Genomic DNA, 52,103 nt, shown 5'->3' with positions numbered 1-52,103 from the left:
AACAGCCTGACGACCAAAAGCGTCGACGAACTGGCGGAGTTACGCCGGCGCAAAATGCGGATTCTCTACTTTGGTCTTGAAAGTGGCGATCCCGACACCCTGCTGCTGGCGAACAAGGGGTTTTCACCGGAGCAGATGCTGGTCCTGTGTCAGAAGACTCAGGCTGCTGAGCTTAAGCTGTCGATCACAGCGATCCTTGGCCTTGCCGGACGCAAGCGCAGCAGCGAACATGCGCAGGCAACGGCGGCCTGGATCAACGCGTTATCACCGGAATATTTTTCCTTGCTGACCATGTTCCGCCGTCATAACGATGGCTATTTCACGAAAATCGAACCCTTAAGCCATGGTGAAGTTCTTGAGGAAGCGCTGGCCGTTGTCCGCAAGCTGAACCCGCAAGGGACAATTCTGCGCTCCAATCACGTCTCCAACAGTCTGAATCTGGCCGGACGCTACCCCCGTGATCGTGAGGCAATCATCGCTCAGGCCGAAACAGCACTACAGCAGGCACGTCAGCATCCACGCTGGTTCAACGAAGTGCCTGATTATGAAGAGACCCTTTTTTGAACTGATCAAATTCTGCCTTTTTTCTTGGCATTTTTTTCAAGCACCAAATTCGAGTTGCCTCCCTGACTGTCTCGATTTATATTCATATTTAACAAATATGGTAACTATTCAGCTCTATCCTTGCGCAGGGCCTTTGGCTCCTGTGGCAAGGGTTTTTGTCGCCATGGACGGCGACAAAAAGCGGTCATGGATGACGAAAAGCGTCCCTTGACATAGGATTTCCGACCCGGTGCTGAACAGATACCAAATATGAATATTTGGAGGATGCTATGGCAATGACAAGCCTAAGTATTTGAGATCATTGGGAAGATTATATCAAGAATGAGGTCGCTAGCGGACGCTACGGCTCCGCAAGCGAAGTTGTTCGAGATGCCCTGCGCACTATGGAGGAGCGTAAAATCAGGCTAAATGCCCAGACTGATTTGAAACATAACGGTCGATATACCGAGGGTCAATGGGGCAAGAACCAGCGCAATATTTACCTGAAAGCCCTCGAGAAGCGCTTCGAATGGTTGGCAGAGCACCCGCGTCCGGGCAAACATCGTCCGGATGTGATGGATGATTATTACAGCTTCCCCCAAGGAGAACACGTTATCTTTTATCAGATAAAAGGAGGCTCCATTGATATTATCGGTATCCTGCACAGGCAGATGGATATGCTCACCTATTTTTGGTCAGACAGCACCGACGGGTAACCTAATCAAACAAAGGAACTGACAATTCCAATAACCTTAGAAATCTGTGTGAAACTTTTGTGTATCTTTGAAAGCTTTATTTTTCAATAGTTTAGCTTAGATTTTCACTCCCACTCGATTGTTGCCGGCGGCTTGCTGGAGATATCATAGACCACCCGGTTTACCCCTTTCACCTCGTTGATGATTCGGTTGCTGATACGGGCGAGGTCGGCGTAGGGCATGGGGTACCAGCCGGCGGTCATGAAATCTTTGGTCTCGACCGCACGCAGGGCGATGACGTATTCGTAAGTACGGCCATCCCCCATCACCCCCACCGATTTGACCGGCAGGAAGACAGCAAACGCCTGACTGATCTTGTGGTAGTGACCGCTCTCGTAGAGTTCGTCGATATAGATGGCATCGGCGCGGCGCAGAATATCGCAGTATTCTTCTTTAACCTCGCCCAGCACCCGCACTCCCAAACCCGGGCCGGGGAAAGGATGACGCCAGACCATCTGTTTTGGCAGACCGAGTTCTTCGCCGACGGCGCGAACCTCATCCTTGAACAGTTCACGCAAGGGCTCGAGTAATTTGAGCTTCATATAGTCGGGCAGACCACCGACATTATGATGACTTTTGATGTTATGGGCCTTACCGGTCTTGGCCCCGGCCGATTCAATGACATCAGGATAGATGGTCCCCTGGGCCAGCCACTGGGCATCCTCAACCTCGGCGGCCTGCTCTTCAAAGATATCGACGAACAGGTTACCGATAATTTTGCGCTTTTTCTCCGGGTCGGCCTCCCCTTTCAAACCATCATAAAAACGCCGTTGGGCGTTAACCCGTGTCACCTTGACACCGAGGTTGCCGGCGAAGGTGGCCATCACCTGATCACCTTCGTCAAGGCGCAACAGGCCGTTGTCGACAAAAACACAGTGGAGCTGATCACCGATGGCGCGATGGATCAGCGCCGCCGCCACCGAGGAATCGACGCCACCTGACAGACCGAGGATCACCTGCTCGGTGCCGACCTGTTCACGAATACGGGCGACGGCATCATCAACAATCTTCCCTGGCGTCCACTGCCCGCTGCAGCGACAAATTTTACGGACAAAGGTGCTCAACATCAGCTCTCCCTGAGGGGTATGATTCACCTCGGGGTGAAACTGCACACCATAGAGGTTGCGCTGGGGGTTCTGGATGGCGCACACCGGCGCGTTAGTCGTTCGGGCAACGACCTCAAAGCCGGTAGGCACATCCTCAACGTGATCACCGTGGCTCATCCACACCGAACTGGTGCCTTCGGTAAAAAATCCGTCAAAAAGGTCGCCCGGCCGGCCAACCGCCTCAAGCACGGCATGACCGTATTCCCTTTTTCCTGCCGCCACTACCTTGCCACCGAAATGCTGGCTCAGCAACTGCATGCCGTAGCAGATACCCAGAACCGGCACGCCAAGCTCAAACAGAGATTCCTCAACCGGCGGGGCATCAGCGTCGTACACTGATTTGGGGCCACCAGACAGGATAATGCCGCTGGGTTTGAAAGCACGAATCTCAGCCATGGTCATATCATAGGGATGAAGCTCGCAATAAACCCGCGACTCGCGCACCCGGCGGGCAATCAATTGGGTGTACTGGGAACCAAAATCAAGGATCAGAATCCGTTCGCTGTGGATAGTTGACATCTTAGCTGCCATTCCCCTCAATCCGGTAGTTGGGTGATTCCTGGGTGATGGTAACATCATGGACATGGGATTCCTTGAGCCCGGCATTGGTAATACGCACAAACTGGCCGTTACGCTGCAATTCACCAATGGTGCGACAGCCGGTATAGCCCATGCCGGAACGCAGACCGCCGATCAGCTGGTGGATATTGTTGGAAAGTGGGCCGCGAAACGGCACCCGTCCCTCGATCCCCTCCGGCACCAGTTTGACGTCCTGTTCTTCCGCCTGAAAATAACGATCCTTGCTTCCTTGTTTCATCGCTCCCAAACTGCCCATACCACGGTAGGACTTGTAGGTCCGGCCCTGATAAAGGATGGTTTCACCCGGGGATTCCTCGGTACCGGCGAACAGGGAGCCGATCATGACAATATCGGCACCGGCGGCAAACGCCTTGGGTAAATCGCCGGAAAATTTAATACCGCCATCGGCAATCAGCGGAATTCCGGCATCCAGGGTAACGCCGGCAACATTCTGAATAGCGGTAATCTGCGGCACACCAATGCCGGCAACAACGCGCGTGGTGCAGATAGAGCCGGGACCAATACCAACCTTGACGGCGTCGACACCGGCATCGATCAGCGCCCTGGCGGCAGCGGCGGTGGCAATATTACCGGCCATCAACTGCACAGACGGATATTTGGCGCGCAGCCATTTGACCGAATCGATAACTTTCTGACTGTGACCGTGGGCGGTATCTACGACCAGCACATCAACCCCGGCCTGAATCAGGGCTGCGGCGCGAGCCTCGAGATCATCACCGACACCGACGGCTGCACCCACCCGCAAACGGCCGAAGTCGTCCTTGCAGGCGTTGGGATACTTGCGCACCTTTTCAATGTCCTTGATGGTGATCAACCCTTTGAGCACAAAATCATCGTCCACAACCAGCAGTTTTTCTATGCGGTGCTTGTGCAGGTGAAACTTGGCTTCTTCCAGGGTCGTGCCGGGGGGAACCGTAACCAGTTTGTCCTTGGTCATGACATTGGCAATGGGCTGTTCCAGATTGGTTTCAAAGCGCAGATCACGATTGGTCATGATACCGACGAGCTTACCGTTCTGGGTGATGGGGACACCGGAAATGCGATATTTATTCATCACCACCAGGGCATCGGAGATCTTCTGATCAGGGGCCATGGTGATCGGATCGACAATCATCCCGCTTTCTGATTTTTTGACCTGATCGACCTCAATCGCCTGGGCTTCAGGGGTCATGTTTTTATGGACAATCCCCAGTCCGCCTTCACGCGCCATGCAGATCGCCGTGCGTGATTCGGTCACCGTGTCCATCGCCGCTGACAGCAGAGGGATATTGAGCCTGATCGTCCGCGTCAGTTGCGCGGAAAGATCCACATCTTTGGGAAGCACCTGCGAGTGGGCAGGCAGCAGCAGAACATCGTCAAAAGTCAGGGCTATGGGGATATCAGGCTTGTACATAACTGCTCCTTGTAGCTGGGGTAAAACCTTGTGGCTGACAAATGTAATGAATGCCTCATAGTGAGTCAATCGTTACCAGCCATCAGACATCGAGAGGTAAAAAAAATGAAAAAACGGCACGACCTATCAGGGCGATCCGCGCAATAAATAGGCTTCAATAAAAGCTTCTATGTCACCGTTGAGGACAGCATCGGTGTTGCCGGTTTCATAACCGGTGCGATGATCCTTGACCATGCGATAAGGGTGCAAAACATAAGAACGAATCTGGCTCCCCCAGCCAATCTCCTTTTTATCTTCAGAAAAGGCCGCGGCCTCTTGTTCTTTTTTGCGGATTTCCATTTCGTACAACCGCGCCTTAAGCTGTTGCAGTGCCGTTGCCCGGTTGGCATGCTGGGAACGCTGATTCTGACAGGCAACAACAATGCCGGTAGGCATGTGGGTGATCCGAATGGCTGAATCGGTCTTGTTGATATGCTGCCCACCGGCGCCACTGGCGCGATAGGTATCGACCTTGATATCCTTGTCTTCCACCACCACCTCAATAGACTCATCCAGCTCAGGAAACACAAACACCGAACAAAAGGAGGTATGGCGGCGAGAATTGGCATCAAAAGGGGAAATACGCACGAGGCGATGGATACCACTCTCGGAGCGCAGATAACCGTAGGCGTAATCACCGCTGACGTTGATGGTGGCACTTTTCAGACCGGCATCATCGCCGGGCTGATATTCGGTAAATTCGGTTTTAAACCCCTTATCCTCACAATAACGCAGATACATGCGCAGCAGCATGTCGGCCCAGTCCTGGGCTTCGGTGCCACCGGCACCGGCATTGATGCTCAAGGTTGCATCGCCGGCATCATGGGGGCCGGACAGCATGCGCGCAAATTCCATGGATGCGATCTTCTTTTCCAGGGCCGGCAGCATGGCATTTACCTCTTCGAGGGTTGCCTGGTCCTCCCCTTCCTCGCCCATTTCAATCAGTACCGTAGCGTCTTCAAGCTGCTGATTAACAGCAAGGCAGTCTTCAACAACCTTCTGCAGCCGGGTGCGTTCGCGCAGCAACTCCTGCGCCTGCTCCCCCTTATTCCAAAAATCGGGACGGGCGATCTCCGCTTCTAACTCAGCGACCCGTTCCTGTTTGACTGGAACGTCAAAGATACCTCCAGAGCTCTTCAAATTTTGTCTGCAATCCCTTGACGATCTCTTTTGGTTCGCGAAACATGATGATTTACTCCTTAAAAAAATGTCTCTCTAACGGGTGGTCTAACCAACGGGTTGGGCAGGACAATCAACTATCTGGTCGATCAGGTCAAGGGCTAATTTGCCTGCTCAAATCGTGATAAATTAACGCCGTATATGAATCTGGCGCGCCAGTGACTCATCCACGGCGAATTGTGAATGTCCGACTTTGAAAATATAGCTGGGAAACTTCTGCATCAACAGAATATCGCTGCCGGGCAAAACCCCCATGCCCATCAGTTTCTGCATTTTTTTATCATCACTGGCCGCCAGATAGGCAATTCCTCCTGTTTCCCCCGCCTTGAGCTCAGTCAAAGGGACAATCCCCGGCGAACCGGAACGTCGCGCTTCGGAGCAGCAATCGCCCGGCGGAATAGGGTTGCCGTGGGGGCAGGTACTGGGATGATTAAGCAAGGTACAGAGTTTGGTGTCGACCCCCTGGCGCAGCAGATGTTCAAATATACAGGCCTGCTCGTTACCTTCCTCCCCTTCGATGCCAAGGATATCCATGGTCAGACGTTCGGCCAGGCGATGCCTGCGCACCGTCATGCGCGCTTCGGCCTCCCCTTCACGGCGCAGAAAAATCCGGTTATCACGAATTTCAACAAACGCGCGCTGGAGCAGATCCTGTATTTCTTCAGCATCAGCGGCAAGCTGCAGATCAGCCAGCAGGCAGCCAACCTGATCACCTTCTACCGTCAGGATCCACAGGGACTCAAGAACTTCTTCAGCCTTTTCTGACAATAGTTGCATTTGCTTAGCCTCTTTTCTTGGTTGAAGACAGTAATCGTCGCAGCATTTTACCGGGCAGGGGATTGGCGTAACCACACCAGGGGCAATGAATTTTCTTGCAGCCGCCGAAGCAACTGCCACAGGAAGGCCGTTTGGGATCAACCTCAAGGTTGTCCGGCAACTCGCGATGACAAAAACCGCAGATCATAAAAGCAAGCCGGTCACCACCAGAATCCGGTTGAGCAACCATCCCGAGCTGAAGGCAAAAACGGTGACAAAGATAAAAATTGCCACAGCAATACGGAAACCACGCTCCTTGAACATCACCAGAAACTGGGCGACACAGGGAACAAAAAGGGTCAGGGTCACAGCGGCAACGGTCAGCTGGGTGACATTCAAGATACCGGCCATCTGCAGATCATACAACCCGGCAGCACCAAAATCGCGGCGGAAAAACCCGAACACAAAGGCAGTGGTGGCCTCGGTGGGCAGACCTATCGCCCTGACCACCGGTGAAAGCCCGGCAATGACCGCATCCAGGGTATTGGTCATTTTCCCCGCCCAGAGAATCACCGAGGCGAGAATAAACAGGGGGAAAATTTCAAAGAAGTAGCTCTTCATGCGTGTCAGGGTCTTAACACCGACATTATACAACTGTGGTCGCCGTAGCGGTGGAATCTCCATATAGAAGACCGGCTTTTCCCCCGGCAGCAAGCGATCGGCAAGAACACCGACCAGCAAAAATGCAAAGAGCAGGAAGATGGTCCATACCGCCAGGGCCGATGGCGCTGAAGACAGCAATCCGAGAATCACACCCAGCTGCGCACTACAGGGAATGACCAGGGCCAGCAGCAGGGTCGAAATCACCCGCTCGCGGGTCGTTTCCAGGGTGCGGGTTACCAGGGTGGCCATGGTGTCGCAGCCAAAACCCAGCACCATGGGGATAACCGCCCGACCGGAGAGTCCGATTTTCTTGAAGATGCGATCAAGCATCATCGCCAGACGCGGCAGATAGCCACTATCTTCAAGTACCGAAAAGACCAGAAAAAAGGAGCCGACAATCGGCAGCACCAAGGCGACGGCGTAGCGCACCCCCAGGGTCCAGACCCCGTATTCCCCGGCGATCAGTTCAAACAGCCATTCCGGCGTGAGGTATTTTTGCGCAAAGGCAATGACCGGCGGATTGATGTACTCTTCAAACAGAAATCCTTCGAGAAAATCGACCAGGGTACCGGCCCCGAAAACGCCGACAAACTGGAATAGCCCGAAATAGATCACCAGCAACAACAACGGCACGCCGGTGTAAGGGTTCATCATCCAAGCGGATAATTTTTCGCCAAAGGATTCTTGCGCTGCCTGTGTCTGTATGACGACGCCGTCGAGCATCTGTTTGCTGATATGACGCCGCTCCATACCAATCTGCAAATGCAGATCAGCACGGCGCCGAAAACGGATTTCCCGTAACAGCTCAACCAATGCGTTATGCTGGTCGCTATCCTCCTGCTGCTCGACCAACTGCTTGATATCCTCATCACCCTGAATCAGCAGCATCCCCAAAGCGCGTTTACTTAACCGATACTCCCCGTTCAGCAACCGGACAACGGCAGTAATATCCTGTTCAAGGTCATTGCGATAAACAAACACCTTATGCGGGCAGACGCAATAGTCTTTGATGGCGGCAAAGAGTTCTTCAAGGCCGACCTTGCGCTTCATCACCGCGCCGATCACCGGGACCCCGAGACGCTGCTGCAACCGTTCCAGATCAAGCTTCATACCGAGGCGCTCGGCTTCATCAAGAATATTAACCACCAGAACAATCGGCAGACCGGCCTCGACCAACTGCAAAGTCATGGGGAGCATGCGCTCAATATTGCGCGCATCAATCACGTGCACCACAACGTGAGGGTCTTTATGGAGCAGGATCTGTCTACCGACCCGCTCTTCTTCCGTGATCGGCATCAGAGAATACATACCGGGGGTGTCGAGAATCTCGTAGCGCTGTTCGTTGATAACACAGTGCCCCGACGACACCTCAACCGAGGTACCGGGGTAATTGGAGACGGTGGCGTATGCTCCGGTCAGAGCATTAAAGAGAACACTTTTGCCGACATTCGGGTGGCCGACAAGAATAACTTTGGGCAATGGAGACACTGACTCAGACATACCGGTACGTTCTTTCGGTGTTCAGGCTAGAGAAAACATGGTCAGGAGGGCTGGCTGCACTTGATACAGCGACCATAAAGTTCATGACGATGACTTTCTACTGAAAAATCATAGCGTTCCGCCACCTCACGCTGCAACTGCTCGATGCGCGGTTCGACAAACTCAATAATTTTACCACAGCGGGTACAGACCAGATGATCGTGATGATGATCGCTGTAGAGCGGCTCAAAACGGGTCTGACCATCACCAAAATTGAGCTCCACCGCGATGCCGCACTCAGTGAACAATTTCAGCGTGCGATGGACGGTGGCATAGCCGATGCGTGGGTGGTCTTTGCGCAATACCTGATAAAGCTCTTCGGTGGAATAATGGAAAGAAGAATCAAGAAAGGTTTCGAGAATAATCAACCGCTGACGGGTATTTTTCAACCCTTTGTTACGCAGATGCTGATTAAATACTAATGCTCGATTCATCGTTATCGCTCCTCTCGATACTACCCAGCCAACTGGTATCCATTCGGAAACTCCACAAGGAGTTAAGGCCTTAAAACCGGAAACCAACTGAAATTGAGTTTCAAAAACTAGAGCAAGAGGAACGAAAGATCAAGTAAAAAGACGAAGGAAAAAATCAACCCAGTTCGGTGGGGAAAACCTGGTACAGGAAAATAGCAATTCGACTGAACTGATCGAAAAACAGCAGGACACCAGCAACCATCAGCAACACCCCGGTGGCAATTTCTACAAAGCGGATATAACGCTTGAAGCGATCGAAGAAATTGAGAAAAGAATGAAACAGCAGCCCCGATATGAGCAGCGGGATTCCCAGGCCGGCAGAATAAAAACTCAACAGTAACACCCCTTGCCAAACGCCGCCGGTAGTGCCGGCAGCAATCGCCAGGATGGCTCCCAAAATCGGACCGATACAAGGGGTCCAGCCGGCGGCAAAGGCGATACCGACAACAAAGGTACCAACCAACCCGGCCGGTTTATGACGTACGTGTAGACGTTTTTCACCCAGCAAAGAGGTAAAACGGAACAAGCCGCTTAAATGGACACCGAATAGAAAAATGACCACTCCGCCGACCTTCTGAATAACCCCCAGGCTTTCGCGCAGATAGTATTGAACCGACGCCGAGGCCAGACCGGCCATGGCCCCCAGGGCAATAAACACCACCGAGAAACCGGCAATAAAGATCAGGCTGTGAACAAACACCCGGGTTCTGGCTCTGGTATCGTGCTGAGACAGATCCAGTTCACTGAAGGACATACCGGTAATATAGGTCAGGTATGAAGGGACCAGAGGAATCACGCAGGGAGAAGCAAAAGAGAGAATTCCCGCCATGAAGGCGATCCAGATTGTAATGTCGCTCCCGATATCCACGTAATAAAAGCCTTGTCAGTTTTTCAGCAGAGATTCGATCATGCGGTAGGTCGGATTCTGCATCCAGTCCCGACCGCCGATAATATGTTCAACAACCGTACCGTCACGATCAATAATATAAGACTCCGGGTAGCGAAAAACACCATACAGTCCCTGTACTACCGCCTTGCCATCGAGGAGGATAGGGAAGCTGTAGGAGTTGCGCAGCAGATACTGGCTGACAACCTGATGGCCGTCTGCCTCCACATTGACCGCCAGAAACACCAGTCCTTCCTCCTTGAACTGCTGGTACAGGCTCTCCATTGTCGGTTTTTCTTCACGACAAGGGGGGCACCAGGTGGCCCAGAAATTGATCACCACAACTTGTCCAAGATAATCGGAGAGGGAGACCCTTTCCCCCTGCATATTCACCAGGGTGAAATCAGGAGCCGGTTTTCCCACGGCAACAGACGAGCGCGGCGGCCCCCCTGAACACCCTGAGAGCAGCAGCAAACTGGTAACAACAAGCACCAGGGCCGATATTTTTTTTAACAACACGGTTATTCCTCTTTTTTGATATGCGCTTGCATCCTCAAACGACAGGCGCCAGTGTAGGGATGGATTACTGGATTTTCAATGTGCTTTGACACAGAAGCAGTATCAGCGCCACCAGACGCTGTAAAATTTTTCCACAAGGATCAACCACAAAACATATAGAAACCTGAATATTGAATTGTAGGTTAAGCGATCTGTCCGGTCAACAACAATCTGTTGTCATATCAGCAGCACGGATGGACAATGGACAGCGGCCCCGTTTTTGATCTATTTTAGCGGCGCCCCCAGGAGAAGCCCGATGCAGCCCTTTATTGAAACGATCATTATAGTCATGCCGGTCTTTCTGGTCATTGCCCTGGGCACCCTGCTGCGGCGTCTCGGGTTGATGGATGACAATTTTCTGAAACATACCAACAAACTGGTTTATGTGGTTTTTCTCCCTCTGCTGCTGTTTCATCGTATCGGCCAGGCGGATTTCAATGTTTTTTTTAATCCCGCGCTGGTCGTCGGCTCATCAATCGCCATCACTGCCGGCTTTTTTGTCTCGTACGGTTATGCCAGTCTGCGGCGCTATCCCGGCCCGGTCAAGGGGAGCTTCAGTCAGGGGTCCTTCCGTGGCAATCTGGCTTACGTCGGTCTGGCCATCTGCATGAACGCCTACGGTGAAGAGGGGTTGACCAGCGCTGGTATCCTGATGGGGTTTCTGGTACCGGTGCTGAACTTTTTTGCCATTCTGGCCCTGCTGCTGCCGCACCAGGGGCACCGGCAGGGAAATAAAACCAACTGGCTGCGCCAGCTGGCGCTGAACCCCCTGATTGTCGCCTCATTTCTCGGTCTACTGTGGAGCTTTTTTGAACTGCCGCTACCGATCATCTTCGACCGTGCCCTCGATATTTCCACTGGCTTGTCGCTACCGTTGGCACTATTGGCCATCGGTGGCACCTTTTCTTTAGGGCAACTCAAAGGGGATTTAAAAATTGCCGGGCTGGCGACCCTGATCAAGCTCGCCCTGCTCCCCCTGATCGCCACTGTTATTCTGATCCCCCTGGGGGTCAGCGGCCAGGATCTGGGGATCGGCATTCTCATGGCGGCAACCCCGGCAGCGACAGCCACCTACATCATGGCACACCAGATGAAGGGGGATGCTGAACTGGCCGGCTCAATCGTCATGCTCTCCACCCTGTTGTCGGCGCTCAGTTACACCATCGTCCTGCTGATTCTAAAAGGAACCGGACTTCTACCATGACGACCCCAGCCCTAACCCCTGGCCCCCACACCGATTTCACCCCCCTGCTGATCGGCGAAAGCTTGATCATTGTTCCTCCCGACACAGCCGTTTCGGACCACAACCGCCGGACCATCTTCATGGCACGTGGTGCCTTCGGCTCGGGCGATCATGAAACCACCCGCAGCTGTCTCGAAATCATGGAGAATTGGAGTTTTTCCAGGCCACCAAAGATTCTTGATCTCGGCAGTGGTACCGCTATTCTCTCTATTGCCGCCCTGAAACTCTTTAGTGGTCACGCCTGGTGCGTTGATGTTGCAGAATCGGCCGTTGCCAGCGCCCGCCACAACTGCAACCTGAATCAGATTAACAGCGTTACTCACCACTGCGGCACCCTTGACACCCTCACAGAGTCAGATTTTGACCTGATCCTGGCCAATATTTATGGTGATATTCTGCTCGATGTAGCGGAAGATCTGATTAACCGCGCAGCAGCAGGGGCAATCATTCTTCTTTCCGGCATCCTGTGGCAATACAACTTCGATATCCGCGAGCGCTATCAGAGCCTTGGCTGCACCCTGGTTAAAAACCGCCTGCTGGAAGAATTCAGCACCCTGTTGTTGCGGAGAACATGAGGCCTTCATGCAAATGACCCCAACCCAGATTTTTCTGGTTTTTCTCCCTTACGGAGCGGTTTTTTTTGCCATCGGCGTTGCCATCACATCGCGGCGCAAATCCTTCGCCAACCTCAAAATTGCCGGTCTGTTCTGGCTGCTGGCCATCTTTGCTTTTGTCCACGCCCTGCACGAGTGGATGGAGATGTACCGTCATTTGCGCCTGATCGACGACGGCACACTGTTGATTTATATCCGCCACAGCAGTTTGCTCTCGGCGCTGGTTTCTTTTCTGTTTTTATTCATGTTTGGCGTCACCCTGATAACCGCACTGGTAGAAAGGTCGAAAGCCTGGCCGCAGCTTTTTTTTATCATTATGCTGGTCACCTTAGTTGTCCATTTGCTTTGGCAATATCCATGGGATGACCCAACATTGCTGCGCAAAATCGAATACGACATGCGCCTGTTGATCGCCCTGCCGGCAACCATTTTAACGGCTGCCGGTTTTTTTCTTTACGCCCGGCAACTTTCCAGACAGGGGTTGCGCGGAGCCTACAACGTTATCGGAACAGGCAGTGCCTTTGTCGCCTACGGCATCTTTACCGGTGCAATCCCCTCGGGGTCGGTACTGATTCTGCCCATTGAGGTCTGGCGGGCAACCAGTGCATTTATCATCCTGCATTTTCTCATGTACGCCCTTGATACCTTCATGGATCAGCGTGAAGAAATGATCACCGAACGTCTTCAGCTGGCGGCCAACAGTGAAAAACTCAGTGCCATCGGTCGTCTGGCTGCGGGCATCGCCCATGAAATCAACAACCCCCTGGCCAATGCCTCCCTGCAACTGGAAATGCTGCGCCAGCATAAAGAGGTCAAAGAACTTCCGGAAAAAATTACTGGGCGTCTGACGACGATCGAAAAGAGCATTGATAAATCTTCCCATATTGCCAAAGAACTACTCATCTTTGCCGGTGGCAAAACCTCTGAGACTGAATTTGCCCAGTTGTCGTTAAAACCCATTATCAAATCTGCGTGGGAAATGGCCGCATACCGTTCTTCTAATCATCGATTTATTGACAACATCACAGCCCTGCCGCCTATCGAAGGAAACCATATCAAGCTCGAAGAGCTGTTTTTAAATCTGTTTCTCAACGCCATCGATGCCATGCCGGAAGGAGGAACGCTTGAAATCAATGGCAGGGTCGATGCTGATGAGGTTATTATCCGGGTGACGGACACCGGCTCCGGCATTTCACCAGAAAATCTCGCCCGGGTGATGGAGCCTTTTTTCACCACCAAAGAAGTCGGTCAGGGCACCGGCCTGGGTCTCTCCATCTGCTACGGCATCATGAACCAGCACGGCGGCTCCATTGAGATCGCCCCGCGTTATGGGGTTTATGGTGCCCAGGTCACCCTGAAGTTCCCCCTTCACGGTGAGGAAAAACCAGAAAAGGAAGCAAGCTGATGAATCAAATTCTTGTCGTTGATGATGACCGGGAGCTGCGTACCACCCTGGTGGAAGTTCTGGAACAGGAAGGGTTGCAAGCAGTTATGGCCCGGAGCGCTGACGATGCCCTAGAGCGACTGCAGCAGGAGACCTTCGATCTGATCCTGCTCGATCTGGTGATGCCCGGAACCGACGGCATGACCGCCATCCCGTTGATCAGAAGACAGGCCCCACGCACCCGCATCATCGTCATGACCGCCTATGCGTCAGTGCAGAATGCTGTCCAGTCCCTGCAGCAGGGTGCTGACGATTACATTGTCAAACCGTTCAAAATTGACGGTCTGATGTTAACCGTGCGGCTTAACCTGCAAAAAGCCCGTTTTTGTGAAGAAACCGAAGCCGCTGATCTGGACAAGATTTTCAATGGTCTCGCCAACGGCCTGCGCCGACAGGCCCTGCAGCTGTTAAGTCGCCAGGGGCAGATGCGTTTTATGGATCTGGTCCGCGCCCTGGAGATTGAGGATCACACCAAGGTGAGTTTTCATCTCAAAACCCTGCGCGAGGCCGGCTTTATCGACCAGACATCGGACAAATTCTACCAACTCACCACCAACGGTCAGCGCGCAGCTACCTGCCTATCCTACATCTGCAAGAGCCTGGAAGCTTCAGCTCAAGCGCGACCCCCGATCGTACCTTAAAAACTCACCGTTTCAGCCAGTTACTCCCCTGTGAAGATTTCTTCACAAGGCCATCCGCTATTGGTGATTACTTTTATCTGGTTTTGCCGGCACCGCCCATCTAGGATAGGCATCATCACCGTTGACTATTCACCGCATCAACACAACAACTGCCACATGGAGGTAAGTACATGAGAAAATTGATTTTTTGTCTGACCCTGGTGTTTGTGGGTCTGACAGCAAACGCCTTTGCCAACCAGTATGAAGGCTGGAAAACCGAGGGCTACGCCGGTCCGGATACCTGTAAAATGTGCCACGCACAGGAGTACAAAGACTGGTCAACCAGCTGGCACACGATGAAGACAGAATGGGGCCCAGCCTTCCCGGAAATCTACAACAGCTATTCCGATGAGCGTTATCCCTGGGGCAAGGAAAAGATCTACCCGTGGATCGTCCGTGACTGGGACAAGCTTGATACCTACGTGATCCTTGATCGCAAAGATGCCAATACCAACTACATCGACATTGAGAAGGTCGCCCTCAAGGATGTCGAATTGATCATCGGCAGCCAGCGCAAGCAGCGCTATGCCATGTATTATGACGGCGGCCCGCGCAAGGCCTGGCTGGCCACGACCCAGGATCGCGGTATCTCCTGGACCCTGGACAAATCCACCGTGGTTGATTACCCCGGCAACAAGGAGCGCGCCGGCTATAAATTCCTGTTCATTGAAGTCAGACCAAAAGACGGCGATATCAACAAGAACAACTATGGCACCTGGCGTTCCTGGCAGGAGCAGTGCATCGGTTGCCACACCACCGGTTTCGATGCGGATGCCTGGTATCAGGCTAAGGATGACTATATCGCCGGCAAGCGCGAGCACCTGCGCGATACGTTCGCAGTCACCACCAATATCTCCTGTGAAGCCTGTCACGGCCCGGGTGCAGCCCATGCCAAAAAACCCTCCAGTGCCAATATCGTTAACCCGGCCAAACTGACCGATCCGGCTGCGCGCATGGTTTCCTGTAACAACTGTCACACCCGCGCCCAGACCAACGTCAAATACGGCAAGGGCTCCAACGACAACCGTGGCTTCATCCAGGGGCAGCACACCTATGAAGACGTGATGCAATACACCCGTCCAGCCTGGGGCAAGGGCAACCGTCAGGTCTCCATTGACGGCAAGGGGCGCCGTGACCATCAGCAGGATATGGACCTGATGCTTAGCTCTACCATTGTCGGTTCCCACAGCACCCACGCCCAGATGGCCTGCTTTGACTGCCATGCCACCCACAATGTCGGCAATAATCCGCAAAGCCCCTGGCTGTTTGACAAGACGGCTGTTGAAGTCTGCGCCAAGTGCCACGGCAACCAGGCTGAAGCTGTCCTCAAAGCCTTTGATGGTCGCACCGGCTGGGATCGCTACAAATACGGCAATTGGGATAACGAAGGTGGCCGCGTCGCCAACAAGCAGCACATCTTCAACCTGGATGATCAGGGCCGCTCTTTTGGTTTGCCCCCGGAAAAATACCACTGGGCGCTGAAAAAAGATGGCAACGCCACTATCGAAGCAGACTGGCTGGCGATCTGGCCCTGGGAAAAAGCGGAGTACGAAGGCAAGGGGATGACGGTTGCCATTGAAGCAACCCCCTGGAGTAAATAGACAACAGCTTTAGCATCACTCCGTAGCAACAAGGTCAACAGGGGATCTGTCAATCAGACGGATCCCCTGTTATTATTTGTGGTATGAAGACCGCTCATGGAGGCTTGCTAACCGATAATGAACACACTCCCCCTGGCAGATAAGGATCCCGCTATCAAGGCCATCAATATTGAAAAGCTGGAGTTGAGGGCTGCAGGCTCCACCCTGTTCTCAAACTTGTCCCTGACCCTCGAACCCGGTGAGAAGCTCCTGATCAAAGCCCCTTCCGGCTTTGGTAAATCCACCCTGCTGCGCGCCCTGCTCGGCTTTGTCCCCATCAGTGCAGGATCTATCAGCATATTCGGTAACGAATTGACATCTCGGTCTGCCTGGCAATTACGCTCCCGCATGGCCTACGTCGACCAGGAACCGGATCTGGGTGATGATTCTGTTGAAACGGTCTTTTCGCGCCCGTTCAGCTATAAAAGAAACCGCCATCTGCAACTGAATTCCCGGCGCATTACCGAACTGATGGGCCAACTAGGTCTGCCCGACTCATTGCGATCAAAAAAGATAACCGCCCTGTCCGGCGGTGAAAAACAACGTATCGCCCTGATCAGTGCCCTGCTCCTTGAGCGTGATATTTTATTACTCGATGAGCCAACCTCCGCCCTGGATGAAGAAACGACCTTTAGCGTCGCGCGGCTGCTGAGGGAGAGGAAAGAACTGACAATTCTGGCGATATCCCATGATCCATCTCTGGCCGGCGCCCTTAACCGGACGGTTGACCTGCGACAACGCACCCGGAAACCATCATGACCATTATTGATATCAGCTTTTTAAATCTGGCCCTGGCCTATCTGATGTTTGTTGTCCCACTGGCGATTATGATGTGGCTGCGGCTGCCGATGATCAGCGACACCCTGATCGCCATGGTGCGCATGACCCTGCAGCTGCTGTTTGTCGGTTTTTACCTGCAGGTTGTTTTCAAACTCAACAGCGTCCTGCTGACCGGTTTATGGCTGTTGATCATGATTGTCATAGCTGATCTCTCCATTGTCCGCAGTTGCGGCCTGCGTTTGCGCGCTGTCGCCGGCGGGGTCTTTATATCTCTGCTGATCGGCACCCTGACGCCCTTGATGTTTTTTGTTTTCTTTGTATTTCAGGACTCCGCAGCCCTGGGTGCCCAATATGTCATCCCGATCAGCGGGATGATCCTGGGAAACTGTCTGCGTGCTGATATCGTTGGCATGCAAACCTTCTATGAAAGTCTGCGGCGCCAGGAAAAAACCTATATTCATACCCTGGCCCAGGGCGCCGGACTGATGGAAGCTCTACTTCCTTTCGTGCGCAAAGCCTTTCATGCCGCTCTGGCTCCAACCGTTGCGGCAATGGCAACCATTGGACTGGTGGCCCTGCCGGGGATGATGACGGGGGTGATTCTGGCCGGAGGTGACCCGATGACAGCCATCAAATATCAGATTGCTATCATGATCGCGATTTTTAGCGGCACGGCACTGACGGTCCTGCTTGCCATTTTTCTGACCACCAGGGGCAATATCGGCATAGACGGACTATTAAAACAGAAAATTTTTGCAGACCAGAAGTAAATCCTGTTGTATCTGTTCAGCACCGGATCTTCGGATCCTATGTCAAGGGACGCGATTGTTTGCTATTGGGTCATCCCTGACCGCTTGTTGTCGCCGTCCATGGCGACAAACACCCTTGCCACAGGAACCCCGACTCTGTGCAAGGACAGTGCTGAATAGTTACATCCTGTTAAGGGGGCCGGTTTTCTATCCGTGCAACGGCTCCATTCTCTCCCTGACCGCTTGGTACTGCTGGGGGCTGCCGATCAGTGCCACCAGATCGCCGACCGCAAATACCAGATCAGCTGATGGGTTACTGATAAAGTTCCCTTCTCGCAACACCCCGACCACCGATGCACCGGTGTGCTGACGCAGGTTGATTTCACGCAGACTTTTTCCCACCAGCAAACTTTCTTCCTGAATTTCTTCCCAGGTCAGCTCAATCAGATCACGGGCGTGTTTGAGCAGATGAAGATCCTGCTCCAGGGTCTGCTGACCACGGTCGCCATAATAGCGTTCGCGCCGCGCATCATCGGTAAATTTCTGGATCAACGGTACCGGAATATGTAGATTCAACAGAGCCTGCCGGGCGATTTCCAGCCCTGCTTCCAATTCCGGATTAATAACCATATAGACCCCATCTTCATAAAGGGCCTTCATCTGTTCTGCCCCCACAGCCCTGACCACCATACTCAGGTCAGGATAATTCAGGTGGACATGACGAACGATCGCCTCGGTAGTGACAATATTGGGAACAGTGATCAACAGCTGTTTTGCCGCGGCTATATTGGCCGCTTCCAGCACTACCGGTGAGCCGGCATCGCCGAAGATGACCGGGTACCCCAGTTTCTTACTCTCCTTGATGGAATTCTGGGCAAGCTCGACCAGGACAAAAGGCACGTCAAGTTTGGTCAGGATGTGAGCCACGCTCTGTCCCACCTGCCCGCTCCCGGCAATCACCACATGGCCGTGCAACCCTCCAGGGGGGAGGTTGAAAGATTCCAGTTTTTCACGCTTGAACAGGCGCTGCTGCAAACGATACAAGGGGGAGGTAAAACCGGAGACCAAGGGGGTCATCAACATGCTGATGATGGTTGCAGAGAGCAAAAATGAATGCTGCTCCATACTCAGAAAACCACCTCCATAACCAACCTGCCCGAGAACGAAGGAAAATTCACCGACCTGGAACATCCCCAGAGCCACCGCCAGCGGCACAATATTGCCATAACCGAAAGCGCGGGCGATGATGGCCATAATCACGGCTTTACCAACCGATACCAGCATCACCAGCTTAAAAACCCCGAACCAGTTTTCAATCAGAAACTGGGGATTGAGCAGCATACCAACCGAGGTAAAAAACAGCAGGCCAAACAGATCGCGCAACGGAATAATGTCGCTTAACGCTTGATGACCATAATCCGATTCACTCAGGACCATGCCGGCGACAAAGGCACCGAAGGCAAAGGACAGCCCGACCATATAGGTGGCATAGCCGATGCCCAGACCGATGGCGGTAATCGTCAGCAAAAACAGTTCTCGCGAATTCCAGCGCGCCACCCGCGTCAGCAGAAACGGCAATAATCGGGTTCCAAGCAACAACATGATGGCCAGAAAAACCACGGATTTGACCACCGCTACACCAAGCAGGGGCAATCCGGCAGCCGGGTTGGTGATTTGCGGCAGCAGGATCAACAGCGGAACAACAGCCAGATCCTGAACAATCAGAATCCCGATCATCACCCGACTCGACAGGGTCCCCATCATCCCCTGGGCCATCAGGGTTTTGAGGATCACCATGGTGCTGGAAATGGAAATCAGTCCCCCCATCCATAAAGAAGGCCCCGGTTCCCAGCCGAACCAGCGACCGATCAGGTAACCGTAACCGATGGTCGTCAGGATCTGAATCGGGCCGCCGATCAAAGCCACATATTTGACCGGCTTGAGCTCCTTCAGAGAAAATTCCAGCCCGAGAGCAAAGAGCAACAGGGCCACTCCAATTTCCGCGAGCTTCTCAATTTCATTGACTTCCGACATGGATAAACCACCGGCAAAAGGGCCGATTGCCACCCCTGCGAGGATGTACCCGAGAATCAGCGGTTGACGCAAACGCTGGGCAACCAGTCCACCCACCAGTGCAGCAACAACAATAATGACAATATCAGCGGCAATTCCCATAAAGCTTCCCTTCTATGTGATCCATTCCATTGCTTAGGTTTTTCGTTGTCAAAGATAGTCTGACCATCAGGCGCTGTCAAAGTCAGTCTGTAATTACACCATCCCAACCCTTGCCAGCAAAACCTTCAGCATGCGAGAGTATAATTTATTCAACCCGTTTTTGTTGGAATAAGTAAGGACATTATTATCATGAAGAAGCTCATTCTTTTGTCAATACTGGCACTGTTCATGATACAGACTGGCTGCTCCGATGGCGATTGGCGCACTGCCAGTCGAGAACCGGCAGGAATAGCTCCGGACCCGGCACGCAGCCGGGAAGCGGTGGTTCAAGTCTATGCAGCGCGCGCCTGGGGCTGGCGGGGCTGGTTTGCCGTCCATACCTGGATTGCGACAAAAGGTACCGACGAACCCTATTATACCGTCTATGAAGTGATTGGCTGGCGCGGCAACCGTGGTCTGCCGGTGTTACGGGTCGAAGCTGACGTCCCCGATCGTTACTGGTTTGGCAAAAAACCACGCTTGCTTGCTGACTTCCGTGGCAGCGGGGTTGATGAACTGATTGAGCAGATTAAAACAGCCGCCCATAACTATCCGTGGCCGGACGAGTATCGCGTTTTTCCCGGTCCCAACAGCAACACCTTCACTGGCTGGGTTGTCGGCCAGGTTCCTGACCTTGATGTACGCCTCCCCTTTTCTGCCATTGGCAGCGGCTACAGCAGGTAACCAAACCTATCCTGCTACCCCACATCCAACTTGTACAGGCTGATCTCTCCTGTTAGAATTTCCAACTGACGCCAGCAGTTTAACCGGCTTTTTGCCGACTCTGCCGACAGCAAAATGCTTTACCAGGAGAAATACACCCGATGACATCTTCGCAAGACTCCCCCTATCAGATAAACAATCCCCACAGTATCGACACGGATGAGATCATCAAGCAACTTGCAAGTCCGGCTAAAGGGCTGACCCACGCCGAAGCGCGGAAAAGGCTCGAAGATGTCGGTCACAACCGTCTGCCGGCTGCGCCAAAAGAAGGGATTTTCAGACGTTTTTTCAAACACTTTCATAATCTGCTGATCTACGTATTGTTGGCTGCTGCACTATTGACGGCAATCCTCGGACACTGGATCGATACCGGTGTTATTCTCGCCGTGGTCATTATCAATGCGGTCATCGGCTTTATTCAGGAAGGCAAAGCTGAAGAAGCCCTTGAGGGGATTCGCAAGATGCTGTCGCTTCAGGCCCTGGTCTTGCGCGACGGTCGCTGGCTGGAGATCAATGCCGAGGAGCTGGTTCCGGGTGACCGCGTCAAGCTGCGTTCCGGCAATCGCGTTCCTGCCGATATGCGCCTGATTGAAACGACGCACCTGCAGATTGAAGAATCGGCCCTGACCGGTGAGTCGCTGGCGGCTGACAAATCCACTGCGGCCGTTGATGCTGACGCCGGCATCGGCGATCGCTACGGCATGGCTTTTTCCGGCACCCTGGTCACCACCGGCCGTGGTATCGGTGTCGTCTCCGCAACCGGCATTCACACCGAAATCGGCCGCATCAATACGATGATTGCCGAGGTCGAAAAAATCGCCACCCCCCTGACCCGCCAGATGAATATCTTTGGCAAACGCCTGTCAGTAGTGATTGTCGGCACGGCCGTCGTCATGTGGTTTATCGGTTGGTTCTTCCACGAGTACACAGTGGGGGAACTCTTTCTGTCGGCCATCGGCTTCGCTGTTGCTGCCATTCCTGAAGGACTACCCGCCATTTTCACCATTACCCTGGCGTTGGGCGTGCAACGCATGGCAAGGCGCAACGCCATTACCCGCAAACTCAATGCCATCGAAACCTTAGGCTCGGTAACGGTAATCTGCTCGGACAAAACCGGTACCCTGACCCGCAACGAAATGACGGTGCGCCATCTGGTCACCAGCGGCAACAGCTATGAAGTCAGCGGTACCGGCCATGCTCCGGAAGGGCAAATCAAGCACCACACCCTTGGCGATAAAACCCTGGACCTCAAAGAGCATCTGGAAGCTTTTAATCTGATTGAAACCATGTCCGTCTGTAACGACTCGGAGATCGTCCAGGTGAACCAGCAGTGGCGGGTCACCGGCGAGCCGACAGAGGGCGCCTTGCGCACCCTGGCAGCCAAGGCCGATTTTGATGACAGTCGCTATGAGCGCGTTGCCACCGTCCCCTTCGAATCACACAACAAGTTCATGGCAACCCTCAACCGGACGCCTGACGGCGAGCTGATGATCTTCGTTAAAGGGGCTCCGGATCAACTGCTCGACCGTTCAAGTTTTCAGCACAGCGCGGCCAACGGCGAAGAGCCCCTTGATCGCAGCTTCTGGGAAGATCACGTTGAGCAACTCAGCAGCCAGGGATTACGGGTGCTGGCGGCGGCAGCGCGCCCGGCCGAGGACGGCCAGGACATTCTGAAAATCAGTGACATTGACAATGATCTCACCTTTTTGGGACTGGTCGGCATTATTGACCCGCCACGGCCGGAAGCGATCGACTCCATTGCCATCTGTCATCAGGCCGGCATCCAGGTCAAAATGATCACCGGCGACCACGCCGGAACCGCTGTGGCCATCGGCCGCGAAATGGGGATTAAAAACGCTGATCAGGTTATTACCGGGGGCGAACTGGAAAAAACCTCGGATGATGATTTACGCCAGTTGGCCCGCGACAATAATATTTTTGCCCGCACCAGCCCGGAACACAAACTACGCCTGGTTAAAGCGTTGCAGGCCAATGGTGAGGTGGTCGCCATGACCGGCGATGGGGTTAACGATGCCCCGGCCTTAAAGCGCGCTGATGTCGGCATCGCCATGGGAATCAAGGGGACTGAAGCCACCAAGGAAGCCGCCGAAGTGGTGCTCGCCGATGACAACTTTACCTCCATCGAACGAGCGATTGAAGAGGGACGTACCATCTATGACAACCTGCGCAAAGCGATCCTCTTCATTCTACCGACCAACGGTGCCGAAGGACTGGTTATCCTGACCGCGATCATCCTGGGCACTGCCCTGCCCCTGACCCCGGTTCAGATCCTCTGGGTCAATATGGTGACTGCAATCACCCTGGCCCTGGCCCTGGCGTTCGAACCGGCAGAACCTGGAGTCATGGAACGCCCACCGCGCCAGCCCGGAACATCAATTCTTGGGCCAATCTTTGTCTGGCGCATTATCTTTGTTTCCATTCTGATTGGTGGTGCTACTATCGGTATCTTCCTCTATGAGAGAAATATCGGCCTTCCCCTCGATCTGGCCCGGACCCTGGCCGTCAATACCCTGGTATGCGGCCAGGCCTTTTACCTGTTCAACAGCCGCTACCTGAAACGTACCAGCCTGAAAATCAGTCGACTGACTGCTAACCCTGCGGCATGGGTGGCCGTCGCCGTGCTCGCCTTTTTTCAACTGTTATTCGTTTACGCCCCCTTTATGCAGTTGTGGTTCGGCTCGGCACCCCTGGAAGCTCGGCACTGGTTGATCCCGCTGGGTATCGGTGCAGCGGTTTTCTTAATCGTCGAGGTAGAAAAAATTCTCACGCGCCGGCTGCTATAACCTTTGTACAAACGACAACGATGGTTACTTGAAATCCGCCTTCATTGGCGCTAGTATCAGCCACCATCTTTATTGGCACCCATATTTCAAGAGGATCACTCGATGCGACTGAAAACTATACTTGTGACAGGCTTGCTGAGTGCAGGACTCGTCACCACGGCGATTGCTGACACCCGCTATATTTCTGACTCCCTGGTCGTCACGCTGCGCAACAACACCAGCAATGACCACCAGGTGCTCGAGCGCCTATCATCAAACACCCCGGTCACTTTTCTTGCTGAACAGGGGAATTTTTATCAAGTTCGCACCCCCAAGGGAAATGAAGGTTTTATACTTAAACAGTATGTTACTGCGGATGTCCCCAAAACCCTTATCATCGAGCAGCTGCAGGCCCGCATCGCGGCACTTGAAGCAGACTATAATCAACTGCAGGCCCGCTATAACCGACTGCAGCAGGGCAATGAAGGCTCAACGCAAAACACCGATCTGGTCCTTCAGCTTGAAGAGGCACGCACAAACCTGAAACAATTAACCGAGCAATATGAAAGCTTACGTGAAAGTTCTGCCGATGTTCTGACCCTCTACGAAAACAACCAATTGCTGGAGGAACAAAACCAATCACTGACCCGCGAAGTACTGATCTTACGTGAGGAAAACAGCAGCTTTCACCGCTCCAACATGATCCAGTGGTTTCTCGCCGGCGCCGGTGTCTTTTTGGGCGGCTGGTTTATCGGCAAAGTCTCGCGACAAAAACCACGCGGCTTTTCACGCTGACTTTTGCCTTCCTGTCGTTTATCCACATCTGGACGTAGACACCCGGTTGCGTCCAGATCTATCCTCACAAAACTAATCTTTATTTTATTCTAATATCTGTTTTTATCCTTGATTTGTCGGTTTCTTCGATCGCAATGATGACATGAGTCAATTAAGCACTGGAAGTACCTTCCGAGCTCCCCGCCTGGCCAACTCTCGTCACCGTTTCTCATCAACCACCTTTGTGCTTTTGACTTTCGCCGGCACCTTCGGCCATAGTAGTGAATAATTTGTCCTGAAACTTCAAGCCACTAGCCCATGCTACCTTTTCCGCACATAAAGAGTGTGTTATGAACATTGAACAGATGAAAGTCGTACTCAAAGAAATTCTGACGACGACCGACCTGACCCCCTGTGTGGTTGGTCACCGCGGGGTCGGCAAAACAGCCGGCATTATTCAGGTATGTCGGGACATCAATCGCAGCTATATTCCTTTACGCCTGGGCCAGATGGAAGTTGGCGACCTGGTCGGCATTCCCTACCGCATCGATGAGACGATGCACTGGTCCCGTCCCGCCTGGTGGCCCGCCGACAATGCTCCGCCGACTATCATCCATTGTGATGAACTCAATCGTGCCCAGCAGGAAGATACCCTGCAGGCGATCTTTCAATTTGTCGAGCCACCATCACAGGGACAACAACGCGCGCTACACACCCACAAACTGGCTCCACAGCACCGGGTCGTGGTTGCCATCAATCCTCCCGATGGCAGTTACCAGGTCACCCCGCTGGACCGGGCTCTGCTCGATCGCATGGTCGTCATTCAAGTCGAAACGGACGCTGACTGCTGGTCCCAGTATGCCCAGCAGTCAGATTTTGATCTAGCGGTACGCCAATTTATCGGTGCCCACCAGCACCTCCTGTCACTTAACAACGTCAGCTTTGATATGAACGTCGAGCCTTCGGAACGTGCCTGGGAAATGGTCAGTATCCTCCGGCGCCATTGTCACTTCCCGAAACAACTGGAGATGGAGGTCTACAGTGGCGTCATCGGCAAGGAAGCGGCGGTTGCCTTTCTGCAATGGCGCAACGAACAGCGCCTGCGCCCGTTGACGGCGGCAGATATTCTGCAGCGTTGGCCAATGGTCGCCGAGCAAGCTGAAAAACAACGTGATGACATTCAAGCGGCAACTATCCATGAATTAACCACTCGACTCCAACAGCAGACTCATCTGGATAAAATCGAGCAGGACCATCTGGTGGCCTATATCGATATTCTGCCACGCGACATGCGTTTTGCACTGGTCAAAAGTCTACTGCGGATTCCGCCGATCGCAGCGATCTTGTGTCAGGACAAATACGACGCCGCGATTCTCGACATTATCCGTAACATCAGCCGGGACACCTTGTAATCCGATGCGCCTGCTTGAAGATGCAATTATCCGGCTGTTGAAACATCGCCCATTTTATGGTCATTTTCTGTTGCAATTTCGCCGCCGGCCCTACCGGGGACGCAAAGCGGTTGCTGTCACCCTGATTGATGCCTTGCCAACCCTGATGGTTTCGCCACAGTTATTTGCTCTTTTTTCCACCGAAGAGCAGCAGGCGCTACTTGAGCATCTGATCAAACATATTCTCCACCTGCACCCTTGTCGACGCCGCGATCGTCACCCCGGACTCTGGGATCTGGCCTGCGATTTCGCCATCAATCCCGGCATCGACCATCTGCCCGCCGCGGCACCCCGACCCGAACGGCTCAAGCTGGCGGCCGGCCTTGCCGCTGAAGAATATTACGATCAGTTACTGCACATACCGCTCCCTGGTGATCACCTCGGTGATGGCTATGGCGACAGCGCTGCCGACGTCAGCGGTGAGCAAGCGCATGACGAGGCCGCATCAACCCCCGATATTTATCAGCTGCAGCCGTTGGACGATCACCAGCACTGGCAGGAGGCTGAGCGCACCCCAGGTTCCCTGAGCGAACAGGTGGTCCGGCAGATGGTGCAAGTGGCCTGGAAAAAAAGTGCGAACGAAATTGACGGCGAATTGCGCACGCTGATCAATTGCTACCTCGCGCCACCAAGCATTCCCTGGCAACAGATTCTCAGGCAGTTTATCGGTACTGCCGGGCGGGTGGGCAAAATCTCGACCTGGAAACGTGCCCATCGCCGATTTGATCAGACCATGCCGGGCCTGCGCAAGAAACAGTATCTGAACCTGGTGGTCGGCATAGATGTCAGTGATTCCACCGACACGCAACCCCTGCGTGAAATCTTTGCCAAAGAACTGCTACGGATTGCCCAGGCCCGCCAGAGCAGGATAACCGTTCTTTATGCCGGCAGCCGCATTCAGAAAATTTCTTCTTTTAGTGGTCATCCTGCAGTTGTCGATGTCTTTCATGGCGGTGGATTTACCGACCTGCGCCCGGTATTTGACCATGCCCGTACCATGCAACCCCGCCCTGCTGCTATCATCTACCTGACCGACGGTTTTGGCCCTGCGCCGGAATCATCAGACATTCCCACCTTATGGGTGCTCTCGCCCGATGGCCAAAAACCTGTAACCTGGGGACTTGAATTACGACTTGATCACCTCATGGAGGCATCATGACCTACACCCAACCAACCCCCATGTCGGAAGACAGCATTACCGCGATGCTGCTAGCAGCTGGAGCCCGCGTCAAAGGACGATCCGGGCGCAGCGCTCACTACGGTTCGCCACGGGATTTTTCCTTTGAAGTTAAAGCGGTGTTCCCCAACAAACTGGCTCTGCAGATCACCGCGCGCCAGTACAACTATCGTGATCCCTGGGAAGCAAGCGGCAGAGTCAATGACCTGATTGACGCGACCCTGCTATTTGACGGGAATTACAGCCAACTTCCCAAAGGCTACAGCTACTTTCAAGATACGGATACAGAAGAAAACCTCGATTCAGATCAATTAAAAGAATTGATTCAGGCAATCGCTGCCATCAACCCAAAGCTCTTCACCCTGCAGAGCCTGACTGGTGACCTGTAACGGATAAGGAATAAAAAAACGGAAACGGCGGCTAATATTTTTACTGATTTAGACCGAAAAAGTGCTACAATAGTAAATTGTCATGAATATTTTCATATAAAGGCCGGCAACTATGGGGCGTCAGAAAAACCCATTAATCCTCACCATTGATGATGAAGAGCAGATCCGTAACAGTTTTCGCCTGTTTCTTGAAGATCATGATTTTGACGTTGTTGAAGCGAAGAACGGCCGTGAAGGTCTGGATGTCTTTCGCCGTAGAAAACCGGATCTGGTTCTGTGTGATCTGCGCATGCCGGAAATGAACGGACTGGAGGTTCTGCAGACGATCAAGGCGGAATCTCCTGACACACCGATCGTTGTCGTCTCCGGCACCGGAATCATTGGTGATGCCATTGAGGCGATCCGCCGTGGGGCCTGGAATTACCTGCTCAAACCGATTCAGGACATGTCCGTACTGCTGCACGCCATCATTCAGGAACTTGAACGCGCCCGTTTGATTATTGAAAACCGTGCCTATCAGGAACACCTCGAAGAAGAAGTCACGCGCCGCACCGCTGCCCTGCAAAAAGCCATCAACGAGCTCAATGATTCCCACTTTAAGCTGCGTAAAAGCGAAGAAACCTACCGCTCAATTTTTGAAAACCTGCAGGATGTCTATATAGAATTTGTCAGCCACGACGTCATTCTCGAAATCAGTTCTTCCATCTCGCAGATATCGTCATTTAAACGGGAAGAACTCCTTGGTACCAAAATCGAGAGTCTCTTCCCCCGCCATGAAGAACGCGACAAGCTATTTCAGCAACTGGACCAAAAAGACCATATCCGCGATTTCGAGATCCACCTGCGTGACAAAAACAACCAGGAGATCCCTTGTTCTCTCAACGCCAGTTATCAGGGTGGTGAACGACAGAACGCCGATAAAGTCTGCGCCACCTTGCGCGATATCACCGAACGCAAACAGGCAGAAGCGCACATCGAATACCTGGCTTACTATGACCCGCTGACGGAGCTGCCAAATCGCCGTCTGCTGCTCAATCGCCTCGAACAGAACATCTCCCGTGCCCGGCGCTACGGCCACTATGGAGCCATGCTCTTTCTTGATCTGGATCGGTTTAAAAACATCAATGACTCCCTCGGCCACCTGATAGGCGATAATTTGCTTAAGCAGGTTGCCGAGCGCCTGACAGCTGATATGCGCGCCGAGGATACGGCTTCACGCCTGGGAGGCGATGAATTTGTTTTTCTTCTGTCTGATCTTGGCAAAGACTCCGGCACTGCAGCGGTGGCAGCACAGCATAAGGCGGAAATGATCAAGGATCGGCTGACTGCACCTTTTGTTGTTCAGGAAAATGTTCTGCACATCACTCCCAGTATCGGGGTAGCTATGTTTCCCTCGGCCAGCGACGCCAACGAGACAGGCAGTGATATCCTGCGCTATGCCGATACCGCCATGTACCAGGCCAAAGATGATGGTCGTGACACAATCCGTTTCTTCTTGCCAAGTATGCAGACGGCTGCTGACTATCGCCTCGCTCTGGAAAAAGAACTGCGCCACGCCATTGAACGCAACGAACTGTCACTCTATTTTCAGCCGCAGGTCGATTATCATGGAAACATCCTTGGTGCCGAAGCACTTATCCGCTGGATCCACCCAACCAAGGGATTTATCTCTCCAGACGTCTTTATTCCCATTGCTGAAGCCAGCGGCCTGATTCTGTCGATTGGTGAATGGGTGCTGCGCACCGCCTGTCAACACCTGAAAAAATGGAATCATCAGGGGCTTGGTCTGACTCATCTTGCGATTAACGTAAGTCCCCGCCAATTTCGCCAACCTGAGTTTGTCGACCAGGTTGAATCGATACTCAAGGAAACCGGGGCTAACCCGACAATGGTCTGTTTTGAAATAACGGAAGGTCTGGTTATTGACAATATTGTCGACACCATTAATAAAATGCAGGGACTAAAAAAACTTGGGCTGCAACTCTCTATCGACGATTTTGGCACCGGCTATTCTTCTTTGACGTACCTGAAAAAAATGCCCCTGGACATTCTCAAAATCGACCAGTCCTTTGTCCGTGACATTGAAACCGATGCTAATGATGCCGCTATCGTCGCTACCATCATTGCCATGGCTGAACACCTTTATCTTAAAGTGATTGCCGAAGGCGTAGAAACCAGATCTGAACTCGACTTCCTCAAACAGAATGGTTGTGCTATTTTCCAGGGCTATCTTTTCAGTAAGCCTATGCCGGATCTTCAATTCATCGAGTTATTGCAGAAGGGTATTTCGCCGACCGACAGTTGATTCACATCAACGTCTGATCATTTCAATCAATATCTTTTCGCACCAAGCGACCACCTGACATGGGATGATCTCTGTCAACAATATCACCATTTCACAGGAGAGAATAAATGAGCCAGCAGCCACGTGTCATTATCGCAACCAACAAGGGGTCGATCACCATTACCCTGAATCAGGAAAGAGCCCCCATCTCAACCAAGAATTTTCTAAGCTATGTCCGGGAAGGATTTTACGACCTGACGCTTTTTCACCGGGTTATCCCTAATTTTATGATCCAGGGTGGCGGTTTTACCGCTGACATGAAACAGAAAGGGACAAACCAGCAGATTAAAAACGAGGCTGATAATGGCCTGAAAAATGTGCGTGGCTCCATTGCCATGGCCCGTACCCAGGTGGTTGACAGTGCCACCAGTCAGTTTTTCATCAACCTGGTCGACAACAGTTTCCTCGACCATCAGGGCAAGGCTCCCAATGCTTATGGCTACGCTGTTTTCGGTCAGGTCACCGACGGCATGGAAATCGTTGACGCTATAGCCAAAGTAGCAACCGGCAATTCTGGTCCCCATCAGGATGTTCCCAAAGATGCCGTCATCATTACCAAAGCCACCATCGTCGAATAAAAAAACACCGGCTGCGAATTTTGTTCTTTTCGCAGCCGGCATCCTACTCCCTACTCCCTACTCCCTACTCCCTATTAACCGCCAACGGCAGAACCAGTCTGAAACTGCTCCCATGGTGCAGGCAAGACTCGACCTGCAAATACCCGCCGGCTTCATCAGCAATCCGGTGACAGATAGTTAATCCCAGCCCGGTACCCTCTCCTGGCGCCTTGGTCGTATAAAAAGGGTCGAATATCTGGGTCAGATCGCTGGCCGCAATACCACAGCCATCATCTTTGATCTGCAGCCATAGCGCTTCCTGCGCGGTGCCGGCAGTCAGTTCAATCACCCCTTTTTTTCCACAGGCATGTGTGGCATTGATCAATAGGTTGATAAACACCTGATGAAGCTTTTGTCGATTGATCCGCACCATGGCAAAATCAACAGGTAACATGTCGACAATGCGTACCTGCCCGAACGTTCCCTGGTGAGCAAGCAAATCACAACACACACGTAATTCAGCAACTGAATCAACATGATCAATGCTGATCTTATCAGCCGGGCGCGAAAAATTGAGAAGCTCACGCACCAGATAATCAATGCGCGCGGCCTCGACCAGGGCGCGTTCAGCAACATCTTTGTCGGCTGAATGCAAGCGCTTTTTAAGTAATTCAAGATAGCCGATCAGTGCTGCCAACGGATTGCCAAGCTCATGGGCGAGCCCTGCAGCGAGCTGCCCGACGGAAGCCATTTTTTCACTGCGGATCAACTCATCACGCGCCTGCTGCAATTGCCGATTGGTATTTTGAAGTTCATCGATGTGAATGTGCGTTTGCGCCTGACTCTTTTGCAACGCAATCACCATCTCGTTGTAGGCCGTAGCCAACTGCGCCAGTTCCGTCGGTCCGCCAATCGGCAGACGCGTATTTAAATCCCCGCGGCCGACATCCTGGGTGGCCCGCAGCAACAGCTTGGCCGGCTTGATGATATTACGTTGCAGCAGATAGTAGCCGGCCGCAATCAGAACCAGTCCGTAAAGTACCACATAAATCAGCAGCAACTGCAGGGCGTCCATCAACTGCAGACGGATATCGTCCAGACTGAAGTGCATTTCAAGCACACCGGCGAAGCGCTGATCAGCAAACAAGGGGAACGCCAACTGAACACCGGCGCTGCCTGCAGTGAAACGGTTCAGCAATGTGGGGAAATCGACCCGCCGCTCAAACTCACCCGTGAGCCGGACCTGCTGACGCCGGGCGGCACTTAAAGGCTGCCGACCTGCGGCACTAAAGGACTCAAGCAGGGTGAGATGCTGATCGAACAACCACCAGCCGTCGCAATAACCGGTTTCATCCAGCTTGCCCAGCAGCAGCTGGCTCGATGAGCCGGGGGTAGCCGTAGCAGCAGGATACAGCTGCGCAGACAGGGCAACTGTGACAATGCGGGCGATGTCCTCGAGATGACGCAAGCGTTCCGCCAACAACCGTTGCTCCGTCAGGCGCAGCATCAACATTCCCCCCAACAACAGGGCGGCCACCAGCAGAAACGTTAGAGTAACGAGGATTTCGGTGCGCAATCCGACACTTTTTTTCACGACGATAGGGATCCTCAATAGTTATGACAATTCCTGCTTGACTACCATATTTCACCGCCAAATTGAATCATGTTTGTCATAACGGCCCTGAACAGGTAATAATGCAGAGACAGATCCTGTTCTTATCATCGTTTCAGTAATCATCACAAAAAGGATTTCCTTATGACAAAAATTCTCTATCTGGATGCAGACGCTTGTATCGGTTGTGAAACATGCACTCGAATCAGTCCCAACGTTTTCCATATGGTATCTGAACATATGGCCGGCATTCTTGACCCGACGGGAGATAGTGTGGAAAAGATTGAAGAAGCGATGGATAACTGCCCGGTTGCCTGCATCACCTGGGAAGACCTGTAAATTCTGCCGGTGATGACAACCAGGCTGAAACCGGCAGATCTGATCGATCGCTATTATCTCGCTTACCCAGTGGCGCGAAGGATTCTTCTCGAACATAGTCGCCAGGTGTCGCGCCGGGCACTGGCTATCGCCCGCGCCCTGATTCTGCGGGGAGCAAATCCCGATCTTCAGTTTGTTGGCGAAGCGGCCATGCTCCATGATATTGGCATGATCTTCACCGACGCGCCAGATATCGGCTGCCATGGCGATGCTCCCTACCTGCAGCATGGTGTAATCGGTGCCAGGCTGCTTGACAACCTGGGGCTACCCGCACATGCGCGGGTTTGCGAACGTCACACTGGCGTGGGGCTGACGGCGAGAGAAATCGAGCAAAACAAGCTGCCATTGCCCAGACGCGATCTACTTCCGGAAACCCTGGAAGAGAGGATCATCTGTTATGCCGATCTCTTCTATTCAAAAGATCCGAACAGCCTGCACAAGAGCAAAAACAGCAAAAAAGTGCGACTCCAGCTTGAGCGCTATGGTAAGGATAAACCCCTGATTTTTGAGCGTTGGCTGGCCGAATTTGAGCCGGAACTCTGACTCTGATGGAAACCTGGACACAATACATACTTCTGTATCTTCCTGAAGGCAGTAAGTACTATTCACTGCTTTTTCTTGTCGCCTTCGCTGAATCACTGCCGATAGTGGGTTTGCTCGTCCCTGGCAGTACTGTCATCGTCCTGGCCGGTTTTCTCATTGTAGCCGGCAAGGGCAACCTTGCCGCGCTGATCATGGTAGCTACCGTTGGTGCTCTGTTCGGCGACCTGCTCAGCATGTGGCTGGGCAAACGCTATGGTGGTATCTTTTTACGTATGCGTTTTTTTCGCCGCCGGCGCAAGATGATCCGCTACGCCCAGAAATTCTTCGTCACCCATGGTGGCAAAAGCCTGTTTTTTGCACGCTTTTTAGGTCCGATCCGCGGGATCGTTCCTTTTATCGCCGGCCTGTCACAGATACCGCGCGGCGCTGGTGCTATCTATATCCTGATCAGTTCGATCCTTTGGGGTATTTGCTATCCGGGGATTGGCTATCTTGGTGGCAGCAGCCTGCAGCAAGCGCAAAATCTTGGTGTGCGGCTGGGACTTGCGATCATAGTCCTATTACTGATTGTCATCGTTCATTATCAGGTAAAAAAACTGTTCAAATAGGAACGTCACTAATGAACTACCCCACTGCAGGCAGCGGGGTAGCAGAATAACCAATTCACAAGTGAGAACTTAGAAGAAAGTTCGATGATTCAGCAGGCTTCCTTCAGGATTCCAGATTCTGTCTGCTGGATTATTAGACATGCAACGCAGCAAGCTGCGGAGAACTTAACTCCTAGATGATTAAAAAAGGCCACCCTTAAGCAGAGTGGCCTTTTTTTGGCTAACAACTTGTCACATCAATGGATCAGGCGCCGTAGCCTTCCATCTCATCAAACTGCAGATACTGGTAGATCTGCTCAGCCTTGGGCGCAATGCGCTCTTTGTAAACGGCAAAGTATTCAGCCGGAGTCGGCAATTTGCCGATATTGGCAACAACGGCACCAAGTTCAGCCGAACCCAGATAGACCCTGGCACCATCACCGATGCGATCATCGAAGTTCCGGGTACTGGTTGAGTACATATTGACCTTGTCCGGCACCCGCGCCTGATTGCCCATGCACAGCGAACAGCCGGCGATTTCAAGACGTGCACCTTTGGCACTGAAGACGGAAAAAACCGCTTCTTCCTTGAGTTTTCCCTGATCCATCCGGGTCGGCGGGCAAACCCAGGTACGCACCTCGGGATTGAACTTCTCACCGCGCCAGATTTCAGCAGCAGCGCGGAAGTGACCAATATTGGTCATACAGGAGCCAATAAACACATCCTGGATCGAGGTTCCCTGCACTTCGGAGAGCAGTTTGACATCATCCGGATCATTCGGGCAGGCGAGAATCGGTTCGGTAATCTCAGCCAGATCGATCTCAATCACTGCGGCGTATTCAGCGTTGGCGTCGGCTCTGATCAGCTTGGGATCCTTGAGCCATTCCTTGACCGCGTCAATCCGGTTGCGCAGCGTCTGGGCATCCTGGTAGCCATCCTTGATCATCTGCTCCATCAGGGCCACATTTGAGCGCAAGTAGGTGCAGACACTCTCTTCAGACAGCTGGATACACCCGGCTGCAGCAGAACGTTCAGCGGCCGCGTCAGTTAATTCAAAAGCCTGCTCGACGGACAGGTCGGGAAGCCCTTCCATTTCAAGGATTCGGCCATTAAAGACGTTGACTTTGTTCTTCTTGGGAACGGTCAACAACCCTTGCTTGATCGCCCAGTAGGGGATCGCATTGACCGCATCACGTAAGGTGATCCCCTCGTTTAATTTCCCCTTAAAACGCACCAGTACCGACTCCGGCATATCGAGTGGCATAAAGCCGAGGGCGCCGGCAAAGGCAATCAAACCCGATCCCGCAGGGAAACTGATACCGATGGGGAAGCGGGTGTGAGAATCGCCACCGGTACCGACCGTGTCGGGAACCAGCAGTCGATTGAGCCAGCTATGAATAACTCCGTCACCGGGACGCAATGGAACACCGCCACGCTCGGCAATAAAGGTTGGCAAGGTCTTGTGCATTTTGATGTCAGCCGGCTTGGGATAAGCGGCAGTATGGCAGAACGACTGCATCACCATGGGTGACAAGAAGCGCAGACAGGCCAGTTCTTTCCACTCATCGGCAGTCATTGGTCCGGTCGTATCCTGGGAGCCGACGGTGGTCATTGCTGGTTCACAGGAACTGCCCGGCAGCACCCCGGCAACACCGCAGGCACGGCCAACCATCTTCTGCGCCTGGGTGTAGCCCTGATCTGCTTTAGATTCAGGATTCTGAACTTTTGCAAACAAGTCTGAAGCCCCCAGACCCAGAGCACTACGAGCCACACCGGTCAGGGCACGGCCAATAATCAATGGAACCCGGCCGCCGGCACGGTATTCATCCGGAACCGTTGAGGGTTTGATCTCAAAGGTGGTGATCACCTCCCCTGCTGCATTGGTCACCTCCCCTTTGCTGGTATTGATGGTAATAACATCACCCATATTCAGATTGCTGACGTCCATCCGTAACGGCAGAGCACCGGAATCCTGGGCCGTGTTGAAGAAGATCGGGGCGATAACACCACCAATGATCACGCCGCCACGGCGTTTGTTCGGTACGGCAGGGATATCATCACCAATACACCACAAAACGCTGTTACAGGCCGATTTACGGGAAGATCCGGTTCCCACAACATCACCAACAAAGGCAACTTGATGTCCTTCAGCACGCCACTTGGCAATTTCCTGGATGCCTCCCGGAAAACGGGTTTTGCCCATGGCTAATGCATGAAGGGGAATATCGGGGCGACTCCAGGCGTCACCGGCAGGTGAAAAATCATCGGTATTAATCTCCCCCTCAACCTTAAACACCTTAACTCGAATCACCTCAGGCATGGCAGGTTTGGCGGTAAACCACTCAGCGTCAGCCCAACTTTGAACAACCTTTTTCGCCGCCGCATGTGATTTGGACAATTGAATCACCTGCTCAGCAGCATCATAAACATAGGTCAACCCGGACAAGGCTTTAGCTGCATGATCCGCAAGTTCATTATCCTTGAGAGCCTTAATCAGGGGATCTACGTTGTAACCACCAATCATGGTACCAAGAATCTGTACAGCCTTGACGCGATCAATTAGAGGTGTAGATTTAGCTCCATCAATGACCTCTGCCAGAAAACCCGCTTTTACTTCAGCAGCTGGATCAACCCCGGGAGAAACACGGTCAGTCAGTAATTGTAATAAAAAATCTTCTTTTCCCGCCGGAGGATTCTGCAGCAATAGGCATAGGTCGCGGGTCTGTTCAGGGGTCAAAGGCAGGGCAGGGATTCCTTGGGCATGTCTTTCCTCTTGATGTTTCAGATAAGCGTCGATCATTCTCTCTCCTCCAGTCATCTAGTTAGCAACGTTAGCTACAAGTCCTGATTTGTTGATCCTTAAAATCAGCATTAAATAAGTGTTTTAGTGTGCGACAACTGCATACTGTATACGATTTTTTAAATTGAAGTCAACGTGCAGATCCTCTTTATCCAAAAACAAACGTAACTATTCAGCACCGCGCCGGGGATCCTCGGCCAAGAGACGCTTTTCGTCGTCCGTGGCCGCTTGATTGTCGCCGTCCCTGGCGACAGACACCCTTGTCACAGCACCCCCGACCCGGTGGCAACGAAGGAACCGAATAGCAACGCACGCCGCGCTGCGCCGTCTTGTCATAAACTAAGTTAGTCAGAAGCTACAAACACACAACTGCGATGATATCCCGCAATTATTTCAATAATTCGATTTCAGTAATCCTACTGGTGTGAATTATTATGTCACACATAAGGACAATCATGATTCGAGAGGGGATGGTGTTTATGGACTAACTACGAGGAGGCAACCGTCATGTTCGAATCATTGCTGTTACTGTGTGTTGTACTCATTCTCATCGGACAACTTCTGCCCGACGAGAATGAAACAGGGATGGACTAATGAACCTTCAACAGTTCTACTTCGAAAACAAGGGCAGCGTTTGGTGGTATCACCGGTGGTGCTCCCTGATCAGCGTAAGCCAGTTCAGCAGGAATAGTAAGTTCCCACTTATCTCCCTCCTGCATCAGTTGCAGAGCTTCAGTCCAGCCGGGGATAACATTGGCAACCGGAAAACGGGCAGGCTCGCCACGCGTATAAGAACTGTCAAACTCAGTTCCATCTATCAAGGTTCCACGATAGTGAACTTCTACCGATGAGTTAACCTTAGGTGATATTCCTTTCCCCTTGGACAGTACACGGTACTGCAACCCACTTTTTGTTGTCACAACCCCCGCCTTTTTACTGTTCTGTTCGAGATACGTTGCAGATTCTGCGACATTTTTTTCTGCTTCCGCAGCCATCATCGCCATTTCCCGCATCTGCATCTGCTGTTGAAAAGCCATCAAGGTCTGGGCCATCTGATCTTCATCCATCAATGTTAGCTCCCCCTTAAACGCAGCAACAAGACCTGCTGAAACCATTTCAGGATCGATGTCCAGTTGTTGCATCTTCATGCTCAGACCAATATTCATGCCGATGGCATAACCTACCTGTTCAGCTTCTGTTTCAAACGTTGCAGAATAACTGACCGTCGCAGCGACCACTACAACCAACAAGGCAGTAAATAGTTTTTTCATCTTCATTGTCCTTTCTTATGAAATTTAGGCATCGTTAACTATACGAGAAAGACCTGGACACACCATGTCTCCCTGATGTCACCAACAAAAAAAGCAAGGCCCGGAGTTGCTACGCCGGGCCTTGCTTTATCTATAATAGTCCAACTGATTAACCAGCCAGAACTTCTTTCATTTTATCAAAACCAAGACTATAGGCCTTTTTGTTCAGGTCCTTGAAGGCTTCCGGCACCTTAGCCAGAACCGCTTGCTCACCGGACTCGCGCTTAACAACGCCGGTCAGGGCGATCATTGCACCCAGAGCAATAACGTTGGCAACAATTTCACGACCAACATCGACCTTTGCGGTGCGCATGATCGGCAGACTGTAAACCTTGTAATTACCCTGTGGCGGGTTTTTAACAAAATCACTGTCGACCAGTAGAACACCACCGTCCTTAATACCAACTGCATATTTATCAGCAGCTTCCTGGGTCATTGCCAGACAGGCATCAACAACGGTTGCCTTAGGGTAATCGATCGGCTCATCGCCAATGATAACTTCCGACTTGGAAGCTCCACCACGGGCTTCCGGCCCATAACTTTGTGACTGTACGGCATGACGCCCTTCGATGATCGAAGCGGCTTCTGCCAGGATAATTCCGGCAGTGATCAGACCCTGACCACCCGCACCGGAAAAGCGAAGTTCATATCTTTCTGCCATGATTCTCGTCTCCTTATGGATGTGATCAGGCGCCTTGCACACGCGCAATGATTTTTGCGTAGTTTTCGCAGTATTCCGGACGGTCTTCCTTGTGGAGAACACCGGTCAAGGTCTTCCCTTCGAGCTGCTCGGGTGTCATTTTTGCCGCTGCAGTCACCGGAACCGCGATTTCCTTGAGACGCTTCATCATATCCACGACACTGCGGAACTTGTTACGCCGCCCGTAAGTAGTGGGGCAGTCGTCCAGAACTTCGATAATAGCCATGCCTTTGTGCTTGATTCCCTCAGCGATCAATTTGTCAATCTGGTTCGCATGGAAAGCCGTCGTCCGGGCAACAAAGGTCGCACCGGCACCGATCGCCAGTTTTGCCAGATCAAAACATGGATCAGGATTGCCGTAGGGAGTTGTCGAGGCCAAATGTCCGGTCGGAGTAGATGAAGAGAACTGACCACCGGTCATGCCGTAGATGTAGTTATTCATCAAAACGTAGGTCATATCAATATTACGCCGGCAGGCATGAATAAAGTGATTGCCCCCGATCGCGGCACCATCCCCATCGCCGCCACAGCAGATGACCGTCATTTCCGGCTTTGCCATTTTTATACCGGTAGCAAAAGCTGCTGCACGACCATGAGCGGTATGCAGGGTATTAAAATCCAGGTACCCGGGCATCCGGCTGGCACAGCCGATACCAGAGACAATGGCTGTATTCTTTTTTTCAAGACCACAAGCATCCATTGCCCGAATCAGACCCTTCATGACAATGCCATGGCCACAACCGGGACACCAGATGTGAGGCAGCTTTCCCGGACGGATTGATTTTTCGTAATCGTAAGCCATTTAGAGAACCTCCTTAACCTGGTCGATGATTTGGCTTGGGGTGAGCGGATCGCCGTCAACCCGGTGGACGCCTGCGAGCTTACAGGAATTTTTCACAACCCGCTCCACCTCAAAGATCATCTGGCCAAGGTTCATTTCAGGGACAACTATCGCTTTGACCTGTTCGCCAATCTGAGCAACACGCTTTTCCGGGAACGGCCAGAGGGTAATGGGACGGAACATGCCTGCCTTAATGCCCTGCTCGCGCAGTTCATTGACAGCATACCGGGCTGAGCGAGAAGTAGAGCCGTAAGCCAGGACAACGACCTCGGCATCATCAATCAGATATTCCTCATTTGACTCTATATCTGCACGGGCTTCCGGGCACTCAACCTTGCGGATCTGACGGCGCTCTTCAGCATCGACCAATTCGGCCTTGGTAGTTGGAAAACCATCCTCGGCCTTGTTTAACCCAGTAACATGGAAACGGTAGTCTGAGCCGTAAGCAGCCAGCGGCGGGACATCACCGAAAGAGGTGTCAAAAGGCTTATATTTCTCGGGCGGAACCGATGGCGCCGGGCGATCGATCACTTCGAGTTCACCTGGTTCCGGAAAGACAATACGCTCACGCATGTGACCGACGATTTCATCATACAGAACCTGTACCGGCATGCGATACTTTTCCGCCAGATTGAAGGCACGAACAGTCTCGGTAAAAATTTCCTGACAGGAAGCCGGACACAGCGCAATAGCCGCATGGTCACCATGGGTACCCCAACGCGCCTGCATCACATCAGACTGTCCGGGGCCGGTGGGCATACCGGTTGAAGGACCACCACGCATGACGTTGATGATAACGCAGGGAACTTCAGCGATACAGGCATAACCGATCAATTCCTGTTTCAGGGAAATACCGGGGCCTGACGAGGCGGTCAGCACTTTGGAACCGGCTAACGAAGCACCGATTATAGATGCTATAGCACCGATTTCGTCTTCCATCTGAATAAACTTACCACCTATTTTGGGAAGTTCACCTGCCATAACTTCCGCAATTTCAGTGGAGGGAGTAATTGGGTAGCCGCCGAAGAAGTTACATCCGGCATAAAGTGCGCCCTGGGCGCAAGCCTCATTCCCCTGTAAAAGAGCAATTTTCTTTGCCACGAACTGACCTCCTCTAGCTATTACAGCTTGTGAACTTTAATGGCGAAGTCAGGGCAACGCAACTCACACTGATTACATGCAATACAGGCATCAGCGTTTGCAACCTTGACAACAAATGCATCCATCTCCAGGACCTTTGTAGGACAGAACTCTACGCAAATGCTGCATCCCTTACAATAGGCTTCGATGATTTCAATTTCCGCTTTCGCGCTCATGAACGATTATCTCCTTTACTATATAGTGACTGTCGACAAACAGCTTTTCAAAGCGGCGAAATGCTAACATAAGCGACAACTCTACGCCAGCAAAAACATCCATCCCTGAAGCACCTGGAACAATGGTGCTTTCCTTATAAAAGCAGCGGGTTAAGCTCAACCCTGGGAATCGAATAAAAAATTTTCACAACAAAAAAAAGGCCGCAACAGGTTTTTACAGGCATCTACTCCCATACCCGAACAACCACTACCCTGTTTGCAGCACCCCTGCATTATCGTTATTGAATTACCAGAGCGGAGCCAAAAACAGAAGGGCAGTCAAACGACTGCCCTTCTGAATCAAGAGCAACAATCCTGCTAGAGATTCATGCTGCCGACGAGTTCTTTCACTGCGGCAACAGAGTTATCCATCAGCGCCTGCTCACCAGCATCAAGTTTCATTTCAATGATCTTCTCGATACCGCCGGCCCCGATCACACAATGAACGCCAACATAGAAGTTATCAACACCGTATTGGCCTTGCAGCAAGGCGCAGGTCGGCAGTACCCGTTTTTGGTCCTTAAGGAATGACTCGGCCATCGCTACAGCTGACGAGGCCGGGCTGTAGAAAGCACTACCGTTGCCAAGCAGCTTAACGACTTCGCCACCGGCATTCTTGGTGCGCTCAACCATTGCAGTCATCACTTCCTGGGCCTTGGCGGCATTACCGTACTTCTGCTCAAGCAGTTCCATAACCGGAATGCCCGCAACATTAGCGTAACGTACCAGGGGAACCATGGTATCACCGTGACCACCAAGGGTAATAGCAGTAACGTCCTTGACAGAAACACCAAGTTCCCAGGCAATGAAAGCAGCAAAACGGGCGGAGTCAAGGACACCGGCCTGACCACAAACACGCTCAGACGGGAAGCCGGTAACCTTCCGGCACAAGGTCACCATCGCATCAAGGGGGTTAGAAATAACGATAACAAAGGCATTCGGAGCATTATCACGAATACCTTCAGCCACACTGGTCATGATCTTTGAGTTAACACCGATCAGGTCATCACGGCTCATACCAGGCTTACGCGGTAGGCCGGCAGTAACGATAACAACATCTGAACCAGCGATATCTTTATAATCATTGGTACCGGTCACACTGACGTCAAAGCCGTCTACAGGTGATGCTTCAGCAATATCAAGGGTTTTTCCCTGAGGCATATTCTCGACGATGTCGAACATCACCACATCACCCAGTTCACGCAACGCACAAAGTTGAGCCAGAACACCACCAATTTGTCCGCCACCAATCAAAGCAATTTTTGGTCTCGCCATTTTCTCTCTCCTTGTTATTAATATCTTATATTTAATTAAACCGGGACGACCGTTCGCCCCGGCTCGGCTGATTTACTAAAGACCACTACATGTTGTCGATAATAGCATTCAGGGTTGCACTTGGACGCATTTCCTTTTCGGTTTTGACTCGATCCGGACGGAAGTAACCACCGATATCAATCGGCCTACCTTGCGCCGCAATCAATTCAGCATCGATTTTGTCAGCGTTGTCAGTCATTTCCTTGGCAATCGGGGTGAAACGAGTCTTGAGATCCTGATCCTGACTCTGAGCGGCCAATGCCTGAGCCCAGTACAGCGTCAGGTAGAAAGTGCTGCCGCGATTATCCAGTTCATTAACTTTACGAGACGGCAGTTTCTGATTCTCAAGGTACGTACCAATAGCCGTATCAAGAGTCTCAGCAAGCACCTTGGCTTTGTTGTTATTGAAGTTTTTAGCTACCAGTTCCAACGATGGAACCAGCGCACAATATTCGCCTAAAGAATCCCAGCGGGTGTGCCCTTCTTTCAGGAACTGCTGGACATGCTTGGGAGCAGAACCGCCGGCACCTGTTTCAAACAGACCACCACCGGCAAGCAACGGTACGATAGACAGCATCCGTGCACTGGTACCCAGTTCCAGAATCGGGAACAGGTCGGTCAGATAATCCCGCAGCACGTTGCCGGTTGCTGAAATGGTGTTAAGCCCTTTACGAATCCGCTCCAGTGAGAACTTCATCGCTTCACGGGGAGCCATCACCTTGATCTCGAGACCGGCGGTATCATAGTCGGGAAGATATTTGTTGACCTTGGCAATGATCTGGGCATCGTGACCGCGCTTTTCATCCAGCCAGAACACCACCGGCTCACCCGACTCACGGCACCGCTCAACCGCAAGACGAACCCAGTCTTTGATGGCGATATCTTTAGCCTGGCAGGAGCGATAGACATCCCCCTTTTCTACCTTCTGCTCCATCAAGAGCTGACCGGCTGAGTTGACAACCTGGAAGGTTCCGTTGCTCGGCGCTTCAAAGGTTTTGTCATGGGAGCCGTATTCTTCAGCTTTCTGCGCCATCAGACCAACGTTAGAAACACTGCCCATGGTCGAAGGATCGAACTGACCATTGTCACGAGCATTATCAATGATCTCTGCGTACATGGTGGCATAGCAACGGTCAGGAACCATGGCGATAGTGTCCTGCAACTGATCCTGCAGATTCCACATTTTGCCGCCATCCCGGACAACGTTAGGCATGGAAGCATCAACAATCACGTCGTTGGGCACATGCAGGTTGGTAATATTCTTGCGGGAGTCAACTATGGCGAGCGCCGGGCCGCTTTCGTAGCACTTATTGATGTCGGCTTCAATTTCGGCCTTTTTGTCCGCCGGCAATTTGTTCAGCTTGGCCAGGATATCGCCCATACCATAATTGGGGCTGGCACCGATCTCTTTGAGGGTCGCAGCATGCTTATCAAGGGCATCCTTGAAATACACCGATACACAGTGGCCGAACAAAATCGGATCAGAGATCTTCATCATAGTGGCCTTGAGGTGCAGTGACAACAGCACACCCTTTTCTTTTGCCTCGGCGGCGGTGGCAGCATAGAACTCACGCAGTTTACGCACATTCATAGTAGAACTGTCAAAAACCTCACCGGCCAGCAACTTGACTTCTTTAAGGACCTTGCTATGGCCACCCTCATCCACAAACTGGATCTTGACGGTATCAGCGGCATCCATCGTCACCGATTTTTCTGACGCATAGAAATCGCCGCTATCCATGAAAGCGACACGGCATTTTGATTCGCCGGGAGCCGGCCAGGGCTGCATCATCTTGTGGGGATTTTTCTGGGCAAACTTTTTAACCGACGCTGCAGCACGACGATCCGAGTTGCCCTCGCGCAACACCGGATTTACCGCGGAACCGAGCACCTTGGAAAAACGCTCCTGCAGCTTGCGGTCCTCGTCGTTTTTCGCTTCTTCCGGATAACTGGGAATATCATAACCCTGTTGCTGAAGTTCCTTGATACAGGCCTGCAGCTGGGGAACCGAGGCACTGATATTCGGCAGTTTGATCACGTTGGCTTCAGGGGACTTGACCAACTGACCCAACTCTGCCAGATGGTCAGCGACCCGTTGTGCTTCGGTCAGGCGCTCCGGGAAGAGTGTCAGCACACGACCGGGCAGGGAAATATCACGGGTTTCTACCTCAATGTCGCAGCCTTTGGTAAAGGCTCGAACAACGGGCAAAAAGGCATAGGTGGCCAAAGCCGGTGCTTCATCAATTTCAGACCAGATAATCTTTGCTGCCATTCGTCTCTCTCCTTGATTAATGTAGTGTCAAAATAATGCAGTCCATAACAAGGTTACAAACTGAGAATCCCGCATGGGAAAGCGTTGTATACAGTATACAAGTGAGAGGGGCATGTCAAGAGGCTTCACGGTCAACCGGCGATTAAAACTCTCCATAAAAAGACAGCTTATCTTCATTGCCGGGGGTCGCGACCTTCTGCCGTGAAGCGGCGAAGAAACACCAACCAAAGCGACAACAAAATTCCTTTGCTGCGTCCAATAAAATCAGAACAGATTCAACTCCTGGGCCTCCTGGCGCGCGGCCTCAATCTCTTCAATATTTTTGTCACGGGGGATATCCAGCAGCTGGCCGGGCGCAATCTCCCTGGGTGTTTTGATCTGATCACGGTTGGCACGGTAAATCAACGGCCACAGCAACCCATCGCCATAGACTTCAGGCAAACCGGCAATCTCGGCCAGGTTCTGCCCAGCCCTGACTTCATAACGCTCTACCTTGGCGGTCGTGACCGGTGGAGGCGGGGGCGGTGGTGGGGTTTTTGCCACACTGGCGGCACTTGCTGCGCGCGCCGCTGCCTGTTGGGCTTCCAGTTGGCGACGCCGTTCCAGCTCTTGTTGACGTTGGGCTGCTTCCTGTTCGGCCAGTTCGCGCTGACGTAGTTCTTCCTGTCGGCGGGCCTTTTCTATGCGCTGACGTTCCAACTCAGCCAACCGCGCAACAGCAATTTCCGCTTCGATACGAGCAGCTTCAGCGTAACGCTGCGCCAGACTGATGGTCCGCGCTGCTGCACGATATTTCTGCCTCTCCATCTGATCTTCGGCTGCGTCCAGGGCAGCCCGTGCCAGCTGGTATTCACCCGGGGACCAGTCAGCGGCGCCGACTTCAGCAGCATGGCGAACCAGATTACGTGCGGTTTCCAACTCTGCAACCGGCGGTTTTGCACAACCCGCCAGGACAGCGACACAAACACCTATGATAAATAAAAATCTGATCTTCATTTAAAATCTTTTTTTAGAGTCATTACTCCTGCTTTTTCCGCAACCGGATACCCAATTCCTGCAACTGCTTTTCGTCCACGGCATTTGGCGCATCCGACAGCATACAGGTTGCTTTCTGGGTTTTCGGGAAGGCGATCACGTCGCGGATCGAATCGGCTGCGGTAAGGATCATCATCAGCCGATCGAGACCAAAAGCAATACCACCATGGGGTGGTGCTCCATAGCTTAAGGCATCAAGCAGGAAACCGAACTTCAATTGTGCCTCCTCTTCGCCAATACCCAGAAGCTCGAACAGGCGCGACTGCACGGACGGGTCATGGATCCGGACGCTGCCGCCGCCGACCTCCGACCCGTTGAGAACCAGATCGTAGGCCTGGGCACGCGCCTTGCCCGGATCACTGTCAAGAAGCGGGATATCTTCCTCCAGCGGCGAGGTAAAGGGGTGATGGACGGCAACATGGCGCTTGGCTTCGGCATCCCACTCAAGCAGCGGAAAGTCAGTCACCCAGACAAAGCGATAGTCATCCTTACTTGCCAGCCCCAGACGCTGACCAAGATGCCCCCTCAGACGCCCCAGCGCCTCATTGGTAATCCCCGCCGTATCGGCAACAAACAGCAACAGGTCACCAACCTCACTAGACAATTCCTGATTGAGACGGATCAACTCCGCAGCGGTAAAAAATTTGGCAATGGGAGACTGCCACCCTTCTTCAGTGACCTTGACCCAGGCTAGCCCTTTGGCACCGTAAATCTTGACAAAATCGGTAAAACCATCCAGGTCCTTGCGGGAGAAATCCGCACCACCCTTGACGTTGATAGCCTTAACCAGCCCTCCGGCTGCCGCCACCTCAGCAAACACCTTGAACTGCGAATCAGCCACCAATGCAGTCAGGTCTACCAGTTCAAGGGCAAAGCGCAGATCGGGGTTGTCAACACCAAAGCGCCGCAAGGCCTCTGCATAGGTCAGGCGCTCCATGGGCAATTGAACCTCGAGGCCGATAGCCTCTTTAAAAATGGCGGCGATCAACCCCTCCATGGTAGCAATAACATCATCACGATTGACAAAGCTCATTTCACAGTCAATCTGGGTGAACTCCGGTTGACGATCGGCGCGCAGATCCTCGTCGCGGAAACATTTGACGATCTGAAAATAGCGATCAAAACCGGACACCATGAGCAGCTGCTTGAATAATTGGGGGGACTGCGGCAGAGCATAAAAATTGCCGACATTGACGCGGCTCGGAACCAGATAGTCGCGTGCTCCTTCCGGTGTGCTCTTGGTCAGAACCGGGGTTTCAACCTCAATAAAACCTTGACCGTCAAGATAGGTCCTAACCGTTCTGGCAACCAGATGACGCATCATCAGATTGCGCTGCAGCGCTGGACGCCGCAGGTCAAGATAGCGATACTTCAAACGGATATTTTCTGCTACCTCGGTGTATTCATCAATCATGAAGGGGGGGGTCTCAGAACGGTTAAGGATCCGTAACTCGGTTACCTCAATTTCAACCTCACCGGTTTTCATGCGCGGGTTGACGGTTCCTTGCGGGCGTGCCGAAACTCTTCCCCGGGCAGCGATCACATATTCAGTGCGCACCTGTTCTGCCTTCCGGTGCGAGGTGACATCGCGGTCCGGATCGAGAGCCAACTGAACGATCCCCTCTCGATCGCGCAGATCGATAAAAATCAGACCGCCATGATCACGGCGCCTCTGTACCCACCCCATGACACAAATTTCCTGACCGATCAGTACTGCCGTCGGTTCACCACATCGATGTGTCCGTTTCCAGTTTCCCAGCTTATCGTTTTGCACGGTGCCTCCAAATGCGCCAGCAGACGCCCAAATAGTGATTGTTAAACGGTTTATTATATGGATCGCAGCAAGTGTCGGTCAAGTAATAGCAAATAGCTGCAAAAAGATTTTTACGTCAGCATTTCCACCAGTGCATCAAGGCGCACGCTTGACTGTGTGCCGTCTGCCATTTTTTTGAGCTGAGCCTGGCCACTGCGCAATTCCTCATCACCAATAATCAAGGTATGTATTGCACCGGATTTGTCGGCACGGCGCATCTGTGCTTTTAAGCTTTTGCCGTGGAAATCCATTTCAGCTCGCACTCCCTGCATCTGCAACTGCGACATCAGAACAAATGCCTGTTCGGCCGCGGCGTCCCCAAGGGCGGCAATAAACAAATCCGGCACAGCCAAACTGCCGGCATCTTGGTCCAGCATGAGCACCAGGCGTTCCAGACCAATGGCAAAACCGATTCCTGGCAGGGGCGGCCCACCGAGACTTTCGATCAGGCCGTCATAGCGGCCACCTGCCGCCACAGCGTTTTGTGACCCTAACTGATCGGTCACCAGTTCAAAGGTGGTGCGCACATAATAATCAAGACCGCGTACCATGCGCGCGTTCACACTATATGGCACCTTGAGCAGGTCAAGATAGCGCCGCACCTGAGTGAAGTGCTGATCGCAAGCGCCGCACAGATGATCGATCATCGCCGGGGCGTCGACCGTAGCAGTCCGGCAGGCTTCGACCTTGCAATCAAGGACTCGCAGGGGGTTGGTCTGATAACGCCGTTGGCATTCGCTGCAAAGCGGCTCCAGGCGCTGCTCAAGATATTGGATCAGTTGCCGGCGATAATCGGGGCGGCAGACCGGGCAGCCGAGGGAATTAATTTCGAGGGAGACCGCATTAATACCGATTCGGTTGAAAAAATGATGGAGCATCAGCAGCACCTGGGCGTCAATCTTGGGATCTTCGACCCCGATCGCCTCGGCACCAATCTGATGAAATTGGCGGTAACGCCCTTTTTGCGGGCGTTCATAACGAAACATGGGGCCGATATAGCAGAGCTTGGAAACCGTATCCTGAGCGACCAAACGATTCTGAATAATTGAGCGCATGACTGGGGCTGTCCCTTCCGGGCGCAAGGTCATGGAGTTCCCGCTCTTATCGGCGAAAGTATACATTTCTTTTTCGACGATGTCGGTGGATTCACCAATGGAACGACAGAAGAGCTCAGTTTTTTCAAGGACCGGCGTTCTAATCTCAGTAAATCCATAGGTGCTAAAAATTTCGCGCGCGCTTTGTTCGAGAAACTGCCAGACGCCGACCACGTCCGGCAAGACATCGTTCATTCCCTTGATTCCTGAAATACTCACCATTCTATCCTTTCAAGCTCACGTTTGCGATCGCAATGAAGAGTGCTGACTCTCCTCTGTCTCATCAGAAACCAGAAGGGAAAAAACTATCTGCTGATGGAAAATGAAGAGAGTCCGCCGATGTTATAAAGCAAAGGTGGGGGAACAGCAAGATTTAGCTTGGCGGAACGATTAAAATTGATGGCGGCGCAAAAACTCACCAACGGCTGGGGTACCGCCATCGTCCACTGCTTCGACGTACGTAAGGACTCCTCATTGTTCAACAATGGCGCGCCTTACAGGTGGCGCTTTGAGCTTAGCCGTCCAACCTGATGCTTTTTGCGCAAGCATCAAAGTTAGAAACTAGCGCGGACCGTTGATTTCGCCGGCGCTGCAAATACTGTTACGCGACGACTTACCGATGTACATCGCCTGGTCAGCAAGATCGAGAAGGCGCTCCTGAGTGGTCGCATCATCGGGAAAGGTCGAAATGCCGATAGAGACCGTTACCTGTGATGGTGTGTTGTCGTTTTTCAGAAAAATATGTTTGGCAATCAGCCCGCGAATACGCTCGGCAACAACACGCGCCGCGCGCAGATCCGTTTCAACCAGCAGAGCAGCAAACTCATCGCCACCGAAACGGAACAGGGTATCAACATCGCGCACGCACCCTCGCATCAGACGTCCAACCTCCTGCAGAGCTGCACTGCCGGCCAGGTGTCCGTGCTGATCGTTGATTTCTTTGAAGCGATCAAGATCCATAAACAACAGAGAAAACTTCAGCCCATAACGCTGCGAGCGCATCATCTCCTGATTGAGAGCAATCTGCAGATAACGATGATTGTAGAGACCGGTCAGATCGTCTGAGTACATAAGCTGCTGGGCATTGCGATAACGCGAGGCATTGGCAAAACCCAGAGCAATCTGATCACACAGATAACGCAAATCTGCCAGAGAAAAATCGGTATCATGACAAACAGCATCACTGATCAGAAGGCCACCCTTTAGCACATCACCGTCGCGTAACGGCAGCATCCAGATCTGCTCCCGGGTTTTGTTGAGACTGTGCAACCTCTGCGCACACTGCGTTGACGGCTGAACCACGCCACCGGCCTGGTAAAATTCCGGCAGCAGTAGCTCAATCAACTGTTCCGCATGGTCGGCGTGAATTTTTTTTAGCCCGGTCAGGTAGGTTGCCTCGTCTTCGGCCAGGGTAAATGAAAAACCCGAATCGGATCCCAACTCGCGCATTAAGGCTTCGAGGGATTGTGGAACTAGGCATTCCAGATCGATGAGGGACGAAAGGGTTTGACCGGCTTGAAACAGGGTGATCTGACGTTTAAGGTGGGCATTTTCAGCAAGCAGTCGCCGCTGTTCCAGGCAGGTTGCAATCAAATGCTTGAGTTCTTCCGGATTGAAGGGTTTCACGAGATAATCGCGGGCACCGTTCTTAAGAGATTCGATAGCCGAATCGAGGCTGGCACAACCGGTCACCATGACCACGTCGGGCGGCGACGGCATGCCTTTAGCAAAACGCAGAACGTCGATACCGCTGCGGCCGGGCATCACTATATCGCTTAAGACCAGATCAAAGGGTTCTGACTCCAGCAATCTGACCGCTTCGTCGCCATTGGTACAGACCACCACAGAATAGCCGGCATCTTCGAGTAGATCACGGTAGAGATGACGAAAGAAAAGCTCATCATCAACAACCAGTATTTTAGCTTGTTGGACCATCATAACCCCTTAGCAATATTGCCATTTAAGTACCAGCCTTTAGCTCGCAAAGTCAACGGAAAAGCCCATTCTGCCACTTTTGCAGGTGCCAACCGTCAGCACGTAACTGAGCACGCACCGTTCCATCACGATCGGTTCGATAAACCACGACATTCTGTTCATCCAGATGATCCAGAAGGGCCCGTGCCGGCAAGCGATAGATGTTCTGATAACCGACCGACACCAACCCCACCTCGGGACGCAGCAAACGTACCAGCCGCTCTGCATCCGCCTTACCACTGCCGTGATGGGGCAGCTTGAGCAATGTTATCGGTGACCGAATTCCGGCACCGATCAAGTGTTGCACTCCTCGCGCTTCCAGATCACCTGCCAGCAATAAACCCTGTTCATCGGCGGTTTGATCACCGTAGCGCAGAGCGAGGACAAGAGAAGCGTCATTCGCATTAGCGGCAGCAGCACTGCCATTGTATAGCGACAAATCGCCGGACCGCCAGTCGCCAAAAAGACTCCACCCCTGCTCTACCACCCGCACCGGAATATTACGACCGCGAGTCACAGCGACAATGGCCGGATGATAGTTGGCAAGAGGTTCGCCAAGCACCAATTCAGCGACGGGGTAGTGGCTGAGGACATACACCAACCCTTTCCAGTGATCGGCATGGTTGTGAGTCAAAACAATCCGGTCAAAATGCCTGACACCCAGTTCTCCAAAGGCCGGTGCCAGCAAGCGTTGGCCAACATCAAAGCGATCACCATAGAGCCCGCCACCGTCAATCAGGATATTCTGCCCGTTGTTGTTCTGTAACAATAATGACTCCCCCTGCCCGACGCTGAACATGGTCAAGGTTACCGGCGCGCGCGACACGACAGGCAACTGCCACAGGAGCAACACCAGCAGAGCACAACCGGCTGTCATTTTAAACCATGACCGGCGCGCTAGCCGCGGCCACAGCAGCACCGGCAATACCAGCAAGGCAAGCGCAAGATACTGGCTACGCGACCAGTACAGGTACATGCCGGCCAGCACTGGAATATCAGTCAGCCATAAGGAGAAAAGATAGAGCTGCTCAAGAAAAAACCCGCAGCAACGAAACATCAGAGCAGCCGCTGGTGGCCACCAGGGGAACAAAAGCAGACCGATAAACCCGATCGGCAGGGCAACCAGGGTAACAAACGGCACGCAAATCAGGTTTGCCGGCAGGGCGGCCGGAGCGAGCAGATGAAAATTAAACAGTACGAGAGGCAAGGTAGCGAGTGTCGCCGCGCAACTGACCAGAAAAATCTGCAGCAGATAGCGCAATACCCGGTAGGGCAATGCCGAGATGTGCCGATGCTGCCACAGTGGTCGCCACAGCAGAATGCCGGCCGCACCACTGAACGACAGTTGCCAGCCGGCCGACCACAACAGCAGCGGATTACAGAGTAAAAAGATCAAGGCAACAGCGGCCAGCAGGTGCAGTGGATTAACCGGATAACGCAACAGCAATAGCATTGCCCCAGTGCCGGCCAGGACAAAGGCGCGCCGGGTTGACACGGCATCCCCGGTTAACAGTAGATATAAAAACAACAATGGCAATAGCACCAGCGGCAGCACCCGTTGTGGCGGCTGCCACAGGAGCAATCGTGTTGAGCGCCGATAGATCAACAGCAGTAACCGATAGCCAAACATCCCCAACAAACCAAGATGCAATCCGGAAATGGCAAACAGATGACTGATACCGGCACTGGCCAGGATATTGCGCGTCTCCTGTGATAATTGCCGCCCCTCACCCAACACCAGCGCGCGCACCAGTACCGCTCTTTTTTCCGGCACATGGGTCACAATAAAGGCGGCAATCTGGTTTCGCCACTGAACTATCTGCCGTTGCAGACCGCCCTTACCTGTAGCAAGCAACTCGATCTGATCCATGTCCTTCACCCAGCTGGTCATTTCAATTTTCTGGCTGGCGACATAACGCGGCCAGTGAAATTCACCCGGGGTACCGAACAAGCGTGGCTGTCGTAGCCTGCCGTTGAAGCTGATGCGATCTTGCGGCAGCAGGTCATTAGCTCCCGCTTCGACACTTAAACGCAACCACAGGGGGCGCGCCAGATTCAGCATCACCCCCTTATCCCATACCTCATCAACGAGCATATCAACCCGGCTACGACCCTCTGCCAATTGCCGTACATCGGTTATCACACCAACGGCCGTGGTTCGGCGGGACAACTGATCAATCCGCGTGACATCATCAGCAAACTGTAACAAGGTGGGGTAACGAAGATTAAAAGACAGGGACAGAGCAAGGCAGAAAAAAAGCAGGGAGAATCGCGAGTAGCGGGGAAAACAGCGGCAACAAAGAGTCAGACAGAGACAGAGCAGGATAGCGATCCAGCCAGTTGTCGCCCCAACCGAAACAAAGCTGGCGGCGGCCAGACCAGCAATGGCCGCCGCCAACAAGCAAAATAATAACGGCAAGTCC

Annotated in this window: 41 protein-coding genes and 2 pseudogenes; 20 read left to right on the top strand and 23 right to left on the bottom strand. The window is 52.7% G+C overall.

The annotated features are described in order from the left end of the window. A pseudogene (locus tag AC6F7T_RS05975) lies at positions 1-564 on the top strand (radical SAM protein); the annotation flags it as partial. A 308-nt stretch (positions 565-872) separates the two neighbouring features. Next, positions 873-1,259: pseudogene (locus tag AC6F7T_RS05970) on the top strand (type II toxin-antitoxin system RelE/ParE family toxin); the annotation flags it as partial. A 104-nt stretch (positions 1,260-1,363) separates the two neighbouring features. Here AC6F7T_RS05970 and guaA read toward each other — a convergent pair. The 8 genes from guaA to AC6F7T_RS05930 form a co-directional block, all read right to left on the bottom strand. Then, the gene (gene guaA, locus AC6F7T_RS05965) at positions 1,364-2,923 is read right to left on the bottom strand and encodes a glutamine-hydrolyzing GMP synthase (protein WP_500717088.1); all 1,560 of its coding nucleotides are present in this window, start codon (positions 2,921-2,923) and stop codon (positions 1,364-1,366) included. A 1-nt stretch (position 2,924) separates the two neighbouring features. Further along, positions 2,925-4,397 carry an IMP dehydrogenase gene (gene guaB / locus AC6F7T_RS05960; RefSeq protein WP_500717087.1) on the bottom strand — a complete coding sequence of 491 codons (1,473 nt, stop codon included), beginning with the start codon at positions 4,395-4,397 and terminating at the stop codon, positions 2,925-2,927. A gap of 126 nt (positions 4,398-4,523) precedes the next feature. Further along, positions 4,524-5,622 (bottom strand): peptide chain release factor 2 gene (gene prfB / locus AC6F7T_RS05955; RefSeq protein ID WP_500717086.1). Its coding sequence is split into 2 segments (ribosomal slippage): positions 4,524-5,552 and positions 5,554-5,622, totalling 1,098 coding nucleotides; the frame shifts between segments, so codons are not numbered across the junction. 122 nt (positions 5,623-5,744) lie between these two features. Then, a complete protein-coding gene (locus AC6F7T_RS05950; protein WP_500717085.1) occupies positions 5,745-6,392 on the bottom strand; it encodes an iron dependent repressor, metal binding and dimerization domain protein in 648 nt (215 codons plus the stop codon). Positions 6,393-6,575: 183 nt separating this feature from the next. Further along, the gene (feoB, locus tag AC6F7T_RS05945) at positions 6,576-8,534 is read right to left on the bottom strand and encodes a ferrous iron transport protein B (RefSeq protein WP_500717084.1); all 1,959 of its coding nucleotides are present in this window, start codon (positions 8,532-8,534) and stop codon (positions 6,576-6,578) included. A 41-nt stretch (positions 8,535-8,575) separates the two neighbouring features. Further along, a complete protein-coding gene (locus AC6F7T_RS05940; protein WP_500717083.1) occupies positions 8,576-9,007 on the bottom strand; it encodes a transcriptional repressor in 432 nt (143 codons plus the stop codon). 154 nt (positions 9,008-9,161) lie between these two features. Beyond that, positions 9,162-9,914, bottom strand: a complete 753-nt coding sequence (locus AC6F7T_RS05935; RefSeq protein ID WP_500717082.1) for a cytochrome c biogenesis protein CcdA — start codon at positions 9,912-9,914, stop codon at positions 9,162-9,164. A 15-nt stretch (positions 9,915-9,929) separates the two neighbouring features. After that, entirely contained in the window at positions 9,930-10,451 is a 522-nt protein-coding gene (locus tag AC6F7T_RS05930) for a redoxin domain-containing protein (protein WP_500717081.1), read from the bottom strand. 295 nt (positions 10,452-10,746) lie between these two features. Between AC6F7T_RS05930 and AC6F7T_RS05925 the strand changes: the two genes are divergently transcribed. The 7 genes from AC6F7T_RS05925 (at position 10,747) to AC6F7T_RS05895 (ending at position 17,661) form a co-directional block, all read left to right on the top strand. Beyond that, the gene (locus AC6F7T_RS05925) at positions 10,747-11,694 is read left to right on the top strand and encodes an AEC family transporter (protein ID WP_500717080.1); all 948 of its coding nucleotides are present in this window, start codon (positions 10,747-10,749) and stop codon (positions 11,692-11,694) included. Next, a complete protein-coding gene (locus AC6F7T_RS05920; RefSeq protein WP_500717079.1) occupies positions 11,691-12,308 on the top strand; it encodes a 50S ribosomal protein L11 methyltransferase in 618 nt (205 codons plus the stop codon). The genes AC6F7T_RS05925 and AC6F7T_RS05920 overlap by 4 nt, the downstream gene beginning before the upstream one ends. Before the next feature lie 7 nt (positions 12,309-12,315). Continuing rightward, entirely contained in the window at positions 12,316-13,752 is a 1,437-nt protein-coding gene (locus tag AC6F7T_RS05915) for an ATP-binding protein (protein WP_500717078.1), read from the top strand. After that, entirely contained in the window at positions 13,752-14,432 is a 681-nt protein-coding gene (locus tag AC6F7T_RS05910; RefSeq protein ID WP_500717077.1) for a response regulator, read from the top strand. The genes AC6F7T_RS05915 and AC6F7T_RS05910 overlap by 1 nt, the downstream gene beginning before the upstream one ends. Positions 14,433-14,602: 170 nt before the next feature. Continuing rightward, the gene (locus tag AC6F7T_RS05905) at positions 14,603-16,072 is read left to right on the top strand and encodes a multiheme c-type cytochrome (RefSeq protein ID WP_500717076.1); all 1,470 of its coding nucleotides are present in this window, start codon (positions 14,603-14,605) and stop codon (positions 16,070-16,072) included. Positions 16,073-16,189: 117 nt separating this feature from the next. After that, on the top strand, positions 16,190-16,870 hold the full coding sequence (locus AC6F7T_RS05900) for an ATP-binding cassette domain-containing protein (RefSeq protein WP_500717075.1): 681 nt from the start codon (positions 16,190-16,192) through the stop codon (positions 16,868-16,870). After that, a complete protein-coding gene (locus tag AC6F7T_RS05895; protein ID WP_500717074.1) occupies positions 16,867-17,661 on the top strand; it encodes an ABC transporter permease in 795 nt (264 codons plus the stop codon). The genes AC6F7T_RS05900 and AC6F7T_RS05895 overlap by 4 nt, the downstream gene beginning before the upstream one ends. 186 nt (positions 17,662-17,847) lie before the next feature. Here AC6F7T_RS05895 and AC6F7T_RS05890 read toward each other — a convergent pair whose 3' ends face one another. After that, on the bottom strand, positions 17,848-19,815 hold the full coding sequence (locus AC6F7T_RS05890) for a cation:proton antiporter domain-containing protein (RefSeq protein WP_500717073.1): 1,968 nt from the start codon (positions 19,813-19,815) through the stop codon (positions 17,848-17,850). A gap of 189 nt (positions 19,816-20,004) precedes the next feature. Between AC6F7T_RS05890 and AC6F7T_RS05885 the strand changes: the two genes are divergently transcribed. The 8 genes from AC6F7T_RS05885 (at position 20,005) to AC6F7T_RS05850 (ending at position 30,073) form a co-directional block, all read left to right on the top strand. Beyond that, positions 20,005-20,538, top strand: coding sequence for a DUF3750 domain-containing protein (locus AC6F7T_RS05885; RefSeq protein ID WP_500717072.1), 534 nt, complete (start codon positions 20,005-20,007; stop codon positions 20,536-20,538). 140 nt (positions 20,539-20,678) lie between these two features. Next, positions 20,679-23,381, top strand: coding sequence for an HAD-IC family P-type ATPase (locus tag AC6F7T_RS05880; RefSeq protein ID WP_500717071.1), 2,703 nt, complete (start codon positions 20,679-20,681; stop codon positions 23,379-23,381). Positions 23,382-23,483: 102 nt separating this feature from the next. After that, complete coding sequence (locus AC6F7T_RS05875) at positions 23,484-24,155, top strand: TIGR04211 family SH3 domain-containing protein (RefSeq protein ID WP_500717070.1); 672 nt, start codon at positions 23,484-23,486, stop codon at positions 24,153-24,155. A 329-nt stretch (positions 24,156-24,484) separates the two neighbouring features. Further along, complete coding sequence (locus AC6F7T_RS05870) at positions 24,485-25,546, top strand: AAA family ATPase (RefSeq protein ID WP_500717069.1); 1,062 nt, start codon at positions 24,485-24,487, stop codon at positions 25,544-25,546. A gap of 4 nt (positions 25,547-25,550) precedes the next feature. Next, the gene (locus tag AC6F7T_RS05865) at positions 25,551-26,744 is read left to right on the top strand and encodes a DUF2201 family putative metallopeptidase (RefSeq protein WP_500717068.1); all 1,194 of its coding nucleotides are present in this window, start codon (positions 25,551-25,553) and stop codon (positions 26,742-26,744) included. Then, on the top strand, positions 26,741-27,151 hold the full coding sequence (locus tag AC6F7T_RS05860; protein WP_500717067.1) for a hypothetical protein: 411 nt from the start codon (positions 26,741-26,743) through the stop codon (positions 27,149-27,151). The genes AC6F7T_RS05865 and AC6F7T_RS05860 overlap by 4 nt, the downstream gene beginning before the upstream one ends. 112 nt (positions 27,152-27,263) lie before the next feature. Further along, a complete protein-coding gene (locus AC6F7T_RS05855) occupies positions 27,264-29,456 on the top strand; it encodes an EAL domain-containing protein (protein ID WP_500717066.1) in 2,193 nt (730 codons plus the stop codon). Between the two features lie 107 nt (positions 29,457-29,563). Then, a complete protein-coding gene (locus AC6F7T_RS05850) occupies positions 29,564-30,073 on the top strand; it encodes a peptidylprolyl isomerase (RefSeq protein WP_500717065.1) in 510 nt (169 codons plus the stop codon). 64 nt (positions 30,074-30,137) lie between these two features. On the opposite strand, the gene AC6F7T_RS05845 is transcribed toward AC6F7T_RS05850, so the two are convergent. Beyond that, positions 30,138-31,646, bottom strand: a complete 1,509-nt coding sequence (locus tag AC6F7T_RS05845) for an ATP-binding protein (protein ID WP_500717064.1) — start codon at positions 31,644-31,646, stop codon at positions 30,138-30,140. A gap of 162 nt (positions 31,647-31,808) precedes the next feature. On the opposite strand from AC6F7T_RS05845, the gene AC6F7T_RS05840 reads away from it, so the two are divergent. The 3 genes from AC6F7T_RS05840 to AC6F7T_RS05830 are packed head-to-tail and all read left to right on the top strand — an operon-like array spanning position 31,809 to position 33,193. Next, complete coding sequence (locus tag AC6F7T_RS05840) at positions 31,809-32,003, top strand: 4Fe-4S domain-containing protein (protein ID WP_500717063.1); 195 nt, start codon at positions 31,809-31,811, stop codon at positions 32,001-32,003. Positions 32,004-32,015: 12 nt separating this feature from the next. Further along, a complete protein-coding gene (locus tag AC6F7T_RS05835) occupies positions 32,016-32,585 on the top strand; it encodes an HD domain-containing protein (RefSeq protein ID WP_500717062.1) in 570 nt (189 codons plus the stop codon). A 5-nt stretch (positions 32,586-32,590) separates the two neighbouring features. Continuing rightward, entirely contained in the window at positions 32,591-33,193 is a 603-nt protein-coding gene (locus AC6F7T_RS05830) for a VTT domain-containing protein (RefSeq protein WP_500717061.1), read from the top strand. A 244-nt stretch (positions 33,194-33,437) separates the two neighbouring features. Here AC6F7T_RS05830 and AC6F7T_RS05825 read toward each other — a convergent pair whose 3' ends face one another. From AC6F7T_RS05825 to AC6F7T_RS05765, 13 genes are all read right to left on the bottom strand, one after another. Next, positions 33,438-35,972 (bottom strand): bifunctional aconitate hydratase 2/2-methylisocitrate dehydratase, encoded by a 2,535-nt coding sequence (locus tag AC6F7T_RS05825; protein WP_500717060.1) that lies wholly within the window; start codon positions 35,970-35,972, stop codon positions 33,438-33,440. 590 nt (positions 35,973-36,562) lie between these two features. Next, a complete protein-coding gene (gene bamJ / locus AC6F7T_RS05820) occupies positions 36,563-37,249 on the bottom strand; it encodes a BamJ family beta-barrel-assembly machinery protein (RefSeq protein ID WP_500717059.1) in 687 nt (228 codons plus the stop codon). A gap of 142 nt (positions 37,250-37,391) precedes the next feature. After that, entirely contained in the window at positions 37,392-37,943 is a 552-nt protein-coding gene (locus tag AC6F7T_RS05815) for a 2-oxoacid:acceptor oxidoreductase family protein (protein ID WP_500717058.1), read from the bottom strand. Positions 37,944-37,968: 25 nt separating this feature from the next. Further along, on the bottom strand, positions 37,969-38,784 hold the full coding sequence (locus AC6F7T_RS05810) for a thiamine pyrophosphate-dependent enzyme (protein ID WP_500717057.1): 816 nt from the start codon (positions 38,782-38,784) through the stop codon (positions 37,969-37,971). Then, positions 38,785-39,924 carry a 2-oxoacid:acceptor oxidoreductase subunit alpha gene (locus tag AC6F7T_RS05805; RefSeq protein ID WP_500717056.1) on the bottom strand — a complete coding sequence of 380 codons (1,140 nt, stop codon included), beginning with the start codon at positions 39,922-39,924 and terminating at the stop codon, positions 38,785-38,787. A gap of 20 nt (positions 39,925-39,944) precedes the next feature. Next, positions 39,945-40,139 carry a 4Fe-4S binding protein gene (locus AC6F7T_RS05800; RefSeq protein WP_191156988.1) on the bottom strand — a complete coding sequence of 65 codons (195 nt, stop codon included), beginning with the start codon at positions 40,137-40,139 and terminating at the stop codon, positions 39,945-39,947. Between the two features lie 357 nt (positions 40,140-40,496). After that, positions 40,497-41,453, bottom strand: coding sequence for a malate dehydrogenase (mdh, locus tag AC6F7T_RS05795; protein WP_500717055.1), 957 nt, complete (start codon positions 41,451-41,453; stop codon positions 40,497-40,499). 85 nt (positions 41,454-41,538) lie between these two features. Beyond that, positions 41,539-43,764, bottom strand: a complete 2,226-nt coding sequence (locus tag AC6F7T_RS05790) for an NADP-dependent isocitrate dehydrogenase (RefSeq protein WP_500717054.1) — start codon at positions 43,762-43,764, stop codon at positions 41,539-41,541. Positions 43,765-44,028: 264 nt separating this feature from the next. Continuing rightward, a complete protein-coding gene (locus AC6F7T_RS05785; protein WP_500717053.1) occupies positions 44,029-44,760 on the bottom strand; it encodes a hypothetical protein in 732 nt (243 codons plus the stop codon). 22 nt (positions 44,761-44,782) lie between these two features. After that, positions 44,783-46,573 carry an aspartate--tRNA ligase gene (gene aspS, locus AC6F7T_RS05780; protein ID WP_500717052.1) on the bottom strand — a complete coding sequence of 597 codons (1,791 nt, stop codon included), beginning with the start codon at positions 46,571-46,573 and terminating at the stop codon, positions 44,783-44,785. Between the two features lie 110 nt (positions 46,574-46,683). Next, on the bottom strand, positions 46,684-47,928 hold the full coding sequence (gene hisS / locus AC6F7T_RS05775) for a histidine--tRNA ligase (protein ID WP_500717051.1): 1,245 nt from the start codon (positions 47,926-47,928) through the stop codon (positions 46,684-46,686). A gap of 339 nt (positions 47,929-48,267) precedes the next feature. Then, positions 48,268-49,644, bottom strand: a complete 1,377-nt coding sequence (locus AC6F7T_RS05770) for a diguanylate cyclase (RefSeq protein ID WP_500717050.1) — start codon at positions 49,642-49,644, stop codon at positions 48,268-48,270. Positions 49,645-49,693: 49 nt separating this feature from the next. Next, positions 49,694-52,103, bottom strand: a 2,410-nt coding sequence (locus AC6F7T_RS05765) for a DNA internalization-related competence protein ComEC/Rec2 (protein ID WP_500717049.1), incomplete at its 5' end; no start/stop codon positions are given.

It is taken from the genome of Pelovirga sp., from assembly GCF_059864205.1.
The sequence above is the reverse complement of the archived record's forward strand: the minus strand, read 5'-3'. Positions and strand labels throughout refer to the sequence as shown.

What these genes read in the sequence shown, in the direction of transcription:
- guaA (WP_500717088.1), bottom strand. Translation starts at nt 2,923, where the DNA reads ATGTCAACTATCCACAGCGAACGGATTCTGATCCTTGATTTTGGTTCC.
- guaB (WP_500717087.1), bottom strand. Translation starts at nt 4,397, where the DNA reads ATGTACAAGCCTGATATCCCCATAGCCCTGACTTTTGACGATGTTCTG.
- AC6F7T_RS05950 (WP_500717085.1), bottom strand. Translation starts at nt 6,392, where the DNA reads ATGCAACTATTGTCAGAAAAGGCTGAAGAAGTTCTTGAGTCCCTGTGG.
- feoB (WP_500717084.1), bottom strand. Translation starts at nt 8,534, where the DNA reads ATGTCTGAGTCAGTGTCTCCATTGCCCAAAGTTATTCTTGTCGGCCAC.
- AC6F7T_RS05940 (WP_500717083.1), bottom strand. Translation starts at nt 9,007, where the DNA reads ATGAATCGAGCATTAGTATTTAATCAGCATCTGCGTAACAAAGGGTTG.
- AC6F7T_RS05925 (WP_500717080.1), top strand. Translation starts at nt 10,747, where the DNA reads ATGCAGCCCTTTATTGAAACGATCATTATAGTCATGCCGGTCTTTCTG.
- AC6F7T_RS05920 (WP_500717079.1), top strand. Translation starts at nt 11,691, where the DNA reads ATGACGACCCCAGCCCTAACCCCTGGCCCCCACACCGATTTCACCCCC.
- AC6F7T_RS05915 (WP_500717078.1), top strand. Translation starts at nt 12,316, where the DNA reads ATGCAAATGACCCCAACCCAGATTTTTCTGGTTTTTCTCCCTTACGGA.
- AC6F7T_RS05910 (WP_500717077.1), top strand. Translation starts at nt 13,752, where the DNA reads ATGAATCAAATTCTTGTCGTTGATGATGACCGGGAGCTGCGTACCACC.
- AC6F7T_RS05905 (WP_500717076.1), top strand. Translation starts at nt 14,603, where the DNA reads ATGAGAAAATTGATTTTTTGTCTGACCCTGGTGTTTGTGGGTCTGACA.
- AC6F7T_RS05900 (WP_500717075.1), top strand. Translation starts at nt 16,190, where the DNA reads ATGAACACACTCCCCCTGGCAGATAAGGATCCCGCTATCAAGGCCATC.
- AC6F7T_RS05895 (WP_500717074.1), top strand. Translation starts at nt 16,867, where the DNA reads ATGACCATTATTGATATCAGCTTTTTAAATCTGGCCCTGGCCTATCTG.
- AC6F7T_RS05890 (WP_500717073.1), bottom strand. Translation starts at nt 19,815, where the DNA reads ATGGGAATTGCCGCTGATATTGTCATTATTGTTGTTGCTGCACTGGTG.
- AC6F7T_RS05885 (WP_500717072.1), top strand. Translation starts at nt 20,005, where the DNA reads ATGAAGAAGCTCATTCTTTTGTCAATACTGGCACTGTTCATGATACAG.
- AC6F7T_RS05880 (WP_500717071.1), top strand. Translation starts at nt 20,679, where the DNA reads ATGACATCTTCGCAAGACTCCCCCTATCAGATAAACAATCCCCACAGT.
- AC6F7T_RS05875 (WP_500717070.1), top strand. Translation starts at nt 23,484, where the DNA reads ATGCGACTGAAAACTATACTTGTGACAGGCTTGCTGAGTGCAGGACTC.
- AC6F7T_RS05870 (WP_500717069.1), top strand. Translation starts at nt 24,485, where the DNA reads ATGAACATTGAACAGATGAAAGTCGTACTCAAAGAAATTCTGACGACG.
- AC6F7T_RS05865 (WP_500717068.1), top strand. Translation starts at nt 25,551, where the DNA reads ATGCGCCTGCTTGAAGATGCAATTATCCGGCTGTTGAAACATCGCCCA.
- AC6F7T_RS05860 (WP_500717067.1), top strand. Translation starts at nt 26,741, where the DNA reads ATGACCTACACCCAACCAACCCCCATGTCGGAAGACAGCATTACCGCG.
- AC6F7T_RS05855 (WP_500717066.1), top strand. Translation starts at nt 27,264, where the DNA reads ATGGGGCGTCAGAAAAACCCATTAATCCTCACCATTGATGATGAAGAG.
- AC6F7T_RS05850 (WP_500717065.1), top strand. Translation starts at nt 29,564, where the DNA reads ATGAGCCAGCAGCCACGTGTCATTATCGCAACCAACAAGGGGTCGATC.
- AC6F7T_RS05840 (WP_500717063.1), top strand. Translation starts at nt 31,809, where the DNA reads ATGACAAAAATTCTCTATCTGGATGCAGACGCTTGTATCGGTTGTGAA.
- AC6F7T_RS05835 (WP_500717062.1), top strand. Translation starts at nt 32,016, where the DNA reads ATGACAACCAGGCTGAAACCGGCAGATCTGATCGATCGCTATTATCTC.
- AC6F7T_RS05830 (WP_500717061.1), top strand. Translation starts at nt 32,591, where the DNA reads ATGGAAACCTGGACACAATACATACTTCTGTATCTTCCTGAAGGCAGT.
- AC6F7T_RS05825 (WP_500717060.1), bottom strand. Translation starts at nt 35,972, where the DNA reads ATGATCGACGCTTATCTGAAACATCAAGAGGAAAGACATGCCCAAGGA.
- bamJ (WP_500717059.1), bottom strand. Translation starts at nt 37,249, where the DNA reads ATGAAGATGAAAAAACTATTTACTGCCTTGTTGGTTGTAGTGGTCGCT.
- AC6F7T_RS05815 (WP_500717058.1), bottom strand. Translation starts at nt 37,943, where the DNA reads ATGGCAGAAAGATATGAACTTCGCTTTTCCGGTGCGGGTGGTCAGGGT.
- AC6F7T_RS05810 (WP_500717057.1), bottom strand. Translation starts at nt 38,784, where the DNA reads ATGGCTTACGATTACGAAAAATCAATCCGTCCGGGAAAGCTGCCTCAC.
- AC6F7T_RS05800 (WP_191156988.1), bottom strand. Translation starts at nt 40,139, where the DNA reads ATGAGCGCGAAAGCGGAAATTGAAATCATCGAAGCCTATTGTAAGGGA.
- mdh (WP_500717055.1), bottom strand. Translation starts at nt 41,453, where the DNA reads ATGGCGAGACCAAAAATTGCTTTGATTGGTGGCGGACAAATTGGTGGT.
- AC6F7T_RS05790 (WP_500717054.1), bottom strand. Translation starts at nt 43,764, where the DNA reads ATGGCAGCAAAGATTATCTGGTCTGAAATTGATGAAGCACCGGCTTTG.
- AC6F7T_RS05785 (WP_500717053.1), bottom strand. Translation starts at nt 44,760, where the DNA reads ATGAAGATCAGATTTTTATTTATCATAGGTGTTTGTGTCGCTGTCCTG.
- hisS (WP_500717051.1), bottom strand. Translation starts at nt 47,928, where the DNA reads ATGGTGAGTATTTCAGGAATCAAGGGAATGAACGATGTCTTGCCGGAC.
- AC6F7T_RS05770 (WP_500717050.1), bottom strand. Translation starts at nt 49,644, where the DNA reads ATGATGGTCCAACAAGCTAAAATACTGGTTGTTGATGATGAGCTTTTC.